This window comes from Nonomuraea sp. B19D2 (assembly GCF_040137845.1).
GTDB lineage: Bacteria > Actinomycetota > Actinomycetes > Streptosporangiales > Streptosporangiaceae > Nonomuraea.
This window is the reverse complement of sequence record NZ_JBEFAK010000019.1, coordinates 113,341-169,266: the sequence shown is the minus strand read 5'-3', so window position 1 is coordinate 169,266 and position 55,926 is coordinate 113,341. Positions and strand designations below refer to the sequence as shown.

Genomic DNA, 55,926 nt, shown 5'->3' with positions numbered 1-55,926 from the left:
AAGCACTCCACCATGATGTCTGCCGGTGAGATAGCACGCTTCGGCGCCTGGGCAGAAGCGACGGATCTCGGCCCGGCCACCCTCGACTACTACGCCAGCACAATCACGCGCCTCGCTAACGACTATCTCTGTCAGCCACCTGCCCCGCTCCTGCATATGGCCGCCGAACTGGCCAGGGATCTGTTCGCCCAGCTCCAATGCGGCCACCAGCGCCTGGACCAGCGCCGCGAGCTCTACGCCACGGCCGCCAAGCTCTGCGCCTTCATGGCATGGTCCGCGGGCGATCTCGGCCGAATCAGGGAGGCAGAAGCCCACGCCCGTACCGCCCTCATCCTGGCCGGCCAGGCCGACATCCCGGCAACGCGGGCGTTGGCATTGTCCGCCCAATCCAAGACGGCCTTCTGGGATGGCGATCAACGCCATGCCGCAATCCTGGCCAGACAGGGCTTCGAATGCTCGCCGAGCGACACCATGAAGGTGTTCCTCGCCCTTCAAGAGGCCGATGCCTGGCAGGAACTGGGAGACATCCCCCGCGCTCGGCAAGCACTGCGCGACGCCGAGGGCGCCCGCGCAGCCATCGCCCGGCCAGACGAGGTGGGCGGATTGTTCTCCTGCGGTATGGCGCCCAATGCAACTACACGATGACGGTCCACCTTCGAGCAGCGGACGTGCGTAAGGCCGTCGCTGCCGCTGAACTGGGCCTGGATGCCTACCGGCAAGGAGAGGAACAGGCGTACGGGACCTGGGCGCAGATCCATATCGGCCTGGCTCATGCCCATCTCATCGCTCAGCAACTCGATGCGGCCCTGGCGGCGCTCACCCCAGTTCTCGAAGAGCCGGCAGAACGACGCCTTGCCCCCGTCGTCACCCGCGTTCTTGAGATTGGCAGTCTCCTCGCGCAGAGTCGATACCGCGGTGACCCGCTCGCGCGGAGCCTCCGAGAGCAGATCGACAATTACCGTTCAGCAGGACAGCCGGCAGAAAGGCGAGACACGTGACCGAGTCCCGGATGCGTGACCACTGGTGGTGGCGGCCTGGTTGGCGCATCGGGCGCCGCATGTACACCTTCCACACCACCTTCCAGGACCAACCTGCCCTCCACCGCCTGGTCGCCGCCTACCATGGCCAGCTGTCCGGCTTGAGCGGTCTCGACCTGATTCCGTTCAAATGGCTGCATCTGACGATGCAGGGCATCGGATTCACTGACGAGGTCAGCGACACCGACATCGCCGCCATCACCAAAGCCGTCACTTCCAGACTGCAATCCCTAGAGCCTGTCCAGCTCACGTTCACGCGCCCCGTCCCTGCCCCTGAGGCCCTGCAGTTCCACGTCCAACCCGCCGACCGGATGCGGGGCATACGGCAAGCCGTACGGGAGGCGATCGCCGACGTGTGGGGATGGGAAATGGTCCCTGACTCTGACCAGTGGACGCCCCACGTGAGCATCGCCTACAGCAATTCCGACGGCCCGATCGAGCCGTACGCCGAGGCCCTGGACAGCGTGTCGGCGGAACCCGTCACCATCACGGTCAGCCACATCCAGCTCATCGTCCTGGACCGCGACGAACACGTTTATCGCTGGACCACGAAGGCGACCATCCCGCTCCACGCTGCAGGAACAAGGAGTGAAGGAGCATCCCTCCAGCTTGCGTCGGCACGGCGCATCCCCAGACTCCCGGAGAGCCGTTGAGCGATATCTCACCAGCTCGGCTGGTCGCCCCAATCCCAAGAGGTGCAGAACTCCGGAGCTTGTCACCTGAAGTGTGTAAAGATCCTTTCTGGGTGATGGAGAACCCTCTTTACCTGATCCGTCCTGGGTAGGCGATATCGAGTTCGATGAGTGCTTCGCGCCAGCCGATGGTGCGTTGCCCCTCGATGAGGCGGGCGGTGCTGGGCGAGTTCTTGATCTTGCCGGTTTTCTCCTTGTGCGCGGCGCGTTCGCGGGCGCGTTTGTCCTCGATGTTGATGATGGCCAGCCACAGCAGCTTGACCACGGCGTCGTCGCCGGGGAAGTGCCCGCGGGCCTTGGTGACCTTGCGCAGCTGGTAGTTCAGGGACTCGATGCCGTTGGTGGTGTAGAGCAGCTTGCGGACCGCCGGGGAGAAGGCGAAGAACGGGGTGAAGCGATCCCAGGCTGCCTCGAACACGCGGGCCGCCTGGGGGTAGCGCGTCCCCCAGGCGGAGGCGGTGAAGTCGGCCAGGGCATCGAAGGCGGCCTCGGCGCTGGGCGCGGTGTAGATCTTCTTCAGCTCGGCGGCCACCGCGGCGCGGTCGCGGCGGGCCACCGGCCGCAGCGCGTTGCGGATCATGTGAACGACGCAGGTCTGCACGGTGGTGTGCGGGAACGCGTGGTGGATGGCGTCTTCGAAGCCGGCCAGGCCGTCGGTGCAGGCGATGAGGATGTCGCGCACGCCGCGGTTGCGCAGATCCGTCATTACCGCGCTCCAGAACCGGGACGACTCGCCGGCGGTGGCATGGTCGAGCGGGGTCTTGGCCAGCCAGATGCCCAGGACGTGCTTTTCGCCGTCGGCGTCGATGCCGATGGCCAGGTAAGCGGGCTTGGCCTGCACGCTGTGGTTGTCGCGCACTTTGACCACGATGGCGTCCAGGAACACCACCGGGTAGACGGCTTCCAGCGGCCGCGCCTGCCAGGCGCGGACCTCTTCCAGCACGGCGTTGGTGATGTTGGAGATGGCCTCATGCGACAGTTCGACCTCATAAATCTGGCGCAGGTGGTGCTGGATGTCGCGCACGCTCATGCCGTGCGCGTACAGGCTGATGATCATGTCGTCCAGGCCGCCGGAGATGCGTCCGGCCCGTTTGGGCACCAGCACCGGCTCGAAGGTGCCGGCCCGGTCGCGCGGCACGGCCAGCCGGACCGGGCCGACCCCGGTCTGCACCGTCTTGCCGATCTTGCCGTTGCGGGAGTTGCCCGTCCCGTGGCCGGCCGGATCGTGCTTGCCATAGCCCAGATGACCCGACAGCTCGGCCTCCAGCGCGCGTTCCAGCACCGCCTTGACCAGCTCGCCCAGCATCGAGCCCTCGCCGGTCAGCCGTAGCCCGCCCTTGCCGTCTTTCGATCGCTCCAGCAGCAGGTCCAGCACCTGATCGCCGAGCAGCTCCCGCAGCGGCACCTGCCCTTCAAGAAGGGGGGATTTTTCCCCGCCATGATGAGCAGCCCGCGCCAAGCCTTCCGCTTGCTCGTGGTCTTGTGTGAAAGTAGCGGTCAGAGCCGATGATCCCCGTGTGTTCGACATGATGGACGCTCCCCCCGAAGCGTTAAGATGATCTACCTTGACCCATCTACCCATAGTGATCGTTTCCACACTTAGAGTGATACCCCCGAACTCCCGTGTGTCCTGGGTGGCCAACGCGACCGGATAGCCCATGCCGCGGATGCACTATAAGAACGGGTACGAGTAGTTGATCGTGGCGAAGGTGTTACGACGTCTGGCGCGGTCGCGAACAGGCTCCGTCTCACTCGGCGCCGTCCGCGCCAATGTGCATCGCAGGGTCTGGGGGCCAGTGTTCAGGCTGTACGGCGTCCAGGCAGAGCTGAAGCGTCCGCCTGGCGCCGTGGTCAGGGCTGTGTGAGGCCGCGCCCGTGGTCGACGGCGTACGCGGTGAAGACTTCCGTCGGTGTTCCGCCGGTGTGCAGGAAGCGCTGGTCGAGGATGGTGGCAAGGTCTTGCAGCGCGCCGGCGAGCAGGTCGCCGGTCAGACGCACGTCCGGCCGCCGGGCCGCCTTTCCGCGCCGGGCGAGGTCATCGGCGTAGCCGATCGTGGCTGCCAGGGATGAGTGGTCTTCGCCGTCATGGAAGTAGTAGGCCTCGGCGTACTGGGTGAAGTCGATCCGGACGCGCGCCACCTCGGTCGCCAGGCTCTCCAGCAGTGTGGCGCCCACGGTGGAGTCGAGTTGCTGGACGGACGGGTCCGAGCGTTGGAGGAGCGCCAACCGTACCGCCAGGACCCTACGGCGGGTCAGCGCCGGGTAGATCTCGAGCACCCAGGTGACCGTGGCCGTCAGGAGGACGAAACCGACGAGAGCTTCCAGCGGCGAGACCAGGCGAAGCCAGCCCTCGGCGGGCGCGATGTCCCCCAGCCCCAAAGTGGCGACGGTGACCAATGAGAGGTAGAGAGAGTCGAGCAGCGCCGGCTGCTGCGCCGCCTTGGAACCAGGCGTGAAGGTGAACGACTCCGGCATGTGGGGCCAGTAGACGATGGCCCAGCCCAGGATGATGATGGCGGCCCACGTGCCGACCACCGTCACCATGGCGAGCGGCCCCACGAGTCCGACCACTCGCCCGCGCGCACGGACATGCTGGGCCAGTCTCCACAGCGCCATCATGACGAATCGGCTGAGACCACCGTGACGGGTGGGGTGCCAGAGCGTATGGAACAGGTCCCGCAGAGCGGCCATGATCACCCCGGCCCCTGCCAGCGAGACCAACCAATCCATGCACGTCTCCCGCGAGCCCTATTCCGTGAAGTGTCCTGGGCAGCTCAGGCAGCGAGGGCCGCAGCTCCTGCCGCCCTAGTTGACTCTAAGCCGAAAAACAGCACCGCAGAGCGCCGAATCGCCGCGTTCCCAAGCTGCTGCTTGGCATCCGCGCAACCGGACCCGGCTTCGGCGGCCAAGCTGTAGGGGGTTGGCCCACCACGCGTTGGTCGGGGTGAAGCACAGCTCGACGCCACGTCGGCGTATGGGTGCGGACAGACCCCACTTGACACCCAGAGGTGTGCATGCCGCAGCCGCGGAGATGCGCCTACTGACCAGCGCCAGCGCCTGTTCATCCGTGGGGTCTGACGGTTTCCGCGGCGCCATCGACGAGATGATCCACTGGCCAGTGGTCCGTCATGAACTCATCAGAAGCCGCATGGTCAATCTCGATGCATGCTGCTACCGTCGAGGGCGGAGGGGCGGGAAGTCTGGTCGGGATCGTCACCATGAAAGGGACGTTGTCGTGCTCATCCTGGTAGCGCTCAGTCTGGCCGGGCTGGCCCTCCTTGCCGTAAGCGCCGATCAACTCGTGCTGGGATCGGGCCGGTTAGCCGAACGGCTGGGCATTTCTCCCATAGTCGTGGGCATCGTGATCATCGGCTTCGGAACAAGCGCTCCCGAACTGGTCGTGACTGCTACCGCAGGCGCCCAGGGCCAGGCGGGGCTGGCCACAGCCAGCCTTGTCGGATCCAACGTGATCAACCTGACGCTCGTGCTGGGAGTGGGCGGACTCACGGCGGGGCTGGCGGTACATTCCTCGATCCTCCGGCGTGAGGGGCCGTTGTCGGTGGCGGCCGGAGGCGAGGACCGCGCCGCGCAGCGCGAGCAGGTCGGCCTCCGATCCGGAGGCGGTGAAGACGATCTCGCGGGCGGGCACCGATCAGGGCGGCGACTTACGCGCGGGCCCGCTCCAGTGCCGCGCGGGGCCGCTGGCCGTAGGGGTGGCCGCTGGAGGGGTTGCCGAACGGATGGGTCAGGTGCGCCACCATTGCCTCGCTCACCCGCGGGTCGACGGGCTGGTGGCGTTGTAGTCGAGGTAGACCGGACCGCCGGCCAGCCCCGGATACGGGAGGGCGTGCGGGCCCGGGTCGGCGGTCATGCCGGTGCTCCGGCCTCGACGGGCAGGTCGGACGGCCGCCATTCCAGCATGCCGTCGCTGAGCCGGATCGCCCGGCGGCCGCGGCCGGTCAGTAGCCGCACCACGTCGTAGGCCAGCACGCAGTACTCGCCGCGGCAGTACACCACGATCTCGACATCGGCGGGCAGGTCCTCGATGCGGTCGGCCAGCTCGGTGACCGGAATGGAGATTGCGCCGGGGATGTGGCCGGCCAGGTACTTCTCCACCGGCCGCACGTCCAGCACCACCACCTCGCCCGCCTGCACGCGGGCGCGCAGTTCCTCCCGGGTGACCTCGCCGTCGTCGGGGCCGAGGTAGGCGTCGCGTGCCGGGGGGACGGCGGCCTGGTGGTGCTCGGCGACCTTGCGCAGCAGCGCGAACAGCGCGCACCGAGGCGCCCGCCGCCGCGCGCCCGAGGAGAATCCGTGATCGCCCTACATGAGGGTTACTCACAGTAGCGCCCTACCTGCTCTACTGTGACATATCGGACGTGCGATCGTTGCAGTGGCGCAACCTTACAAACGCTGCGCCGGAGATAGCGTCAGCGTGCTCAGCCCTTCCCATATAGCGCGGCCCGTGCCCCCGTCGTGGCCGCGCTCTGCCCCCGCCTGCCTCTTCGGAATCCAGGTAGGCGGGGGCACACCCCCTATCGCTGGAGACCTCCTGTTGAGCACCGAGCCGCTCCCGCGGCGCACGAAAGCCGAGCGTTGCGCCGACCTCGACGAGGCTGGACGCCGCTGCGTGCTGCCGCCCAACCATGAGTGTCCCCACGTTCATCCTCCGGCGAGCGCTGATCCGGATCAGTCGTCATCGTCCTGACCCTCGGTCGTCAGGCCGGAACGGGTCATGAAGTCGGTCAAGGGGCCGTTGCCCAGCTCCTGAAGGATGGTCCCACGCGTGCCGAGCTCAGCATTGGCAGTCGTCGGGCGTGCGACTCATTACCTCGTCGCTCTTGAGCGCCACCGCCTCCCACCCGTCCTCAACAAGCTCGTCCTTACACGGCCACGGACACCGATGCTGTCATCTCGTTGACAGTTCCCGATTTGGGTGCGTGGCCGTGGGATCCTCTCAATCCCAAAGGGGTGAAGAATGGGACAGGTGGAAGACGACGGTGCTGCCGGAACGCGCCGCGGCTCACGGAGCCGCATTCTAATCAGCGCCGCAGCCGGTATGACGGTCCTTGCCGTCTTGGCCGTCGCGATCCTCGACAGCGGCACCGACGCCCGTCGCGACAGCCGTGTGGTGATCCCTGCCGAGCCGTCCGCGGCCGACGCCGCCACACCGCGAGCTTCTCCCCGTCCGTCCGAGGCGAGTCCCATACCGACGTGGGAGGGTCCGACCGTCCCGCCGATCAACGAGAGCATGGCGCAGGGCTCGGCGTCGGCGCCGGTCACCATCGTCGAGTTCGGCGACTTCAAATGCCCCGAGTGTGGCACGTTCGCGCGCCGCATCGAGCCCGCGCTGCGCGGTCGTTACATCGACACCGGGATCGTGCGCCTGTTCTGGCGCGACTTCCCCGCCCAGGGCCGGGAGTCCATTCGAGCGGCCATCGCGGCCCGCGCCGCTGACCGGCAGAACGCGTTCTGGCCCTTTCACGACGCCCTGTACGCCGAGCAGTCCGCCGGCTTCAGCGATGATCGACTGCGGGCTGTGGCCGCGCGGATCGGCCTGGATATGGCCCGGTTCGAGGCCGACCGGCGTGACCCGGAGCTGCGGCGGGCGGTGGAGCAGGACTTCGCCTTCGCGGCCCAGCTCGGTCTGCCCGGCACCCCCGCTTTTCTGATCAATGGCGAGCTCTTCTTCGGTGCGCAGCCGCTGTCGAAGTTCGTCGAGGCGATCGAGAAGGCCCGCCATGGGTGAGGTCGGGTACGCCGCTGCTTTCCTGGGCGGGCTGTTCGCCCTGGTCAGCCCGTGCAGCGCGGTGCTTCTTCCGGCGTTCTTCGCCTATGCCTTCCCTGGCCGCGGCGCGCTGATCGGCCGTACCCTGCTGTTCTACCTGGGTTTGTGCGCCGTCTTGATGCCGCTCGGTATGGGGTCGGCCCTGGCCAGCAGGCTGTTCTACGGTCACCAGGACCTGATGATCATCGTGGCCGGGGGTATGTTGATCGTTCTCGGGGTGCTGCAAGTGCTCGGCCAGGGCTGGACGATCGGGCCGCTGGAACGGCTGCGCGGACGCGTCCGCGGGGACTCGCCGGGGGCGGTGCTGGCCCTCGGCGCCACTTCCGGGCTGGCCGGATTCTGCGCGGGCCCGGTCCTCGGCGCGGTGCTGACCGTCGCCGCCTCGTCCGGCGATGCGCTGCGCGGGGGCGTGCTGCTGGCCGTGTATGCCGCCGGGATGGCGGCGCCGCTGCTGCTGCTGGCCGCCCTGTGGCAGCGCTACGACCTGGCTCACCGCTCCTGGCTGCGCGGCCGCGGAATCCGCCTCGGTCGGCTGCACGTGCACACCACCACGCTGTTGTCCGGGCTGACCTTCGTCGCCCTCGGCGTTGTCTTCCTCGCCTTCGACGGCACCCGTGGCCTGAACGTGCCCATCCCGCAGGACTGGCAGGAGCGCCTGCAAGCGTTCGCATCCGCTGCCCAGGACTATCTGCCCGACCTTCCGATGCTCGCGGCCGGTGCGCTCGCTCTGCTCGTGGTGACCGCCTGGCGGCTGGCGAAGGTTGGAAAGTGATCACCTGGTTGCCGTCCCGGACCAGGCCGAGCACGCTATGGTGCCCCTCGTACTCCCGCAACAACTCCACCTTGGCCTCCCAGACGCCCTCGGTGGCGTGGAAGGCGTTCGCGCAGAACCCGCACGCTCCCTCGACGACGTCGGCGACGGCTCGGAACAGGCGGTGCGCGGTGTGGTCGGGATCGGTCAGCCGGTGGGGCCATTCGGTGGCTCCACCGTCGAAGATCACCTTGACGTCTTCGCCCGCCTCCTTGAATTCCTTCGCGGCGACCAGCGCATTGACCAGCCGGCCGATGTCGCCGTGGGTATCGGTGCCCGCGAGGATGAGGATGGCCGTTCGTGCCATGGCAGGGACTCGTTCCCAGTTAGTGTCGTCTCCTCCCCTGACCGTCATGGAAAGCGACTAACCCGGCCGATGCCCCGCCCGATATCCGCCTCATCCGGGCACGTCGCGGCGCGTAACGGCACGGAACGCGAGCACGGCCTGGAACACGGCCGCCGGACGCAGCAGGGCCGGCCGCGGCCGATCGACCATCTTCCGCCGGGCGAAGGCGGCGGCGGTCACCACGGTCACCACGGCCACCGGGGCCGCCCAGGCGGCCAGCGCGGCGGCGCGTACGCGCGGGTTGGGCTCGTGGCGCACGGCGAACCAGATCCGAAAGGCGGCGTCGGCGAAGGAGCCGCCGTAGTCCCCGAACGCGGTCGACTCGTTGTGCTGGTGTGGCGGTCGTTGTGGCGCCTTCAGGCCTGCTCCATCACTGGGATGAAACGCTTACGCGGCTCGCCGTGTTCGGGGTCGCGGTGGCCACCTATGCCGTGCTGTGGGGAGTGACCACCTGGCTCGGCACGTTCGCCACGCCGCGACGCTTCTGTACATACGGATGGCGCGCCGCGGCGGACGCCTGACAAGCAGAGGCTTGCGCATCCCGCCGGGTGACCGTGATGCCGCTCAGGTGAATCACAGAGCGCCACCACGGCGACGGACCCGGCGACCATGGCGGCGCCCAAGCGGCCGCCCGGGCGGCGAGCAGCGATGGAGGCAGCCGACAGGAACAGCGCGGCCGCCTTCGTGCTGGCGGCGGCGTCGCCGGAGCGTTCAAGCTCGAGGTAGTCGGCCAACGCCTGGCGGGCGTCGCGGCCGAGGAAGACGGTGCCCCATGAACACGCGCCGGACCGGCCCGGCGACGCAGCCAACCACGTCGACGATCACCCGCCCGCTGAGGGTCACGCGGGTGGTTCGGTCTCCTCGGGAGCGGCGGGCAGACGGGCGAGGAAGGGGGAGCGGCCGCGGAAGCCGCGGTGGAAGCGCCCAGGTGGCTTTGTGCCGAGGAACTCTTCCAGCCACGCCATGTGTTCGATTTTCTCGTTGCGGATTGCCCGGGCCAGGAGATAGGTGCGTTGATCTCTGCCTTCGGTGAGGTTGCACAGGCCGCTGTAGGGGTGGACGGCGCGTCGTACCTCTTCGACGAGTGCCGTGGCCGGATCCTCCGCGTCGGCGGAGCTGTCTTCCGGCCGTGCAGGCCCGCCTTCCAGGAACTGCCGGATGTCGTCGGGGAGCCTTCCGTCGAGCTCGTAGATGCGGCCCACGAGCGCGTCGAAATGGCGACGGTCCTCATCGCGGATTTCTTTGAGGATCTGGCGTAGTCCCTCATCGGCGAAACCGAGCGGATGAACGGTCAGGATCGTGTAACGGTAGACGGCGCTGAGCTCCGCCGTGGCGGCGGAGGTGAGCCGGTCGATCAAGAGGTTCACATCGACGCCCGCTCGCTTGACGACTTCGCGCGCGCTGATCATGTCGGCTCCCGGGTCGGCTTCGGGGTGGTCAGGTTGCGGAGGGTTCCAGCGGGGCGCGTTCCTTGGGGTTGAGCGCGAGGAAGGCCACCCCGGCCAGGGCGCCGCCCGCCAGGTCGGCCAGGAGCCAGATCCAGATCTTGGACCAGGCGAACAGGCCCATCCAGGCGGCGCCGACGGCGACGGCCGGGTTGAAGGCGCCGCCGGAGATGCCGCCGACCGCGAACGCGCCGGCGGCCACGGTGAATCCGATGGCCAGGCCGTAGAAGCTGTTGCCCGGGTGGTCCCGGCTGGTGGCGGCGTTGAGGACCACGTACGCGAGCGCGAAGGTGAACAGCGCCTCGGCCAGCAGCGCGACCCCCAGCTCCCGCCCTGAGGGCGAAAGCGCCGGCACGCTGCCGGGATTGACGATGTAGGAAGCGGTGAGCGCGGCGATGACGCCTCCGGCCAGCTGAGCGATCCAGTACGGGACCGCGTCGGCCAGGCTGATCCGGCCGCGGAGCAGCACGGCCAAGGTCACGGCGGGGTTGTAGTGGGCGCCGGAGATGTGTCCTCCGGCGTACACCATGACCATCAAGATCGCGCCGATGGCCACGGGCGCCAGGGGTGTCTTCGTCAAGACCGTGGCGCCGATCGTGAGGACCAGGAAGAACGTGCCGATGAACTCCGTGATGTAGCGGCGCATGGACTGTCCTTTCCGCTTGTAGACCGAGACCGATCACGCTCCGCGGCAGCGCATCCAGAGCGTGCCATGATCCTCGGACTGAGGAGATTGCGGGCTTCTTACGGACGTTTACGGCTCTTTACGGCTCGCCGAATCGAAATGAGGGCCCTTGCCGGATGGCCCCGGTATCCGCTAGTGGTGCGCGCGCTCGATTCCGCCGCAGACGCTGACCGGCATGAAGGCCGACGGCACGAACGTTCAGGCGAGAGGCGGTGCCTTCCAGCAGCCCGGTGGCGCTTCAGGACCACCACCTGGGCGTGTCCGGGAGAACACCGCACGAGCATGTGCTCGGTCGTGCGGGTTTGGCTGTCGCCGTCATTGGGTTGTAAGAAGTGACGCAGAGCAGCGCTTCTAGGGTGGATGGCATGTTCTCAGGACGAACGGCGGCCGCCTCGGCGGCACTTGCCCTGCTGGCGGTCGGGTGCGGCGGCGCAGGGCAGGGCGAGGCGGCGGGTGGCACCACGTCTGCCTCTGCGACCTCCACCATGACCTCCTCGTTGGCGGCGTCCCGGCCGGCCTCCGGGGCGCCCGAGCCGACAGCGTCGGCTCGGGAGACGGCGAGCAACCGTTCCGTGTCCGCTACGCTGGAGTTCTCCGCTCGGACGGTCGCCCGCCGACGTCTACGCCCTGCCACCGCAGGCCATCGTCGAGCACATCCTTCCCGCGGCGGCCGAGATGGCCGCGAGCCCCGACTTCCGCGCGCTGGTCGCCCGCATCATGGGCTCCGCCGTGAGCCATCCCGCGCTGATGGCCGTCTACTGGAGGCACTACATCCTGCCCCGCCGCGAGCTGGCCGCCGCGATGCTCCGGCGCGCCCAGCAGGACGGCACGGTGGCACCCGACGCCGACCTTGACGTCCTGATCGACATGATGGCCGGAGCGGTGACCTACCGCGTGCTGCAGCCGGATCCGCCGGACGCCGCCGAGATGCTGCGCTACCTCACCGCCGTCTACCGCCAGGCCGGCCTGTATCCACCCGCCCAGCAGACGCACGCATGACAGCGATTCCAGGATCATGACAGCCTTGCAGCACTTGCGGGGCGAGGATTCGGCCACCACCGGTGCCTGGAAACGCTGGAGACCGGCGTGCTGGCCCGGGCGGGGTTGTTGACGGGGCGATTTCCCCCTGTTCACCTGCAGCCAGGGTGCCGCAGGCACAGGAACTAGGGCTGCCGGTAGAGGTCGGGGACCCCGTCGTGGTCGGAATCAGCGGTCTCGGACTGGTGGATGCGCCGGTAGAGGCGGGCGCGCAGCCGAAGAATCACCGTGGCCAGCAAGGCCGCGGCCAGGGAACCGGCCAGTACCGCGATCTTGACCCGTGCGTCAGTCTCGCCCATGCCGAACGCCAGTTCGCCGATCAGCAGCGACACGGTGAACCCGATGCCGGCCAGGACGGCCAGCCCGGCCAAGTCGATCCAGGCCAGCCCTTCGTCCAAGGTGGCGCGGGTGAAGCGGGCCACCAGCCAGGTGGCGGCCAGGATACCGACCGGCTTGCCGACCAGCAGCCCCGCCACGATGCCCATCGCCACAGGGTCGCTCAGCGCGTCGGCCAGCCCGCTGAGGCCGCCGAGGCCGACCCCGGCGGAGAAGAACGCGAACACAGGCACGGCCACACCGGCGGACAGCGGCCGGAACCGGTGCTCGAAGTGCTCGGCCAGCCCCCGCCCGTCCGCTGGCCCTTCCGCCGTGTCCCTGCCGCCCGGCGGTGTCCGCGACAGCACCGGGACGGTCAAAGCCAGCAACACGCCGGCCACGGTGGCGTGCACCCCTGAGGCGTGCACCAGCGCCCAACAGGCGAACGCCAGCGGCAGCAGCAGCCACCACGCACGCGTTCCTCGCCGCACCAGTACGGCGAAGACCGCCAGCGGCACCATAGCTGCCAGCAGTGGGAGCACCGCCAGGTGGGAGGTGTAGAAGGTGGCGATGATGATGATGGCGATCAGGTCGTCCACCACCGCCAGGGTGAGCAGGAACGTGCGCAGCGCGTCCGGCAGGGAGCGGCCGATCACCGCGAGCACCGCGAGCGCGAAGGCGATGTCGGTGGCCGTCGGGATCGCCCACCCTCTGGCCCCCGCTCCGCCGGCGACAGCTAGATACACCAGTGCGGGCACCGTCACGCCGCCGACCGCCGCGGCCACCGGCACCACGGCCCGGCGCAGGTCACGCAGGTCGCCGGCGACGAACTCCCGCTTGAGCTCCAGACCGGCCACGAAGAAGAAGATGGCCAGCAGCCCGTCCGCGGCCCAGGTGGCCAGGTCGAGGTTCAGGTGCAGCGCGGCGGGGCCGACCTCGATCGTGCGCAGGTCCAGGTAGGTCTGTGCCCACGGCGAGTTGGCCCAGATCAGCGCGCCGAGCGCGGCGGCCAGCAGCAGCGCCCCACCAATGGTTTCCTTGCGCAGGATGTCGGCGATGCGGCGCGCTTCGGGCCACGTGCTCCGGTTGAACAGGCGGGGAGCGCGTGTGACGGTGTTGCCGGGCATGGAACTCCGCCCTTTCGGCAGGGGTCGGGTCGCTCACTTGCCGACCAGACTTCCCGGCACACCTGTCAATATCGTATCAGGACACGCAAACGCGACATAACGGATTAGGCTCCGCGCGGACCCGCTCCCATGGCCGACCCACGAAGCCCACCGCCGACCGAAGCCGGCCATTTTGAGGGTGATGCTCCACCTTGTCGCTCTCCTTGCACTGGGAGCGGCCCTCCCAGCCATGGCAGGCGATCATCTGTAGTCGGGGCCGGACGGCTGGCCGCGCGGCTCGGCCTGCGGAGGGGGAGATGAGGAACTGGCGGCGCCCGATCTGGTCGGCGCAATAGCGCCGCTAGTGGGTCCCGGCCCGCTCGAGTCGCATGACGTGGTGGCGGCCCGGAGGACCCGCTACCCTGAAGACGGCCGAACCGGTGCGGCTCAGAGTGGAGATGGCACAGACGTTCGCCAGCCCGGACAGCGTCCTGGCCGGCGCGCTGTGCTTGTAGCAATGCCTCCGAACTCGCCGCCCCGAACACGGTGATGATCCAGATCGTGCTGCGCGATCCGGCGTGGCAGCGGCGGCTCACCCTGACCGATCGGCGAGCCCTGCCGGCCCCGTTCCGGACCCGCCTGAACCTGTATGCGCTTCGCACTCGACATGAGCCGCCATCTGGAGTTGGAAGCCGCCGCTGTCAGTCCGCCGGTGGCCTGCGCGACTTGGGCACGTTCACTGCAAGCCTGTGCGCGCACCGCCGGGCGGGAGCCTTCAGCAGCAGGTCGACGTCCGGGCCTGCCCGGTGCCCTGGGTGTGCTCGACCAGGTTCTGCTCTTCGGCCGTTGCTTCGTCCGCCGCCCCCGCCGTGACGCAGCAGACCGAGTTGGTTTCCTTGGTCAGGGTGTCGGCGTCGGCCTTGACCACGTACACCTCCCATGGCTCGGAGCCCGGGCCATGCACCCAGACCTTGTCCTGGAGGGCGTAGCAGCAGGAGGTGTCGTTCTCCTCGAAGGTGGCCAGTCCGGCGTCCTTGAGCCGCTGCGTGGCGGCGTTGACCTGGGCCGTGTCCTCGACCTCGACGCCGAGATGGTCCATGCGGGTCGGCTTCTCTTTCTCGCCCTCGATGAGCACCAACTTGAGCGGGGGTTCGGCGATCGCGAAGTTGGCGTAGCCGGGGCGGCGCTTGGCCGGTTCGGTGCCGAACAGCTTGGAGTAGAAGGTGATCGAGCTCTCCAGGTCGGCGACACGGAGGGCGAGCTGGACGCGAGACATGACGATCTCCCATCGTTGTTTCGACAGATGTCTAAGTAGTGCCGAGTTTGCGCCTCTGCTTAGGAATCTGTCAAATTAGAGATATGTCGAAACAGGAGCTGCCAGTGCTCGCCTCCGAGTGCTGCACACCGCTGATCGCGGAGCCGATCGCTGAAGACGAGGCCGCCGAGATGGCCCGCGTGTTCAAGGCACTCGGCGACCCGATCCGGTTGCGGCTGCTGTCCCTGATCGGCGCGCATGAAAGCGGCCGCCAGGTTGGTGACGGGGTGTGCGTGTGCGAGTTGACCGGTGCCTTCGCGGTGACGGCGCCGACGATCTCGCATCATCTGAAAGTGCTGCGTGAGGCCGGTCTGATCGACAGCCAGCGGCGCGGCACCTGGGTCTACTACTGGATCATCCCGGCCACGCTCAAGCGCCTGACCAGTGTTCTGGCCCTGCCCGAGACGCTTGTCACGGACGCGCGGTGAACCTGGCACGCCGGGCGCTTGCAGAGTTCGCCGGCACCGCCGCTCTGGTGGCCGTGGTGGTGGGCTCCGGCATCATGGCAACCGATCTTTCGCGTGACGTCGGCGTGCAACTGCTGGCCAACAGTCTGGCCACGGCGGCGGGCCTGGCGGTGCTCATCTTGATCCTCGGACCCGTGTCCGGCGCGCACTTCAATCCGGTCGTCTCGGTGGCGGCCTGGGTCCTCACCCGACGCGACGCTGCCCCGGCGATGCGCGGACGGGAGGTGGCGGCCTACGTGCCCGCCCAGGTCGCCGGTGCCGTTGCGGGGGCCGTCCTGGCGAATGCCATGTTCGCGCTCCCGTCCGTTCAGATCTCGGCTCATGACCGGTCGGCCCCTCACCTGCTGCTGGGTGAGGTGGTGGCCACCGCGGGGCTCATCCTGGTCGTCTTCGCGTTGGCCCGGCAAGGCCGCGCCGCGCTCGCCCCGGTCACGGTCGGTGGCTACATCGGTGCCGCCTATTGGTTCACCAGCAGTACGAGCTTCGCCAACCCTGCCGTCACCCTGGGGCGGGCCTTCACCGACACCTTCGCCGGGATCGCCCCTGCTTCGGTGCCCGGTTTCATCGTCGCCCAACTGGCCGGGGCCGCGCTCGGCGGCCTGCTGCTGGTCGTGCTCTACCCGAACAACCCGCAGCCCGGTGCGGAGCCCGTCCCTGGCTCCGCCTACCAGGCCGCCGCCGATCAGCCTCGTTAGGAGAAGGCCGTGTCCGATCAGATCGATGCGCCGCCGCAGGTGTTGTTCGTGTGCGTGCACAACGCGGGCCGCTCCCAGATGGCCGCCGCCTTCCTGACCCACCTGGCCGGCGATCGGGTACGCGTGCGTTCGGCCGGTTCCGCGCCCGCCGATCAGGTGAACCCGGCCGTGGTGGCGGCGATGGCAGAGCGTGGCATCGACATCTCCGCCGAGATCCCCAAGATGCTCACCGTCGATGCTCTACAGGCCAGCGACGTCGTGATCACCATGGGTTGCGGCGACGCCTGCCCCATCTTCCCCGGCAAACGCTACGAGGACTGGGTGCTGGACGACCCGGCCGGGCAAGGCGTCCAAGCCGTACGCCCGATCCGGGACGCGATCGAGGCTCGCGTGCGTGCGCTGATCTCTGACCTCACCCCCACTTCCGCAGACAGGTGAGCGTCACCACGAACCCGGACGGGACGGCCAACGGGCCACTCATCGAGTCCATGCGTGCCGCCCATGCCGATCAGGTGCTGGCCGTCTACCAGCTCGGCATCGACGAAGGCCAGGCCACCTTCGAGACCACCGCCCCGACCTGGGGTCAGTTCGACGCGTCCAAGCTGCCCGACCACCGCTATGTCGCCCTGGGCACCCTCGACGGCACGCCCGGCCGGGTACTCGGCTGGATCGCCGCGTCGGCCGTCTCGGCCCGCAGCGCCTACGCCGGGGTGGTCGAGCATTCGGTCTACGTGCACCCCGGTGCCCGCCGCCGTGGCGTCGGCCTGGCACTGCTGCGGGCACTGATCGCCTCCACCGAGGCCGCAGGCATCTGGACGATCCAGTCCGGCATCTTCCCCGAGAACATCGCCAGTCTGGCCCTGCACGCACGCGCCGGGTTTCGGGTGATCGGCACCCGTGAACGCATCGGCCGCCACCACGGGATCTGGCGGGACGTCGTCCTGATCGAGCGCCGCAGCCCCACGGTGATGTGAACTCTCGGCCGGAGGCCGGCCGCTCTCATCCTGGAGGCTTTCCGGACCGCCTTTCATCGTCTATCGTCGATTAACGATGAATGGAGAGAAAGGCCCGCTTGATCGGCCGACCGCAGCCATGTACGCCTCGTGGTTCAAGGCCCTGGCCGACGCCACCCGCGTGCAGATCGTCTCGCTGCTGGCCCGCCGTGGCGTGCCGATGAGCGTGGGCGAAATCGTCGAAGCTGTGGACGTGGGCCAGTCCACCGTCTCAGCGCACCTCAAGACCCTTTCAGAGGTGCGGTTCGTGCTGGTCGAGCGCGTCGGCACCTCGGCGTTCTACCGGATCAACACCGCGTGTGTGGAGTGCTTCCCCAGCGCCGCCGATCTCGTCATGGGCCGCCCTGCTCCCGCACCGCCCACCTGTACCCCCGCGTCAGGAGACACCGATGAGTGAACCCACCGATCGGCGTGAGGCCACCGTTCAGCGCTACTCCGGGCTGGCCCAACTGGCGGTGTCCGGCGGCACGCCACTGGACTGCGAGGCCGGCGCTTTCACCGACGGCTGCTTCGGCGCCGCCGCCTACGCCGACAGTGACGCACCCGATGTGCCGGAAGCGGCCCTGCGCGCCAGCCTCGGCTGTGGCAACCCGCTCGCCGTCGCCGACCTTCACCCCGGCGAAACGGTGCTGGACCTTGGCTCCGGCGGCGGCCTGGACGTACTGCTGTCCGCCCGCCGCGTCGGCCCCACCGGCCGCGCCTACGGCCTCGACGCCAGCCCCGACATGCTCGCCCTGGCCAGGGCCAACGCCGAACAGGCCGGAGCGAAGAACGTCGAGTTCCTGCATGGCCACATCGAGGACATCCCGCTGCCGGAGGCCGCTGTGGACGTCGTCATCTCCAATTGCGTCATCAATCTGTCCACGGACAAACCCGCCGTGCTGGCCGAAGCCTTCCGCGTCCTGACACCCGGAGGACGCCTGGGTATCAGCGACGTCATCGCCGACGACGGCTTGGACCCCGACCAGCGGGCCGCCGCCGAACAACACGTCGGCTGCGCCAACGGCACCCTCACCGCCCGCGAGTACCGCCAGCTACTGCAGGCCGCGGGATTCACTGACATCCAGATCACCCCGACCGCTGACGCGGACGACGGCCTGCGTTCGGCCATCATTGAAGCCGCCAAACCGGGCACCGTTTAGGGCTGCGGCGACCGGCACTCCGCATCCTCGGGCAGCAGGATAATTCGGGCGGCGCGCTAGCAGACGGCCAGCGAGGCTCACGACAGCCTCTCCAGGATCTTGACCGCGCGCCCGGTGCCGTCTTCTGCGCGGATGCGGTCCCCGAGGTTCTCGGCCGCGGCCATCATGGCTGAATCGGTGGTGACCTGGCTGATGGCAGCGGCGAGCGCGTCCGAGGTGAGGCGGCGCTGGGGTTGCGGCGATGGGGCGACGCCGGCGGCGTGCATGCGGGCCGCCCAGAACGGCTGGTCGGCGACGAACGGGCAGACGGCCTGAGGCCGTCCGGCGGCCAGTGCCGCGCCGGTGGTGCCGCTTCGTCCGTGGTGGATGATCGCGGCCATCCGCGGGAACAGCCAGTCATGCGGGGCCTGATCGAGCAGCAGCACATTGTCGGGTGGGTCGTCGAGCCGCATACCGCCCCAGCCGGACACCAACACCGCGCGTACCCCGGCCAGCCGGATCGCCTCGGCTACGAGCCGGCCAACCCGCGGGGTCGCTGCCGGCCATGCTGCCCCACCCGACGTATAACGGCGCCTCACCAGCGCTCAGGAACGCAGCTAGCTCCGGCGACGGCGTCCAATCGGGCGGGCCGGACAGGAACCAGAAGCTGGTGGTGTGCACCCCACGCGGGTAGTCCAACCCGTCCGGCAGCACCTGGCCGCTGAAGGCCTGCAGCACGGTGGTGGGATGCCCGTCCGGGCGGCGCAGGATGTAGTGTCGGCCGCGCCGTCGTGGCAATTGCAGCCGCCTGCGCAGGTCGTTGGCTATCCCGCCAAAGGAACGCAGCATCAGCTTGATCTGTAGGTAGGAGGCCCGGTTCAGCGTATTGGGCAGCGGAAGCATTTGGGTTGCGGAAAACCGCAAGATCATGCGCATGCCTCGATGCGGGTGAGCGACCATGCTGCGCAATTGGGCATCCCGATAGACGTCCGGATACCCACACGAATTACCCTCCCAATTAATTGGTAGGGGTTTGCATCACAAGACTCCAAGCCCCGGTGCGTGTCCCACGCCCGCGAGTCACCCCGACTCACGCTGGCGTGCCACCTCCATAGAAGTACAGTCCAAGCCGAAGCGACATTATTCGATTTATCAAAATTCATAAAGAATCGTCAATCAAACAGGGCTATCCTCCAGCAAATATGAGGCAGTTTTAATGTCCGCGATCATATCCACTGCCATCATTGGTCACCTAAAGCCAATTCATCTAACCGATTGATTTGATCTCTACTTTGAGTTTTAATTGAATTGGTCAAAAGGTGAGGCGCCCGCGCTAAGTCGGGTGCGAGTGATCGGAGAGCGGTCATGTCGAAAAACGGAATCGGAAAGCATGTCCCGGCGAACGTTCCCGGCGGAAGTCTGACGCCGGAGGACATGGCGCGCGTCACGCCAGAAGACTGGGTGGAAATCCGCAAGCTGGCACGCGGCTACTGCCGTACGGTCGACGCCACACGGTCCCGCAAGCGTATGGACGGAAGCGCCACGATCGTCAAGGGCGGCCACGCCCCTTACGGCACCGATGACGTCTCTGACGACGTCAATCAGGACGCCGTGCTGCTGTTCGCGCAACGGCTCCGCGACGTACTCCACAAGTGCCAGAGGGCACCCGAGAGTGGTACGACCGCCGAAACTCAGGCGTGGATATACGTACGTCGCGACGGTACGGAGATGACCGTCACGCGGACCACGCTCCGACGTTGGGCTGTCCGTGACGCCGCAGCTCGCAACGGTTACCGAGTAGACGTTCCCCCAGCCGAGATAGACGCGACTCCAGGCGCTCAGTTCATGCGCGGACTGCCACATGCCGAGAACGTGACGCGCGCGGCGGTCGCCTTCTCCACTGCCCAGCACAGCGCCGCGATCTTCCGTCAGGCATTCGGGGACGGGCGGGAGTTCCCTGTTCTGAGGGAGATCATCGCCAGGGCGGAGCAGGCGGAGGACCTGGGGCGTGCGGGCATCCTGGCCACTGTCGCCCAGGAGCGGGAGGGTGGCGTCTACGGCTCTCGCCGTGCCGTCATCCGCGTCCGGGACGCCGCCCGCGCGGAACTCAGGGAGCTCTCAGAGCGGCTTGACGATGCGCGAGACGCCATGGTCTACACAGGTAGCCAGCCACCCGCGAACGACTGACACAACAGCACACAAAGGGCTCCGGTTTCTGTTCCGGAGCCCTTCTCGTTTGCCGAATAAATGTCTTGATGGCGGACGGTTGAGACGCCTTCCGCGCCGTATTTAAGTGATGGCCGAGCTTACCTGAACATGGAAAGGAAATTCTCGTTCAAAGGCAGTGTCGGCCGGATCGGGAAATCTGATCACGAGCCTTCCGGTATCCGAAAATCTTGCAAGCGTGCGGACGGTTGAGCCACGGTTGCCACCGTATTTAAGTGGTGCCAGTAGGGAAGCTTGCGCGACGGTATCGCCCCACTTGAGAGCCTGGGTGTTCCTCCCTGGATGATGGCTTGGGTCTTTCTTCTGGCGCCTTGTCTTCTCTTCCTTGAGATCCGTCCCGGGGGTACGGCAGGACTGCCCGGGCGGTTCCGCATGCCCGTTAGGAGGTCGCCCATGGAAGTTACCCCTGCCGAGCAACTTTTCGTGGTGGTGCTGTGCCCACGGCTCGCGCCGATGGCGCACGGGCCGCGGTGTTCATTCCGGCATCTGTTCCTGCCCCCTGGGCCTGGCCAGGAGGAGGATTGGAGCGGAACGGTAACCGATCTCGATCAAATTCGTGAGCGCTTTCCCGGGGTGCTCTTTCACGCATGCCTGCGGGATGCGCTCCAGTACGGCATCCGCCGGGCCAACGCCATCGTGGCGGGACCAGAACCACCCTCACCCTTGCCTCCGGTCCCGCCGGGCGAGAGTGAGCGTCGATCGCGAGGAGGTCACCCTTATGGCCGTACTTGACGGCATCGCCCTGCCCACACGCTGGCAGATCACTTCCCGGCTGCTGGCCGGATGGCCGATCGATGCCAGTCACCTGCTCGAACTGTGGCCACACAGCCGCACTGACGACGGGCGAATCCGGTGGCTGTATCGGCTGTCGCGCCACAACACGACGATCTTCTCTGCCACCGACATCAGCTCGCCCGTCGGGGTCGTACTGTCCGCCGACACACTGATCAAGTCCGCCACCACCGTGCTCAGCTATCTGACGCTGCGACCAGGCGACACCGACGCCGACTATTTCGACGCCTACACACCTGCACAGCTTGCCTGGCGTGACTGCTACGCCGAGGAACTGTCGCTGTACGCGCTGGAGGACCTGTGCGGCTACTGCGGCGCAGATCACCTCTCCCCCGGCTGCGATAAGAGGTGAGCGCCCATGCCGCCTGCCTCCCGCCGGTCCCGCTTCCCCGGCCTGCGACTCGCCCAGCGCGCCGCGTTCACCACCAACGGCGGGCTGTCAGCGATGTACTCGCCCCCAGCCGAGACCGGTTGTCTTTCATCCGACTGGGTGGAGCGCTACCGGGCTGATGAGCCGCGCATCGTGTACGTGGTGCTGTCGTATGCCACCCCCATCGCCTGGATCCGCGACGACGGGGAAGTGGTCATCCCCGCGTGCCGGTACTCCCTGACCACCACCCGCCATCAGCGGCTCTGCCGAATCTGGCTTTAACGCCCCCCGGCGCGGCCCCATCGGGTCGCACGCCAGGAACATCGATCCGCCACGCCGCCATGTCATCGCGCCGTGCGGCCCATTGTCCGGACCGTGCGGCGCGCTTCGCCTTTCCGCCCCCTGTCTCCCATCTCTGGAGGTGTCCTGCCGTGACCGAAACCGTACGCCTGTCGCACCCCGTCGATTACCTCGCCATCGTCCCGTACCTGCTCGGCTACCATCCGGCACTCAGCCTGGTCATCCTCGCCTTCCATGATCAGGCGTTGGTCAACGCGATGCGTCACGACCTTCCCGACAACCCGGACGAGGCCCACGACCTGATCGCGACCAGCCTGAATGTCCTGGCCCATCACCGGACCGACGAGGCCGCCATTATCGGCTACGGCTCTCCCGATCAGATCATCCCTCTGCTGGACGATCTGCAGGGGGCGCTCGCCTCCACTGGTATTCAGATCAGGCAAGTGCTGCGCTGCGCAGACGGCCGCTACTGGTCCTACCCGGAGGATGGAACTGAAGGCGGCACCCCGTACGACCTCACCACCAGCGCTGCGGCGGCCAGCGCGGTCATGGCGGGTCTGTCCGCGTGGCCAGACCGCGACGCCTTCGCCGCTACCTTGGCCCCAGTGGGTGGCCTGGATCGCCAGGCCGTGCAGCAGGCCACGCGCGCCGCCCGCAAGCGCGCTGCCAGGCTGCTGCGCACCGCCACGCCCCGGTACTGGTATGACGAGGGACTGCACCAGGTCCACGAAGCGTTCGCACGCAGCGCCGCTGATCAGCCGATCACACCGGAGCAGGTGGCCTGGCTGGGCGTGCTGCTCACGTCGAAAGCGGTCCGCGACATCGCGATGACGCGGCTCGGTACCAACACAGCATCGGCCCACATCAAGTTGTGGGGCGAGATCACCCGCCGGGCCGAACCGGGCTACGTCGCCGCTCCAGCCACACTGCTCGCCTTCGCCGCCTACAGCAGCGGTGTGGGCACTCTGGCGCGCATCGCGCTCGACCGTGCCCTGTCCGATGACCCGCGCTACAGCATGGCCGCTCTGCTGGAGCATGCCCTCGATCACGGCATGCCGCCATCAGTGATCGACAAGGCGAACATCGCTGGCATGGCTGAGGAGATCGAGGCCCAGATCGAGCGCTGTCCTCAGGCAGTGCGGCCGCGTCTGCCGGAGCCGGTTGAGGGCGGTGGCCGGTGATGGCCTTCGCCGCGGCCTCCTCTGCCATAGTGATAGGCCTGTCCGGGCACCCCGTCCGCATCGAGGCCCGCCTTTCACCAGGCGGGCACGGCTTTCACCTCACCGGCCTGCCGGACACCACGGCAGCCGGGATCCGAGACCGGGTCCGCGCCGCGATCGTGAACAGCGGCTATGACTGGCCACCGGAGCGGATCACGGTCACCGTGCTCCCCTCCGGCATACCCGCGTACAGCTCCGCCCTGGATGTGGCCATCGCGGTAGCCATCCTGGCCGGCAGTGGCAAGATCCCTCTCAAACGGCTGTCGCACACCGCGTTCCTGGGGGAACTCGGCCTGGACGGTGCCATCCGGCAGATTCGTGGCCTGTCCTGCGCCATGCGGACCCTGGTCACCTCCGGCATCCGGAGCATCGCCATCCCGCGCGGCCACGCCAGCCAGGAGATCCGCTGTGCCGTCATCGCGGCAGGGTCATTGACCGAACTGGTGGATCGGCTCAACAGTGACGCACCGGCCCCAGCGCCGACACCGTCAGACTCGACGCGGGGGCCAGCGCTCGATCTGACGGACCTGCCAGGCAACCACGCCGCGCGTCATGCCCTGGAAGTGTGCGCGGCTGGCGGGCATCATCTCCTGCTGATCGGAGACGGCCCGGCCACGATGCTGGCCGAACGTCTGCCCGGCATCCTGCCCCCGCTCGATGACGCCAGCCTCGCCGAGGTGGCCGAGATCTACGCGCTGACCGAGACCCCGCGGCGAAGGCGACGGCCGCCGCTGTGTGCACCGCACTACACCAACACCGCCGCCGCGATCTTCGGCCGCCATGCCGCCGGGCGGTTCCGTCCTGGAGCTGTGTCACTCGCGCATGCCGGAGTGCTGTTCCTGGACCAGGCGCCCGAATACGCCCGCAGCGTGCTGGACGGTCTCCGTATGCCGCTCGAGACCGGCGAGATCGTGCTCGCCAGTTGGCAGGGTGTGATGTCCGTGCCTGCCCGTTTCCAACTGCTGCTAGCCAGTTCACCCTGCGCCTGCAGCGGCGCAAACACGTGTCGATGCGGTCCGGTGGAGCGGCATCGCTACCTCAACCGCCTCGCGGGCCTGCGCGAGCGGATCGAGATCATCGCGCCCATCGACCCTATCGACTGCAACGCCCAGCCGGGCGAGCCGAGCAGCACGGTCGCCGATCGGGTGGCCGCAGCCCGTGCCCGCGCAGCCCACCGGCTGGCGGGCACGCCCTGGCGGACCAACGCTCAGATCCCGCCCTCGGAACTGCGCACCAGCCACCGCCTCGACGCCGACGCCCTCGACCCGCTCGAAAGCCACCTACACGCTGGTGCGCTGACACCCAGCACCCTGACCCGGATACTGCGCCTGGCGTGGACCCTGGCCGATCTACGCGCCGCCCACCGCCCCACCCGCGACGACACCCAGCACGCCCTGCGTCTCTGGCACGGCGAGCCCGCCTGACCCGCACCGACCGCGCCCCGGGCCACCTACCGAGCCCGGGGCGCCTTCAGCATGCCCAAACACAAACGGAGGTCTTCATGTCCCGCGAGAGCCTGACCTGGCTTAACCAGAACACGCTTATCGGCTTCACCGCCAAGCGCGGCACAGCCTGGCACTACCGCGCCGGTCACCAGGGTGACGAACCCAACCACTACCCCGGTCCCATCCCCGTCGCCGACGTCAAACGCCGCCTCTTCCACTGGCAGCCGGTTGAAGGCACCGTAGAGACCAGCTACCTGACCGAGGATGGCGTCACGCGGTTGACCGACCCCACCCGCAAGACGATCATCCGCCCCGACACCGGTCAGATCCTGGGAATCTTCAAACAGGGCTTCCAAATCCACGAATACAACCGCTGGCTCGTCCACCACATCGAAACGATCCTGGACGATGACCTGGCCATCGGCTCGGCCGGGCTGCTCCGCAGCGGCGCACTGGCCTGGGTCCAGGTCGAGCTCCCCGACACCTGCACCACTCCAGAGGGCGTGGCCTTCCGCCCGTTCCTGTCCGCGGCCACCTCTCTGGACGGCTCGCTGTCCTCGACCTACCAGACCGGTGCCCAACTGATCGTCTGCGACAACACCCTGTCCGCAGCCCTGGCCTCTGCCAACGCCAGGCGCGTAAAGATCAAGCACTCCCGCAAAAGCCTGGCCCGCATCGTCGACGTCCGCGACGCCCTCGGGATCATCCACCAGGCCGCGGACAACTTCGCCGCCGAAGTGCAGCAACTCTGCCGGGTCGAGGTGTCCGACAGCCACTGGCGCGCCTTCCTGGACCAGCACGTCCCGATCCCGCAAGAGCGTGGCAGAGGCCGCACCCTGGCCGAAACCAAGCGCCTCGCCCTGACCCGCCTGTGGACGCAGGACGAACGCGTCGCCCGCTGGGGCGGCACCGCCTTCGGTGTCCTGCAGGCCGTCAACACCTACACCCACCATGGCCAGACCGTCCGCGGCGCCGTACGCGCCGAACGCAACATGCACCGCATGGTCACCGGCGACGTCGACGACCTCGACCTGACCACCGTGCAGACCCTGGAGAAAGTGCTCAACCGCTCCATCCTGCGCACCTCTGCCTGACCTTCTGCCCAGCTGCGTGGCGCCACGACCGGCGCCACGCAGCGCATCGCGTCTGACAGGATCTGTGGGGAACTGCGGGGTTCGGAGGACGCGATGAACGACGAGACGGCTGAGTTGCTCTTCGACGTGATCGGCCGGCTGGAGAAGAGCATCATCGCTCGCGACTGCCCTGCCATCGTTGCGCTCCGGGGCGAGCGCCAACTCGTGCTGAGTGACTACGACTACCTACGTGACGAGCAGTCCGCAACCGCGTTCGAAACTCGAGCCGCGGCCAAGGCGCAGGAGATCGCGGCGACGCGATGGATTTTCGCCGTCCCCCAGGTATGGCTGATCACGCCCGACAAGGTCTACAGCCGAGCCGTCTCGAACCACCCGCTACGTGAAGGGGAACAGGAAGCCATCACCTGGATGAGCTTCGACCAGAGCAACGGTGTGGACTACGGACGTGTCCCCTACACGCGTCGCCCGAACGGAGAGCCGGTGTTCGACGATCCGGAGATGTTCACCGTCGCCGTACGTCCTGCCGAGCATATGCCGGGCTACACGCTCCTTCAGGCATGCTTTCCGGACAGCTAGGCCTGCGGCCCGCCGTTTCTTGGGATCTCGATCCACCTCGATGCATTTGGTTCCGGGACCAATCTGGGCTTGTCGGCTGGCGATCGTCATCGGATCAGGGCCTGCGTAGACGAGCAGCATGCGTCCCTCTACTGCGGCTTGCACGGGCCTGTTAACTTATATCGGAATGAATGGAAAATACATTCATGCCAATGTCGGTGCCTATCGCGAGCCTGCACCCATCCGAGAACCAAGTAAGGAATCGTGGAGAACCCGCGATTCGCGTGCCGCTTCGAGCTGGCAGGTGGGCGGGATCCCAAAGGTTGACGATGCCGTCAGGACTAATCGTGGCAATTCCTGCACCATCGGGCGAAGCGGCTATCGCGCTCACTTCTAGAGGGAAAGCGTAGCGGGCACCACCATCAGGATTCCACAGCTTAACCTCGAGGCCGGTCATCCCAGCCAGAACAGTCGCCACCCAAGAACCGTCAGGAGCCACAATAACGGAGCGCAGTGCGCCGGAAGAATTTTGGATAATTCCCGCTAGCCTTCCATTAGGAGAATAAAGCTCCACTGTTTGTGCGAGCGTCACGATCGCAATGAGAGTTCCGTTGCCTGCGACCTGTACGGAGTTTGGCAGTCCGGACGTCGGAAAAATAGAGTTCTTGTGCTCGCCATCGGCGGCGTACAGCTCTACAGACTGCCTCCTTATGGCCATGAACCAACTGCCATCGGGAGCAATACAGACAGATTTTACGTCCAGGGAGTCAAGAGAAGTACCCCGTTCATTGCCGTAGGCGTCATAAAGTCGGACAACGCGATTCGAAAATCCTGCCGCAAACCAGGCGCCACAAGGGGAGATTGTCAAGTGTTTAGGATTGCTTGAGGCGGCTTGAAGCGTTATTCGTGGTGTGCCGTTCAGCGTTCCACAAATGAATGGCGCTTTGTTTGCTGTCAGACATGTCTTTGCCCAATTTCTTGCCATCGTCATAGGTCTCGCTGGTAACGACAGCGGCTAACCATGTACTGTCGGGGGCGATCTCTACGACGGCTGATGTTATGTCTGGGCCCGCCGCTAGCGCGCTTTTCGTGCCATTGGGGCTCCAAAGGCTCACTTTAGTCCTTGCGGCGCTGGCGTGCCGACGGCCGATGAACGTTGATCGATCAGGATAGGTTTCATTAGAGATGGTGACCAGCCAGGCACCGTTAGGGGCTGTTAATACATGGTCGGCCGCCTCCGGCAATGTTGTTCGCTCATTGCCATTAGCGTTCCATAGGCGCACTGCGCGGTCGTCGGAGACGGTGGCGAGCCAGGTGCTGTCCTGGGATACAGCGATTTGTTTGACACCGGCCAGGCGCGTGTCCTCATCGTTGGCTTCCGTGGTCCATAGTCGCACTGTGCTGTCATTTGAAGCACTGGCGAGCCAGGTTCCGTCAGAGGCGATGGCAGCAGCAGTGATTCTGCCGGTATGGCCACGCAAAATGGCATGTCCACGCCCGTTTTTATCCCAAGTGCGGATTAAATTGTCATCGGAGAGGGTAACCAGAACGCTACCTTCTGGAGCCAGGACCATTGCGTTTATGGAACGCATGGGTAGTGCCGCCCGCATGGTTCCGTCGCTATTCCAGATCCGCACGTTCAGGTCTTCGTTTGAGAGCGTGGCCAGCCATGCCCCAGCAGGTGCGATGGCTGTTGATTTTGTCCTCGGTGCGCGAATCGGGAAGCCGTTCCGGTCGGCCCCCTCGCAGGTCCACTGGCGTACTGTGCCATCGTAGGATGTACTAACGATGTACGAGCCGTCGGCAGAGATGGATACGGCTTTCACTCCGTCGGAGTGCCCTTCCATGATATGCAGCAGCCTCCCATTGGGTTCCCAGGAGCGAACGGTTCCGTCGTATGAGGCTGTGGCGATCCATGTGCCGTTCGGAGCTATCGCCACATGGTTGACGCCTCCGGTATGCCCGATGAGAGTGCCGAGAGAATTACCGTCTACGTCCCACAGGCATACAGTGTCCTCTTGCGACGTGCTGGTGGTGAACCAACTGCCGTCGGGGGCGATGGCCACCGTCTTTGTGCCGCCAGAGCCGTCGACAGTGGAGCGAAGAGTGCCGTCGGCATTCCAAACCGAAACCGTTCCGTCAGACAGCGACGCGGCCAACCACTTACCACGTGGCGCGACAGCCACTGACTCCACCTCAGCTTTCTGCTGCGTAATGACGGCTTGTAGAGTGCCGTCTGTACCCCACACGCGGATCGTTCCGTCTGTCGACGACGATGCCAGCCACGTACCATCTGCAGAGATCGCTACCGTGCGTACGGACTTTGTATGACCGATGAGAGTGCGCAGTAGTTCGCTAGAACACTCTTCCAGCATTGGCCAGCTTGGCTGGATGAACGACGTCTTCATCGTCCTGCAGGCTACGGCGGGCGACGGCATCATCCCAGGGATCGCGTACAGGTGCGAAAGGATATGCGACCTTGTTTGGGGCTCAGAATCCAATGCATCAAGCAAATGAGTGTTTCTAGCTATATAGCGTGCGATCTGCTGCGGCAACGGCGACGTGGATGTGTTCAAATCCCCTTCTGCTGCGACAAGGCCAAATCGGCATATGCGCTCGACTAGCCAGCGCGCGTCTCCCACCAACGCGTCGAGCTCAGACTCCATCGTCGCACCGCGCATATGGTAGGCAAGGTGATTCCATAGATAGCTGGCGCTGCTTGGGAGCTGCCACCATTCCCCGCTTGCTCTGTCGTTGCCAAGAAGCTCCCGCGCACCTTCCACAAACGCTCGATGAGCGGCTACCGCGCCGTCGGCTCCGAGGCCGTGATCGGAGAGTGCATACGCACGAATGACGTCATGCAGCACAACCGCTGGCGTGGAACCATCCAGCCAGTGCTTGCTTATGAGAGAAAGCCCTTCAAGCTCCTCGCATAGTCGCCGCGTTTGCTCGGCAGATAGGCCTCCGGTGCTGTGCCAGAAAAGTTCGATAACGGGTAGCGGAATCTCGATGTCCTCTGGAAATATTCCCAGCTCCAGAAATCGGTCCCGCCCGCCCTGTCCAAGAGCGCTCGAACTGTATTCGACGGTGGCGGCTACCGCTGTTTCGCGCTGCTCCGTTTCTGTGACGTCCAGCGCTGCCGGTCCTGCCACGAGCAATCGCTTTGCTGCATAGGAGCCGGCCGCGATCAGGTCCGCGCCCTGGTTGGCGTCGATCACTAGGCGTGCGTTGACCAGCGACAGGAGCAGGGGCCATCGTCCTGTCAGTTGTAGGAGCGTAGTTGTGAGTTCCTCCCCCATGGGCTCCAGGTTCCTGGTGAGCAGTTGAATGGCCACATGGGGAGTCATTTCGTCGACAAGTACGTTCGCACTGGCATCCGGGAGAGTCCGGGGCCTTCGGGTAGTCACCAGAAGGCGCGACTGCTCAGTGATCGGGAGGAAGGGGCGTAGCTGTCGGGTCGACCAGATGTCGTCGACGACCAGTAGAACTCGGCCTCGCTCGGCGAGGCTGTTGGCGAGCATCCGCCCAGCCACCTCCGCATCCACGGTCTCTGGCCGTGTACCGTCAAGCTCCTCCACGAGATCGTTGATGAGCGACGTGAGATCGCTGCCTGTCCTCTCCTGGCCGATGGAAACCCATGCGATGCCGCCTTTGAAATGTCGCCGAACTCGATCATCGCGGCAGGCTGCGATCGCGAGTGAGGTTTTGCCGAATCCACCTGCACCCACCAACGCGGTCGTGACACCCACGGCTCCCGTGTCGCGCCTGAGTAGCGTGTTAATGGCCTTGTCGAGCTCGGCGCGGGTCACCCAGCCTTCCTCCAGTGGAGGAACATGGAACAGGTGCGCATGAGCACGGCGATTCGCCAGGATCGGCGCGAGCACCGTAAGAAGGATCATCAAGAGCCCCGTGCCAACGAGGCCTCCGACCCACCACTCGCGCCGCTCAGTGACGATCTCAGGGAAGTACTCACTGACCACGTTTGTTGCCAAGCCGCAGATGATTCCCAAGAGGACGAGCAGCGACGCCGTCACGTGTGCCAAAAGTGTTCTTTTCCGAGCCATTGACACCTCGATCTTGACCTCGACCATCGCAGCTCTCAAAACCTCTTTAGAACAGAAGGGCCCGCGCCAATTGCGTGGGCCCTTCCGCTGACCTACTCATACCGATTGGTCAAAAGGTGAGAGCGGTCACCTCCAGCGTACGCCGGGATCATCCCGGGCGTACGGCACCAGCGAACTCGGCTTCTCGGTTCGCTGTCCATTGCCCCACCTGAACCTTGCTGCCGGTGGTTGGGGCGTGCACGTAGCGCTGGCCGTCGATGTTCAGGACCACATGATGGATGGTGGACGGGTCCTTGGGGTTGGTGGCGAAGAAGACCAGGTCTCCTGGCTTGAGTTGAGAGCGCGGTACGCGGACGCCAGAGCGCCATTGCGTGGAGGTGTGCCCGCCGACCCGCACACCGGCCTTGGCCCAGGCGTACTCGGCCAGGCCCGAGCAGTCGAAGCCCTTGGTTCCGGCGCCGTGGCCGATGCCGTAGCTCGGTCCCGTTGGGCCGCCGCCGCCCCAGGAGTAGGGGACTCCGATCATTTTGAGAGCGGCGGTGAGGGCTACCGTGCCGCGGCCGGACGTTCGGATCGCGGCGAGAGTTTCCCGGTCCAGGACTTGTCCGATCTTCTGGGACAGCTCCTTGCAGAGCTGGCTGGCGACGGTGTGAACGATCTCCTCGGCCAGTTGGGCAGTGCTGTCCCCCGGCTTGGCGTTCTTGCCCGCGCTACGAAGGGCACCGGCCTGGAGCGCCATCTCGACATCGGCCACGACAGCGGCTCGGGTAACACCCAGTGACGTCGCCAGTTCGAGGCTGGCGCGCACAGCCTTGGCATCCGCGGGGGACAGCTCCAACCTGTCGCGAGCCTTTCGGCCGGCGGTGGGCTCTGTCAGGGCGGTGACGAGGCGTTCCGCCTGGGCTTCATGCTTGGCGTAGGCGTTGGGAAAGCCTGATCGTTGGATGGTCTGGGCCACGGCGGTGAGGGGCTTGGCTGTCCAGTTCTTGATTTTGGTCAGGTGGTCGAAGAAGGTCCGTGTGGCATGGCTAGGGGTGGAGACCTGGGCTCGGGTGCCCCAGCCGTACTCGGGGTGCTGCTGGAAGATTCCGAAAGCGCGGCCGTGATCGCCCACGGTGCTGTTGTCGAGCGAGGATTCCTGCAGGGCGGTGGCTATGCCGATGACGGCGGCGCGGCGTGGTAGCCCGAGTTCAGTGGCCGTGTTGATGATGATGCGCGCGTTGGCTGCCTGATGGGGTGTCAGTTGGGCGTCTGTGGGCGCTGCGCTCCTCTTGGTGGTTGGGGACTTGTTGGTGTAGGCGCAGACGGCTGAGGCAAGTTGCACGGGGTCGGCTTGGGCTGTGGCGTACTTACCTCCGCCGACCATCCCGGCGATGATGGCGGCTCCGGAGACCAACCCTCCTCCTGCGGCGATGGCTTTGGCGAGCCCGGCTTCAAGGATCATTCGGCCACCTCCTCGGATGGTTCGGGGGCCGCCTGGGGTCCGAGCCCTGGCCAGTGTTTGGCGAGCTCTGCCAGCCTGCAGCGCGGGCCTTCCACGTCGGTGGGCAACCAGCGGGCGCCTGCGGGTCCGTCGTCCACCGTGCCGTCGACCGTGGCGGAATGGCCCGTGGCGACGGGGACGAACATGTTGCCGGGGTGGTGCTTGAGCTTCTTGCGGAGATTGGCTTCCCTGCGCTCGCCCTGGACCCAGAAGAGGACGGGCGTGACAATCCGACTGGACTCGGTGAGCTTGGCGTAGCCGTCCAGCTTGTGAGCCACGCGGTCCAGTGGTTCGGTGCCGGTGTCGTATTCGAGGAAGAATTCGATGCTGTGGGGTCCTTCGGTCCAGCGGCCGTAGGCGTCCGGTCGCGCCATGGATCCCCACTCGGCGGAGCAGCGGCGTTCGGGCCACCAGGCGGTCAGTTCGGCGTCGGGATGGCGGCGGGCGAAGCCGTACAGGCTGGCGGCTATGCCGTTGGTACCGACGGTGTGGGCGAGCCTCTGGCTGTAGACGATGCTGAGGACCCGGTCGCGGTGGTAGCCGAAGTCGGACAGGTCGACGCCGTCCTCGGAGGCGAGTACCGCGGCGGCCGTTTCACCGATGACGTAGTGGTACGGCGCTGTGCCCATGGCCGGCGGGAGGTTGGGGCGGAATCGCTCGAGGATGCCCATGCGGGTCAGCGCCAGCAGCCGCCGACGGGCAGCGTCGTCGGTGTCGAAGAACATCTCGCTGACCTGCGGCGAGGTCAGGACCCGGAAGCCGTGGAGCAGGCGGATCAGGGTGCGGTCGCGCTGGGTGAGCCGGATCGCCAGCTCGCCGAGCATGCGGGGGGTGTAGCGGATCGTGGACATGGTGGTTCTCCTTTCAGAAGGTGCGCCGGGCGTCCGGCTTGGGGGTGGCGGCGGCTGTTGTACGGCCGTGCGCCTGTGCCGCGGCAGCGCGGATGCGCTTGGCGACGTCGTGGGAGGGTTCAGGCAGGGGTCTGGTCCGGAGGGTGAACGGCGGCGCTTCGGCCGAGCGGACGACCAGGCGGGCGGCGGCTTGGAAGGCGTCGAGGTTGGCCAGGTCGTGGGCGGTCAGGTAGGGCGTGAAGTGGTGCTCCACCTCGTCGGCGTCCTGAGGGGAGAGCGAGAAGTAGATCTTGTTGCGGGCATCGGATGAGATGGCCTGGCGGAGCTGGCGCGGGAGCTGGGCCAAGTGCTGGTGAGCGAGGGTGAGGGAGATCCGGTACGCGCGCGCTTCGGCGAGCATGTCGGCCAGCGCGTGCGGCAGCGTGAGGAAGTTGTGGCACTCGTCGACGTACAGCGCGGCCGGGCTGCGTGCGTGGCCGAACTTGGCTCGACGGGACGCGGCCTGCCAGACCTGAGCGAGGATCATCGAGCCGAGCAGGCGGGCGGAGTCGTCGCCGAGGACGCCTTTGGGGAGGCGGACGAGCAGGATCCCGCCGTCGAGCACTTCTCCCAGGTCGAACGTTGACCTGGTGGAGCCGAGAACGTCGCGGACGAACGGCCGTAGGAGGAAGGCGCGTAGCTTGTTCATGATGGGGGCGGTGACGTTGGCTTGAGCGGGCTCCGAGAGGGCGGAGTACCAGCTCCAGAAGCCGCGCAGCAGAGGGTCCCCGATGGTGGCGGTCTGCCGTCGGCGGAAGGCCGTGTCCGACAGCAGGGTGGGGATGTCGGCGAGGGTGCCGTTGTTGCGGGCGAGGGTGAGGGCGCAGCCGCGCAGGATGTCGTCGGTACGGGGTCCCCAGTAGTCGGCGTAGATCTGATGGAAGATGCCGACCAGGTTGTCCACGCCCATGGCCAGGTCCGGGCCGCCCAGGACATTCAGGGAGGGCCTGGGATACCTGTCGTCCGGGTCGATCAGGGCGACCTTGTCGGCTTTCTCCTCTGGGACCAGTCCGAGCAGGTCCCGTACGAGGTCGCCCTTGGCCTCGATGACGACTACGCCGCGGCCGGCCTCGATGTCGGAGAGGATCATCTGGGCCAGAAGGGTGGACTTGCCGGTGCCGTTGGGGCCCATCACATGGACGTGGTGGAAGGAGTCGACGACCCGCAACGCGACGGGGCGATCGTGGCCGGCGTCGGAGAAGCCGAGCACCTTAGCGGATGGTCCGCCGCGGGCGATCGTCGGGGAGGGCGGGACGGTGTTGGCCCCTGCTCGTTGGAGGCCCGGTACCGCGACGTCGAGGGGAAGGTGGGCGACCGCGGACAGCTCGGGCACCGATAGCAGGTAGCCACGACTCATCCGGCGTGAGGCGAGGCGGGCAGCGGGCAGGAACAGCCGTCGGCGTTCCAGCCGGTTGTGCCCGCTGAAGAGGGCGAACGCTGAGGCGAGTGCGTGGGCGCGCCCGCGGATGGCGTTCTTGCGGGTTTTCGCCGAGGTCGGGTCGGTGGAGGAGAGCGCATCTGCTTGGACGGCGTAGCGGATGGTGACTTCATAACGGGAGTGGTGAGCCTTATCCCTGATTGCTCGGGCTTCGGCTGCCTCTTCCAGCCGGCTGGCCCAGTCGCCGGCAGGCTGAGGCAGGTGGCGCGGTCCAGGGTTGACGAGGTCGAGCAGGGACCTCAGCAGTCGAGCGGTGGCACCGCCCCAAGCAGTGATCAGTCGATGGCCTGTTGCCGGTCGGGCGAGGACTTGCACGCAGGCGTGCTGCCAGCCCGGCATCCCAACCGCTGCGCCGATGAGCGCGCGCAGTGGGTCAGTGCTGTGGTCATGCCTGATCGGAAGCCGCTCGGACCGGGCCAGGATGAGCTGGCCGCCGCTCGCGAATCCCCGAGTGGGAACCGGCGGGGCCGCCTCGTGGATAGTCGTGCGTGAGGAGGGCCAGGCCGCTTCGATCGCGTGCTCCACGAGGTGTTGCGGGATCGAGCCGGGCACCCACAGGGCGATCTTCACGCCAGCAGTGCCGAAGGTGTACTCGAAGGCGAGATGCGGCTGTCCGAACAGCAGCCGCTTCCATGAGGGCCTGAGCAATCCCACAAGGTTGCCCCAGAGCGCCTCAGCGCCTGGCATGGTCGCCACGGGCGGTGCGAGGATCTCGATGCATCTTGCACCTCGTACGAGGCGGTGATGGCGCAGTCTGACGGCGCAGGCGCGCAGGAGCACGGCGAGTACCTCGACGGCGAAGAGGATGGCGACGATGTGCCAGCCGTGCGTGGTCAGCCAGTCGAGCGCCCGGTTCAGGGCGGCGTCGGGATCCTTGAGGAGGTCGTAGATCATAGGCCGATCTCCTCGTCGTCGAATTCGGCCAGCTCCTGCGGCGACGAGGTGACGAGCTCGTGTTCTCGTGGGCTGGAGATCACTTGGAGCGGGCAGCGCTGACCGCTCGTCCCGGCTGTGAGCAGCCCGGTTCCCCTTTCCGCGGACAGGAGCAACTGCCGCTCGCCATCGGAGAGCCGGAACGCCTCGGCGACTTTGTCGATCGCCTGTGGTGCCTGGCGGAGCAGGATCTGGGTGGTGGAGTTGGCGACGATGGCCTGGCCGAGCTCGGAACCGAGTAGGTCGGCGGCGTCTTGGGTCACTACGGACAGGCCAGCCCAGTGCTTGCGGGCGGATTTGGCCATGCGGAGCAGGAACTGCGCGCCCTCGGGGATCTTCATCAGCAGCCAGGCCTCGTCGACGACGACCAGGCGGGGACGCCGGTTGTAGGGGTCGGATATGCGGCGCCAGATAGCGTCCAGCGTCAGCAGGGTTCCGACCGCTTTGAGTTCCTCTGGCAGGTCCCGTAGGGAGAAGACGATCAGGTGGGAGTCGGGGCGGGTCGTCGTGGCGCCATCGAACAGCTGACGATGGCTGCCGGAGACGTACGGTGCCAGCCCAGCGGCAAGTTCCTTGGCCTTTGGATCGGAATCCTCGGCGAGGTTCGCGGCAAGGTCGCGCAGGAGCGGTGGCCGACGATTCCAGGTCTCCGAAGAGGTGGTAATGCCTGCTTGCCGGTAGGTGGCAAGGATGGCCCGGTCGAGTGCCGCTTTGCCGGCGTTGCCGATCGGCTCGCCGAGCATGACGGCGATCAGCGTGTGCAGGAACAGCGCCCGGCGGGTGAGAGGGTCTTCGCCGCGTTGGTTCTTCGGCGGCAGGTCGAACGGGTTGAGGCGGACTTTGGGCGCCCCAAGGTGGACGTACGCGCCGCCCACCGCATGGGCGAGGCGGGCGTATTCGTCCTCGGGATCGATGACGGCCACTTCGATGCCCGCGTACAGCGAGCGGAGTGCCTCGAGCTTGGTGAGGTAGCTCTTGCCGCTGCCGGAGCGGGCCAGGGTGACCGAGTTGTGGTTGTCCTGGGCGAACCGGTCCCAGGCCACCAGGGAGGCACTGGCGGTGTTGGCGCCGTACAGCACAGCGGTTGCGCCGAGCTCTGTGGTGAGGTCGGGGCTGGTGAAGGGGAACGCCGCCGCCAGGGCCGGGGTGTCGAAAGTGCGGCGCATGGTGAGGTTGTCGTAGGCGAGCGGGAGCGAGGAGACCCAGCCCTGCAGCTGTCGAAAGGTCATCTGGCGGGCGTCCAGGAGCAGGGAGGCAGCCAGCGCCCGTACCTGGGCGCAGGCGTCATCCAGTTCGGAGGCGGAGGTGGCGTGCACGGTGAGGTAGATGGAGGCGCGGAAGAGCTTGGCCTGGCCGCGTGCGATGCGAGAGGCCAGCTCTTGGGCGTCTTCGGCGGCTGCCTCAGCGCCCGGGTCCAGGAGTCGGCCGTGCTCGTGGTCGGAGCGAAGGCCGGACTCCAGCCGGGCCAGCTGCTTGCGCAGGCGATCGGCGGCCACGAGGGAGGGAACGGGTTCGATGTGCAGGGAGACGTCGAGCCGCCCTGGGTAGGTGAGCAGTGGTTCCAGCCATCCGGGGGCGACCTCGCGCGGGTAGCCGGTGATCGCCAGAGTGGCGCACAAACTTTCGCCGATCGTCACATGGCGGGCTTCGATTTCCACAGCCTGTGGACCGAAACCGCTTGAGGGGCGGCGGATCTTCACCAGGTGCCTCCTGTCGTGATGACCTCGCCGGGCAGGGCGATGTCGTCGTCGGGCAGAGGAGGGGCTGAGGGGTCGAAGCAGGAGGCCAGCAGTGCGGCGACGGCGCGGGCATCCAAGAGTCGCGCGGTGATCCCGCAGGAGCTGAGCACCCTGGTTGCTTCGTCCAGGCGGCGTAGCGCTCGCGCGGCGGCCACGTCGCGGCTGTTGGTGCCGACGGCTGGCTCGCGAATGATCAGCAGCACCTGGCGGCGCAGCAGGTCATGGCGAGCGGACAGCTCATGCAGGAAGGCGGCATGTTCGAGCGCAGCGGAGGCAAGTGCAGGATGGGGCAATTGCCGGGCGTTGTCCTGCAGCGATGCGACGGTCTCCGTCAGATCGACGCGTTCGGCTCTGACGAGAATCTGGGCGGGTCCTGACAGCGAGTTGAGCCAGCGGCCGAACACCGCGACCAGGGCGTCCTGCTCATCAGGGGTGCGTAGGGCGAAGCTGACGGTGGAGACCTCAGCCACGGCGGCGACCCCGTCCGGCCCGAGATCGACCAGGCCATCGCCTGCGACACCGCGGGCGGGAAGTCTGAGCGGGGCAGGCGGGCGTTGCGGCTTGGCCGCTATCCAGCTGGGTGGCATGGGAATGTCCTCAGGGGATGTGACCAGGTGCTTGGGGGAGCGCTGGTGCCGGATGGCTGCCAGCACGTAGCGGTCGAGGGAGATGCCGTCGTGTTGCCCGACGGCCAGGAGGATCGCGGCAATTGCCACGGGCAGGGCCACTGCGGCAAAGACCATGAGCGACACGCGGTCGCCGACTGCCACGTAAGCGCCGTAGAGCGCGGCACTGGCGCCGAGCAGGATGATCAGCTGGCGGGCGGTGAACGATCCGAGGATCTTGTCCGGCTGCTCTACATCGGCCGGGATTCGGGCGATCGACTCGTCCCAGCTCATTGACTGCCACCCCCTCGCGGCTTGCGCGGGCGGCGGCGCGGCGGGGTGGGGGTACGGCCGCGATTTTCGGGCCACTCCACCTGGCCGGGGATCGGCGCAGTAGGCGAGACGATGGGCGGAACCGGGCGCTGGCCCTTCGGCGGCTCGATGGCCCGGTTCGGGCTGGACTCCGCCCGATTCCTGAGCGCCATCATCTGGCCGAGCCCCGCCGGCCCGTTGGCGTAGTAGGTCGTGCGCGGATAGCCGTACACCGGCGTGTTCGGCCGTTCCGGCGGTTTGGGGCTCGGCGTGGGCTGGTACCTGCCTTGAATGGCAGGCCCCGCAGGAGCATGTTTGATCGGTGCGGCTTGCCAGTCGGAGGCTCGTACGGGGCGCCGGGCGCCGGTCGGGGCGTGTTTAGCTGGCCCTGACCCACTGCGGGCGGCGGAAGCGGCAGTGAGCGCCGTTGCCGCGGCGGTGCCGGCGGGTCCACCGATCGTGCCGGCGATGACCTTTCCTGCCAGCGCCCGTGTTGCCGCCTTACCGATCCTGCCCTCGCCTCCGCTGCCGCCCTTGCCGAGATGCATGGCTTTCAGGACCGGCATCGTGAGCTTGGACATCACGGCGTACTTGATGATCCGCGTGATCGTTGACCCGGAGGTCTGGATGAAGATCCGCCGGGAGATCCAGGACGGGATCCGGACCAGAATGATCAGCAGGCAGATGGCCAGGATGAGGTTGACCAGTTGTCCTGAGGGAGCGACACCGAGCAGGAAGCGGCCATCCTGGTTGAAGAAGATTCGGACGGCGAGAACGAGCGTGAGCGACTGAGCGACCTGGATGACCAGCAGGCCGGTGAAAGCTCGCCACCAGAACCGGGCCAGCCCATCGGTGTGCGGCAGTGCATGGCAGGCCAGGGCCAGGGGCGCGGCCACCACTAGCAGCAGCACTAGAGCAGATCGCATCACGAAGCTGATCAGCAGCAGGATCAGCAAGATGATCGCGACGAGCTCGAGAAGGGTGTAGAAGATCTGCATGTTGCTGGGCGGCAGGATGAGCATCCGGATCTGCGCTGCCGCCCGCTCGGCGTCGAAGTCATGCCCGAGGAGTGCCTTGGACAGGGCATTGCCGATCTGAATGATCTTTCCGCAGATCAGGAAGCTTGTGTTGGACGCCAGGATGGCCAGCGCCAGGCGCGGCAGTACTTCCTTGACCGCGTACCGCGTCTGAACGCTTTGATGTCCCATCGCGGTAATCGCGCCGATCGTGGCGAGCAGGACGAAGGCGGAGTCCGCCATGGCCGCGGTGACCTTCCACAAGTCCAAGACCCGGCCGGAGTCGGAGACGTCCGGAGTGGCGAGCAACGTCACCGCCAGCGCATCCAGGAGGGGCTTGATGGCGGACGCGACCAGATGGGCGAACCAGGCGTTGATTTGCTTGATCATCCAGTCGCCGAAGTTCAAGTTGATCTGTGGCGGCGATGGCAACAGATCATCGCCGGGGGATGACTCAGGACTGGGAGAAGGGGTGGGATTGGCCCAGGCAGCGTCGGCGGCGAGCACGAGGGCCGCTGCGGCAATGGCGGTAACGAACAGGAGGCGGACTGTTGCCGCCGTGGCGGGAGGTGGCGTCATGGTGGTCACCCGCCGCCCACGATGCGCTTGAGTACGCTGACGAACAGCGGCGCCAGCACGGCAAGGCCGTAGCCGAATGCGGCCGCCTTGAGTGCTGCCTTGGCCTTCTGGACTTCGCCCGGATCGCCGCCTGCCACCAGGTACCGCAGGCCACCGATGGTGAGCATGAGCGTTGCCAGGGCAGCAAGCAGGCCGATGAGCCAGTTCCGCAGATTGTCGAAGACCGTGTTGAGATCGGTCGGCACCTCAGGCGCCGGCCGGACCGTCGGTGACTCGGCCAGCGCCGCCGTTGTCGGAGTGGCAAGGACGACGGCAACCACTGCCACTGTCAGCATGCCACGGAGGAAGTGGCGCCAGCGGCGACGCCGTACGGCAAAGGGATTCCGCGCGGAGCCGGTGGGGCTGCCCCGGCCTCCCTTCGTCTGTTCGGTGGTGATGGGCTTGGGATCTGAGGTGATCCGGCCCCGCGCGGAAGTCTCGGAAACGCTCTCCGCTCTCCTACGGAGGGCGGATGTGATCGCCAGAGCGCGTGCCTGGTCGACGTCACCCGCGAGAACGGCATCGGCAAGGATCAGCTCGCACTGTTGCCGGCGCTTCATTGCCGCCTTGGACGTCAGGCGCAGCACGGCGGCGGCCTGGGCAAGCAGGTGTCCCTGTTGTTCCGTCAGGCCGATCAGCTCAGCGTCCAGCTCACTGACGACACCGTTGGCGACCGTGTCTGCCATGGCGAGATCCAGATGTCTCCACGGCTCTCCGGAAGTGTGTTCCGCCAGGCGTCGGGCAGCCTCAGCTTCGGCGCGCCGCCGCGCACGCTCGCCGGTTCGCTGGGTTACGGCGCACATGCGGGACAGGACGTTGGGCAGATCGAGGTCGATGTCCTTCACCGCGGCGACGAAGGCGGTGAGCACCTCCGCGTCGATATCCGCGGGATCGCCGGCGACGCGATAGAGGCACAGCCGTCCACAGATGCGCCGCAGCGCGGGTACAGCGGTCCCGACCGCCCCTACCAGCCACTGGGGGCCGTCCCTGCGGGCCCGGATCACGAGCTCGCGCCAGATGACGTCGTGGGTGGCGTTGCATAGCGTGCGCGAGGCCAAGAGATCGCGTAGCTCCGTCAACAGGAGGTGGCGGCCAGGCAGCTCCGGGGAGAGCTTCTTGCCATCGAGCGCCAGGCCGCCGGGGGCGCATGCGACGAGCTGGAAGACGTGCTCGGCGACGTCGAGCGGTGAGCGGTCCGTGAGGGGCGTCTCGCGAAGGTCGGTACTCATCGGGTTGCTCCACTGCGAGAGGAATTTCGGTCTCGCAACCCGGTGTAGAAGGCAGCTCTGGCCACCCTCGTGCCGCCAGAGCTGGTCGATTCAGGCCCTCGCCAGGAAATCGCCGGCCGCCGAAGATCGCCTTGAACTACGGCATGATCGCCAGAGGTCCGCCAAGGGGTTCAACGCGGTGGGCGCCAGCGACGTCTCGGAAACGATCCGTGCGATCTTGGCGACGCGATCACGATCAGGCGGCTGGGCGAAGCGACGCTCAAGGTCAACTAACTGAACGAAGGCCCGCCGTAGCTTCGCAGGCCTCTCGCCAAAGCTGATTGCTGGAGTGGGAGTGCGTTACCCGTTCAGGGCAGCGCTGCGGATCTGAGGCCCGCCCCAACCGGCGATGACCAAGCTCATCACCGACACAACTGCCACCGTTACGCCGACGTACCCGTGTTCGTCGAGACGCGTACTCGCCGAGGACGGCAAGACCCCCAGAACCCGATCGAACCGACTCTCGACTGCCGAGCTAACTCCACAGCTTAACGATCTCGGCGATGGCGGCTATATCCAGCCGCCATCTGCAACAAGTAGCGACGTCGACGGTGCAGGCCGGCTGGTCATCGTGCCGATCGCCCTGCGCACGGCCCGCGCGTTCATCGCCTGGTCGCACCGGCACCTCCTGCCTCCACGAGGTGCCAAGTTCGCCATCGGAGTCAGCACCGAAGACGGCACCCTTGTCGGTGTCGTCACCGCTGGACGGCCGGTATCACGCGTCTTCGACGATGGCCTCACCATCGAGGTCACTCGTCTGGCCACTGATGGCACACCCAACGCCTGCTCCGCTCTGCTAGGAGCGGCCTGGCGGGCCGCCAAAGCCATGGGCTACCGCCGCCCAATCACATACACACGCATCGACGAACCCGGCACAAGCCCGCGCGCTGCCGGGCTTAGCCGAGTCCCCGACCGTGCGCCCCGCCAGGGCTGGAACACTCCTAACCGACCGAGCGCATCCCGCGGCGCTGATGGCGTCACCCGCGTCCTGTGGGAGATCACCACAGACACTCCCGGACGCTGTGGAGCTGCCAAATGAGCCCCTTCCTCGGACTGGGCAACAGCGTCGTCCCTCAGCGAACGATGCACGCACTCCAAGTCCTGGAAGACCTTCTCGCGGTGCTTAGGAAGGGGGTTGCGTGAGTCCTCTGACAATTGCGGAGGTGACTGCTCTACCAGCCGTCGTCCCTCTCCTTACTGCGGCCAGGGCTTTGGGGCTGAGTCGCAACACCGCCTACCGTCTCGTGAATCGCGGGGAATTTCCGTGTCGCGTGATCAAGGCAGGTGACACCTATCGCGTACCCACCCTGGAACTGCTCGTGCTGATCGGCGTGGATAGAGCCACTGTCGAGGCGGTCCTGGGAACCGGCGCGATCAGATGATCCACTGACCAGAGGGCCCGGGTTCGTCAAAAGAGCCGGGCCCTCAACCATGTCCGGGAAGGGCCATGGAGCGTCTGAACGAGGCTTCTGGCGCTCGTCGGCCCGCGCATGGATCAAGGTGCCCGCGGAAACCCATTTGAACCCGCCAATGCCCCTGAGGGGCGTTCAGACGGACGGTCAAATGACGGTCAAATGATCAAGGGCCTGGTTCTCGATCTTGAGAACCAGGCCCTTAACCTGCGGCAACTCTGTCGGGGTGGCGGGATTTGAACCCACGACCTCTTCGTCCCGAACGAAGCGCGCTGCCAAGCTGCGCTACACCCCGGTGCACGCCGGTCTTGCGCGTGCTTGGAAAAGTCTAGCGGACTCCCAAGGTACTTGTGACCGTCTCAACGGCGGGGAACGAGCGTAAGCAGCGATGCCTCAGGGAAACAGGCGAAACGGGCCGGGGCGTACGGGGAGGTGCCGAGGCCCGCGGAGACGTGGAGCCAGGCGCTGTCGTGGCGGCTCAGGCCCTTGACCCGGGCCCGGTCGAGGCCGCAGTTGGTGACCAGGGCGCCGTAGAACGGGATGCAGAGCTGACCGCCGTGCGTGTGGCCGGCGAGCAGGAGCTGGTAGCCGTCCTCGGCGAAGCGGGTCATGTTGCGTGGCTCGGGCGAATGCATGACGCCCAGGCGGAGGTCGGCGTCCGCCGGGGCCGGGCCCGCCACGAGGTCGTAGCGGTCGCGGGAGATGTGGGAGTCGTGGATGCCCGCCACGGCCACGTCGAGGTCGCCCACCTTGATGCGGGCCGTGGTGTTGTTCATGTCGAGCCAGCCCTCGGCCGCCATGCCCGCTCCCAGCTCCTCCCAGGGCAGGGTGGGGACGTGCTGGCGGCGATCGTTCTTGGACGTGCGCCACAGGTAGCGGGCCGGGTTTTTGGGCTTCGGGGCGTACAGGTCGTTGGAGCCGTAGACGAAGAGGCCCGGGCGGGACAGCAGGGGCTCCAGGGCGTGCAGGAGTGAGGGGACGGCGTCCGGGTGGGCGATCGAGTCGCCGGTGTTGACCACCAGGTCCGGCTTCAGCGGGCCCAGGGAGCGGACCCAGTTGATGAGCATCGTACGGCGAGGCGTCAGATGCAGGTCGGAAAAGTGGAGAATGCGTACGGGACGCTGGCCGCGCTCCAGCACCGGCACGTCGAAGCGGCGCAGGCGGAACCAGTTGCGCTCCACCACGGAGGCGTAACCCAGCCCGGCGAGGCCGAGACCAAGCATGGACAGTGGCACTGCGACGGCTTTTCTCACGTACTCATGATGCCCGACATCCGGCGGGAGAAGTCCGCGCCGGTCCGCGCACGCGGCAAGATGGATCGCATGAGCGCATTGAAGGACAAGCTGAAGGCCGACCTGACGGCCTCGATGAAGAGCCGGGACGAGGTACGTCTCCGGACGATCCGGATGGCACTGGCCGCGGTGAACGTCGAGGAGGTCTCCGGCAAGGCGGCCAGGGAGCTGAGCGACGACGAGATCATCAAGGTGCTGACCAAGGAGGCCAAGAAGCGCCGGGAGGCGGCCGAGGCGTTCGGGAACGCGGGGCGGGCCGAGCAGGCGCAGGCCGAGCTGGACGAGCAGGCGGTGCTGGAGGAGTACCTGCCGGCGCAGCTCTCCGACGAGGAGCTGGCGGCCATCGTCGACGCCGCCGTCGCGGAGACCGGCGCTGCCGGGCCGCAGGCCATGGGGCAGGTCATGAAGGTCGTCAACCCGAAGGTGGCCGGGCGGGCCGAGGGCGGACGCGTCGCCGCCGCTGTCCGCGCCCGGCTGGCGGGCAAGTAGCAGCGGTCTGGTCTGCGCTGTCGGTCCCCGGCTGTCTGGAGGCGGCTCAGCGGGCCGGGGAGCCCCCGTGCCCGCCGCGGGTGCGGTCACGGGCCACCCGGCGCCGTACCCGCCGGAGGCGCGGTCACGGGCCACCGGGCGCCGTCCGGCCGGGGGGTGCGGTCACTGGCCGCCAGGCGCCGTACCCGCCGCCTGAGGGCGAGCCGAAGGCCGCCCGGCGGCGGGGTCAGCGGCCGTTCGTGGCGACGGGGCCGGTGAAGCCGCGGCCGCGCCCGTTGCCGTTGCCCGGCTGGCCCCCGTCCCCGCCGTCCGGCGGATTGAAGATGCTGAACGGGTCACCACCGTCCCCAGGCGGCCCCTCCTCGTCCTCGCCCTTCTTCTTCTTGGGCTTGGGCGCGCAGTGCTCCGTGCATCCGCCGAAGCGCGAGCGGTCCACCGGTGTGAACTCCGTCGGCTCGATCCCCTTCAGCGCGGACATCATCGAGTCCTTCCAGATCCGCCCGGAAATGGAGGCTCCGTACACGTACGAGTAGTACCGTCCCCCGATCGTGATCCCGATCAGCTTGTGGGACGAGGTGCCGCGCGGGTCGCCCAGGCTGACGGCCGAGGCCAGGTTTGGGGTGTAGCCGGCGAACCAGGCCGACATGTAGTTGTCGGTCGTCCCCGTCTTGCCGGCCGCGTCCCGCCCGATGCCGCCCACCTCCTGCATCGTGCCCTTGGTGAACACCCCGGACAGGATGCCGCTGACCGCGTCGGCGACCTCCTCCTCCAGCACCTGCGAGCACTTCGGCTTGTACTGCTTCGCCTTGCCGTCCCGGTCCCTGATCTCCGTGATCGCCAGCGGCTTGCAGTATTGCCCGCGCGAGGCGAACACGGCGTACGAGCTGGCGATCGTCACGGGGTCGACCTCGTTGACCCCCAGCGTGAACGTCTCCACCTCGGACAGCTTGTCCCCGTCGGCCCGCTTGACCCCGAGCTTCTTGGCCATCTTGACCACGCTGCAGAGCCCGACCCGCTGCTCCAGCTTGAGGAAGAACGTGTTCACCGAGCCCCAGGTGCCGCTCTGGAGCGTCTTGAAGCCGCCGCCGCCCTCACTGGAGTTGCGCACGGTGTGGGACGGGTCGCCGACGTTGTCGCCCTTGCAGTTCTTGAACGTGCTGTAGCTGCCGGCCTGGAAGCCCGCGGGGGCGGGGAAGCCGTCGCCGTACTTCATGCCCTCTTCCAACGCCGTGGCCAGCGTGTAGACCTTGGCCGTCGAGCCCTGCTGGAACCCGCGCCCGCCGCCGTGCGCCGCGTCGGCCACGATGTTGTAGCTCATCTCGTTCTTCTTCTTGCTCCCGCCGAACTTCCGCGAGGCGGCCATCGCCTTGATCTCGCCGGTGCCGGGAACGACCATGGCCTGCGAGGCCACGGGCTTGTCCTTCTTGGAGACGTACTTCTTGATCGCCTTGTCGGCGGCGGCCTGCATCTTCGGGTCGATGGTGGTCTTGATCTCCAGGCCGCCGCGCTGGAGCAGCTTCCTGCGCTCGTCCATGCTCTTCCCGAAGTCCTCGTTGTTGAGGATCTCGTACTGGACGTAGAGGCAGAAGTACGGGAATTTGCTGGCCTCGCAGCCGCCGGGCGCCTTGACGTTCTTCCAGCCCAGTTTCTTCGCCTTGGCCTCGTTGGCCTCCTGCAGCGAGATCTTGCCGATCTGGGCCATCCGGTCGAGCACGAGGTTGCGCCGCTGCAGCAGCCGCTCCCGCGACTCGGGGCCGACACTCGGGTCGGTCCTGGCGGGGTTCTGTACGGCGGCGGCCAGCGTGGCCGCCTGGACGAGGTTGAGCTCGGAGGCGGGCTTGTCGAAGAAGCGCCTGGTGGCGGCCTGGATGCCGTGGGCGCCGGCACCGAAGTAGGCGATGTTCAGATATTTCTCGAGAATCTGGTTTTTGGTGTACTTCTTCTCGATCGCCATCGCGTAGCGCAGCTCGGCCAGCTTGCGAGAGATCGTCGGGGCGATGGCCGCCTGCTGCTCCGCGGGCGTCTCGGCCTTGTTGACCAGCACCTGCTTGACGTACTGCTGCGTGATGGACGAGCCGCCCTGCATCACGCCGCCGCTCGAGAAATTCTTGAGGAGTGCTCTCGCCGTTCCCTCAACATCGATCGGCCCGTGCTGGTAGAAACGGAAGTCCTCGATCGCGATCAGGGCCGTCTGCATGATCGGGGCGACCTTGTCGAGGGGCACGATCTGGCGGTTCTCGTAGTAGAACTGCGCGAACTGCTTGCCGTTCGCGTCCTTCAGGATGGTGCGCTCGGGCAGAGGGGGTTCGTCGAGGTTCTCGGGCTTGAGATTGAGGCTTTCCACAGCGCTCTTCGTGGAGATCCCCGCCCCGCCGACCGCAGGGAGGGCCACGGCCGCGGCCAGCACCCCGGCGACGATGCCTGCGATGATCAGACGCAGGATGCCGAGGACAGGGTTGGAACGATCTTTGCGCTGCGCTTGCACGCTAACAAGGGTACGTCGAAACACTGACCTTTCCGGTAGCACGACACCATTTCGCCTTGACTGACGGGGGTGACTAGTCATTCCCGGTCAAGACCGCCGCGAGAAATTGGTCCTCTGGGGTCTGTCGGCCCGAACGGGTAGTTGCGTACGTTCTCCTCTGCGGCAACTGAATACGGAGGCTCGGCGCCCGCGCCCGTCGGCCCCAAATGACGACTGACCACCTAAGGGGAGTGGGGTCGAACAAATGTGGATCACGGATTGGACCTCCCGTGCCGCCTGTAAGGGTGCGGATCCGGATGCCCTGTTCGTGCAGGGCGCCGCGCAGAACAGGGCCAAGCTCATCTGCCGGGGCTGCCCGGTCCGTACTGAATGCCTCGCCGATGCGCTGGACAATCGCATCGAGTTCGGGGTGTGGGGCGGTATGACCGAACGCGAACGGCGTGCGCTGCTTCGACGGCGGCCCGACGTGGACTCGTGGCGCGACCTGCTCGAGTCGGCCAAGGAAGAGTACGAACGAACCAACGAGCTGATCGCGGGCTGAGCCAAGCCCGGCGAGCCGAGTACGGCCGGCGCCGTCCGCCGGCCGTACTTTTTATGCGCTCGCCAGCAGGTCCCCGATCTGCCGCAGACCCATGAGATCGTGGACGTCCTCGGACATGGCGCGAACCTGCACCACGGGAACCGTGGGGTGGGCCGAGATGAAATGCTCCTGCTCACGGCCTTCACGGGCCGCGAGCTGCATTCGCCCGGCGTGCAGCCGCAGCACGGCGGCGGTCAGCTCGTGCTCGCCCCGCGATTCCAGGTCCTCCGCGGCCGCGGCGCTACGGGCGGCTGAGAGGACCGAGGCGGGCGACATGTGCACGCGGTTGACCACCAGGCCGGCCAGCGGCATGCGCTCCTCGGCGAGCCGCTCGACGAAGTAGGACGCCTCGCGCATGGCGTCCCGCTCGGGCGCGGCCACCACGAGGAAGGCCGTGCCGGGGGCCTGCAGCAGCTTGTACGTCATCTCGGCCCGCTGCCTGAACCCGCCGAAGACGGCGTCCAGGGCGGACACGAACGTCTGCAGATCCTTGATCACCTGTGCGCCGAGCAGCTTGGTCATCACGCCTGCCATCAGCCCGAACCCGGCGTTGAGCAGCCGGAACGCGCTGCGTCCTCCGGCCTTGGCGGGCGCGGTGAGCAGCCGGATGAACCGCCCGTCGAGGAAGCGCCCGAGCCGCTCGGGGGCGTCGAGGAAGTCGAGGGCCGACCGCGACGGCGGCGTGTCCACGATGATCAGGTCCCACTCGTCCGAGCGGCGGAGCTGGCCCAGCTTCTCCATGGCCATGTACTCCTGCGTGCCGGAGAAACTGGACGAAAGCGACTGGTAGAAGGGGTTCGACAGGATCTGGCGGGCCCGCTCGGGGTCGGCGTGCGCCTCGATGATCTCGTCGAACGTGCGCTTCATGTCGAGCATCATGGCGAAGAGCTGGCCGCCGCCCTCGGGCGAGGTGACCAGGCGCGGGGTGTTGTCCAGCTCGGTCAGCCCCATCGACTGGGCCAGGCGCCGCGCGGGGTCCACGGTGAGTACGACCGCGCACCTGCCGCGCTCGGCCGCCCGCAGCCCGAGCGCCGCCGCGGTCGTGGTCTTGCCCACGCCGCCGGCGCCGCAACAGACGATGATCCTGGTGCCCCGGTCGTCGAGTATCGCGTCGATGTCGAGCGCTGCGGGCTTCTTCACGCTGCTCCTTGAGTGTGGGGGGGCTGCGGGCCGAGGCCGCTTCATGCCGCTCCTTGGGTGCGGATGCTCTCTGCCAGCTCGTACAGGCCCGCCAGGTCCACGCCGTCGGCCAGCAGGGGCAGCTCGTAGCTCGTCAGCCCCGCCTCGGCCAGCGAGTCGCGCTCCGCGCGTTCCAGCTCCGTGCGGCGGGCGTGCTCGACGATCTCCTCCGCGAGCGCCTCGGCGAACGACGAGGCCTCCGCCCCGTCGGCCACCCCGGCTGCCTTGAGCCCGAGCACGAGCTCCCCGGTGTCGAACCGGCCCTTGACAGCCGTGTCAAGAGCGGCCTGCGGGAGCAGCGATTCGCGGACCATGTTGATGAAAATTCCACCGGCGGGGAGTCCCGCTGAGCGCAATTCGGCGATGCCGTCGAGCGTCTCCTGGACGGGCATCTCCTCCAGCAGCGTCACGAAGTGCACCGCCGTCTCCGGAGATTTCACGACTCCGTTGACCAGGTCGGAGTGGTTCTTGATCGGCCCGACCTTGGCCAGGCCGGCCACCTCCTGGGTGACGTTCAGGAAGCGCGTGATGCGTCCTGTCGGCGGCGCGTCGAGCACGACCGCGTCGTAGACCCTGCGGCCGTTCTTGCCCCGCCTGCGCACGGCTTCGGTCGTCTTGCCCGTGACGAGCACGTCGCGAAAGCCGGGGGCCACGGTGGTGGCGAAGTCGACGATGCCCATCTTGGTCAGCGCCCGGCCGGCCCTGCGCATCCCGTAGAACATCTCCATGTAGTCGAGCATGGCCTCTTCTGGATCGACGGCCAGCGCGTACACGTCGCCGCCCGAGGGCGCGACCGCGATCTTGCGTTCCTCGTAGGGCAGTGGTGGCAGGTCGAAGATCTGCGCGATGCCCTGCCTGCCCTCGACCTCTACGAGCAGCACCTTCCGCCCGCCGGCGGCCAGGGCGAGCGCGAGAGCGGCGGCCACGGTCGTCTTGCCGGTGCCGCCCTTGCCGGTGACCACGTGCAGCCGCACGCCGGCCCAATCCGTGTCCGGAGACTCCACGACTCGAGGCTACCGAAGGGTCACTTGCGGAAAGCCGACGACCACCCTTTGAGATTGCTCACACTAATCTGGCCCTCATGAAGAAATGGGAGTACCTCACGGCCCCGGTGCTGATTCACAACACCAAGATGATCCTCGACAACTTCGGCTCCGACGGCTGGGAGCTGGTCCAGATCGTGCAGGGCGCCTCGCCCGAGCAGCTGGTGGCCTACTTCAAGAGGGAGAAGCAGTGACTCCGGAGCAGAAGATCGCGGATCTCGGCCTGACGCTGCCCGAGGTGCCGGCGCCTGCGGGGGCCTATGTGCCCGCCGTGCGCACGGGCAACCTCGTCTACACCTCGGGCCAGGTGCCGTTCGTGGACGGCAAGCTGCAGAAGACCGGCAAGGTCGGGGCCGACCTGACCACCGAGGAGGGCGCGGAGCAGGCCCGCATCTGCGCGCTCAACGCGCTGGCCGCGGTGCGGGCCGAGGTCGGTGACCTGCAGAAGGTCGTACGCATCGTCAAGGTCGTGGTGTTCGTGGCCAGCGATCCGGCCTTCACCGAGCAGCCCAAGGTCGGCAACGGCGCCAGTGAGCTGCTCGCTGAGGTGCTGGGTGAGCCGGGCAGGCACGCACGCAGCGCGGTCGGCGTGGCCGCCCTCCCGCTGGACGCGCCCGTGGAAGTGGAGCTGATCGCCGAAGTAGCCTGAGGCACTATGACGGATGTGACCGGATTGCCGCTTCCAGCCGAGCTCGCCACGCGGGCGCGGGAGATCCTCGCGGGGCGGGCCGAGCCGGTCCCCACACGGGACGCCGCCACGGTGGTGATCCTGCGCGACGGAGCGCGCAGGCCGGAGGTCTATCTGCTGCGGCGGAAGTCCACGATGGCCTTCGCGGCCGGCGCGTACGTCTTTCCCGGCGGCTCGGTGGACGCCCGCGACACCGACCAGGCCGTGGCCTGGGCCGGCCCGTCACCGGCGGAGTGGGGCGTGGTCTTCAACGCCGGCGAGGAGGTCGCGCGGGGGCTGGTGTGCGCGGCCGTCCGGGAGACGTTCGAGGAGTCGGGCGTGCTGCTGGCCGGCCCCGGGCCCGACTCCGTGGTCGCCGACACGACGGGGGACGACTGGGAGTCGGACCGGCTGGCGCTGATCGACAGGAGCCTGGGCTTCGCCGACTTCCTCGCCCGGCGCGGCCTGGTGCTCCGGTCCGACCTGCTCAAGCCGTGGGCCCACTGGATCACGCCGGAGATCGAGCACAGGCGCTTCGACACGCGGTTCTTCGCCGCCGTGCTGCCGGCGGGCCAGCGCACCCGCGACGTCGGCGGCGAGGCCGACCACGTGGTCTGGCAGCGCCCGGCGGAGGCGATCGAGCTGGCGCACAAGGGCGAGATCTTCCTGATGCCGCCCACGTACCGGACGCTTACCGAGCTGTCGGCTCACGACAGCGTGGCGGGGGTCCTGGCCGAGCGCCGGGAGATCGTGCCGATCATGCCGAGGGCCGTGGAGATCGAGGGTGAGATGCGGCTGGTGACCAGGTGAGCGGACTGCACATCCCGATCGGCACGCCCGACGGCTCCCGTACGCGACACGCCGAGAACCTGCTCGCCCCCAACCCCTCCGCCATGACGCTCGACGGCACCAACACCTGGGTCATCGGCGAGCACGAGGTGGTCGTCGTCGATCCCGGTCCCGAGGACGAGTCGCACCTGCGCCGCGTACGCGACCATCTGGGGGAGCGCCGCGTCACCGAGATCCTGCTGACCCACGGGCACTTCGACCACAGCGGCGGCGCCAGGCGCTTCGCGGAGCTGGTGCGCGCCCCCGTACGTGCGCTCGATCCCCGGCACCGGCTCGGCGACGAGGGGCTCGCCGACGGCGACGTGGTCACGGTGGACGGCCTGGAGATCCACGTGTACGGCACGCCGGGCCACTCGTTCGACTCGCTCTGCTTCTGGCTGCCGCAGGACCGCGCGATGCTGACCGGCGACACCGTGCTCGGCAGAGGCACCACGATCATCGCCCGCGACGGCGGCCTGGCCGACTACCTCCGCAGCCTCGACCGGCTGAGGGCCGCCGCGGAGAGCCTGGAGGCGCGGGCGCTGCTGCCCGGCCACGGACCGGTGCTGCCCGACCCGATCGGCGCGCTCGACGGCTACATCGCCCACAGGCGGGAGCGGCTCGACCAGATCAGGGCGGCGCGCGAGCAGGGCGCGCGCACGCCGCGCGAGATCGTCAAGGTCGTGTACGCGGACGTCGACCGCTCACTCTGGGCCGCCGCCGAGATGTCCGTCGTGGCGCAGCTCGACTACCTCGACCGGTTGTAGAGCCGGTCCATGTCGAGGATGACCACGGCCTTGGCCTCGATCCGCAGCCAGCCGCGCTGGGCGAAGTCGGCCAGCGCCTTGTTCACCGTCTCGCGCGAGGCGCCGACGAGCTGCGCCAGCTCCTCCTGCGTCAGGTCGTGGTGCACCCGCAGGCCTTCCTCGGTCCTGATGCCGAATCGATCGGCCAGGTCGAGCAGCTGCTTGGCCACGCGCCCCGGAACGTCGGTGAAGACCAGGTCGGCCAGGACGTCGTTGGTGCGGCGCAGCCGCTGGGCGAGCGCGCGCAGCAGGTGGAGCGCCACCTCGGGGCGGCCGGTGAGCCAGGGGCGCAGGTCGTCGTGGCCGAGCCCGGCCAGGCGCACGTCGGTCAGCGCCGTCGCGGAGGCCGTGCGCGGCCGCGGGTCGAACAGGGACAGCTCGCCGAACATCTCGCTCGGCCCGAGCACGCTCAGCAGGTTTTCCCGTCCGTCAGGCGAGGTGCGGGACAGTTTGATCTTGCCTTCCAGCACGACGTAGAGCCGGTCGCCGGTCTCGTTCTCGTGGAAAAGCGTCTGTCCCTTGGAGAGCTGGACCTCCGTGATGCTCGTACGCAGCGCCGCGGCGCTCTCGCGGTCCAGCGCGGCGAACAGGGGGGCCTTGCCCAGCACATCTTCGGTGTTCACTCTGCCTCCTCTGCTGCCATTGTGACTCACCCCACTCTGCGTGGCACACACAGGTTATGGGAATGCTGGAGTGTTCTGCGCTTTTAGGACGAGTCGTATCCAGGGGAAAGTTACCTGATGCCCTGATTTGAAGGGGTATCGGCCCTCCGGAAGCGCCGCTCTCCGGAAGCGTCAGGAGGCCAGGAGGTCGTCCACCGAGGCCACCGCCGCGGCGACCGATCGCCCGAGCAGCACGCGGAGCACGTCCGCCGCCCTGGGCCGGGTCGTGGGGTCGGGCTGGCGGCACTGCCGTACCGCGAGGCGCAGGGCGGGAGGCAGGACGGAGGTGTCGCCGTCCGTGCGGCCGGTGCCCGCGAAGACCACCAGGTCGGCCCAGGCCCGCATGTCGTCGGCCGCGGAGCCGGGCGTGACGCCGGGCTGCCAGCCGATCAGCACCTGGCCGTGGCTGCCGAGCGCGACGCTCTCATGGCTGAGCCCGAGCCCCACGTTGCCCCGCGCGTGCAGCCTGGCGACGGCGGAGGCGCAGGTCAGGGCCAGGTGATGCAGCGCCTGCCCGTTGAGCGGCCCCGACGTACGCACGAAGTCCGACAGCACCGCACCCTGACCGCTCATGGCCACCGCCTCCTGTGTCGCCAGGTTGTACGCCGGCAGGGCCGTCCTGGGTTCAACAGTTCGCGGGAGCTTCTAGTCTTGCGGCATGGCCACGAACGCGGCGGGGCGCAAGCCGGAGACCCAGCTCGCACTGGTACGGCGGGCGCGCAAGATGAACCGCATCCTCGCGGAGACCTACCCCGAGGCCCATTGCGAGCTGGACTTCGGCAACCCGTTAGAACTTCTGGTCGCGACCATCCTGTCCGCGCAGTGCACGGACAAGCGGGTCAACATGGTCACTCCCATCCTCTTCGCGAAATATCCGACGGTGGCCGACTATGCCGCCGCGGACCCGTCCGAGATGGAGGAGATCATCCGCTCGACCGGCTTCTTCCGCGCGAAGACCAACAGCATCATCGGCATGGCCAGGGCGGTGTGCGAGCGGTACGGCGGAGAGGTGCCCGGCAAGCTGAAGGACCTGGTCACCCTGCCGGGCGTGGGCCGCAAGACCGCCAACGTGGTGCTGGGCAACGCGTTCGGCGTGCCGGGGCTGACCGTCGACACCCACTTCCAGCGGCTGGTGCGCCGCTTCGGCTGGACCGAGGAGACCGACCCCGTCAAGATCGAGCACGCCGTGGGTGAGCTGCTGCCCAAGCGGGAGTGGACGATCTTCTCGCACCGGGTGATCTGGCACGGCCGCCGCATGTGCCACGCCCGCCGGCCCGCGTGCGGCGTGTGCCCGCTGGCCGCGCTCTGCCCGTCGTACGGCACCGGCCCCACGGCGACGGCCGAGGCCACGAAGCTCGTCAGGCCCGGCCCCTTCTCCTGACCAAGCTCCCGATCAAGGGAAGTCATCGGAACCCCGCCGTGTTGGAGGACGCGTGACCGAAGTGCCCGACTGGCTCGACAGACTGGCGGCGCAGGCTGAGCGGATCAGAGTGCCCAGATACCTGCGCCCCCCGGACGGGGCCGGACGGGCCGCGGCGGTGCTGATGCTGTTCGGCGAGGGGCCGCTGGGTCCTGATGTCCTGCTCATCCAGCGCAGCACGCGCGGGCGCAACCACGCCGGCCAGCCCGCGTTCCCCGGCGGCGGCGTGGACCCCGACGACGGAGGGCCGGTCGCGGCGGCGCTGCGCGAGGCCGAGGAGGAGACCGGCGTCGACCCCTCCGGCGTCCACGTGCTGTGCACGATGCCCGAGCTCTACCTCGACCGCAGCGACAACCGGGTCACGCCCGTGATCGCCTGGTGGCGCGAGCCGTCCGCCGTGCACGCGGCCTCACCCCACGAGGTCGAGTCCGTGGAGCGGGTGCCGATCGCGGAGCTGGTCGATCCCGGCAACCGGGTCACGCTGCGGCATCCCAGCGGGTTCGCGGGGCCGGCGTTCCGGGTGCGGGGGATGCTCGTGTGGGGGTTCACGGCCATGGTCCTGGACACCGTGCTGCGCGAGGGCGGGCTCGAACTTCCGTGGGACCCCACGCAGGTCGAGGACCTCCCGCAGCACGTGATCGACCTGGCCTCGAGGGGCTGACCCGGCCTCGAGGGTTAACGGGCCGATCTCAGCGCCACGCCGAGCGAGGCCCAGCCCGCCACGTCCTTGTCGCTGTCGGCCGCCAGCGCGCGCAGCGTCTCCAGGCCCGCCCGATCAGGTGGGTCGCCGAGCACGTGCTGCAGCGCGTACGCGGCGCCGTACCGCACCCTCGCGTCGTCGTGGCCGGCCAGCTCGATCACCGACGGCAGCGACCGCGGGTCGGCCAGGTGGCCGAACGCGATCAGCACCGAGTAGAGGACCATGGCGTCGTCCTCGCTGGCGGCCAGATAGCGCAGCACCGGCAGCGTACGGTCCACGAACGGCTCCAGCATCCCCATGATGTCCACGCCGAGCAGGCGCTCGGCCACCGTCCTCGCGGCGCACAGCCGGCGAGCCTCGATGAACGACTCCAGGTCGCCGCGCTGGCGCAGCACGGAGATCACGTGCCAGCGCAGCGGGCCGTCGGGGTCTGTGTCGTGTAGAGCTGCCTCGATGAGATCGCGCACTGTTCCCTCGGCCGGCGGCATACCGCCCAAGGTAGACATGCGGTAGCGCCGTCCTGGAGGAAGACGTGCACACTTGACCGTATCCCTGGTTACCTTTGAAACGTGCGCGGTGATCTGCTTGACCTCATCTTGATCGGCCTCGTGATCGCCTTCGGTATCTCGGGTTACCGGCAGGGCTTCATCATTGGGGTCATGAGCTTCGTGGGGTTCGTGGGCGGGGCCGTGCTCGGCGTCTTCATCGCGCCGCCGATCTCCAAGGCCGTGGTCAACGGCGACACGCCGCAGGCGCTGCTGGCGATCGTGATCGTCTTCCTCGCCGCCACCATCGGCCAGTTCGCCTCCTCGACCCTCGGCGCGGTCGTGCGCAGCCATGTGACCTGGGAGCCCGCCAGGGTGGCCGACGCGGTCGGGGGCACGTTCTCCAGCGCGCTGTCCGTGCTGGTCATCGCCTGGCTGATCGGCTCGCTGATCGTCTCGACGGCGTTCACCCCGCTCGTCGACCAGGTGAAGAACTCCGCGCTGCTGACCACGGTCGACGAGGCGATCCCGCAGGCCGCGCGCGACTGGCAGCAGCCGTTCAAGAAGTTCATCGACCGCTCCGAGTTCCCGCCCGTCTTCGACGCGATCGGCGCGGACCAGCTCATCGACGTGCCGCCGCCGGACCAGAGCGTGCTGCAGGGCAACAAGCTGAAGCGGGCCCGGCTGGGCATCGTCAAGGTCCAGGGCAACGCCGAGAGCTGCAACAAGCACATCGAGGGCACCGGCTTCGTCTACGCGCCCGACCGGATCATGACCAACGCCCACGTGGTGGCGGGTGTCACCCGTGACCTGCAGGTCATCGACTCCGCCAACACGCCGCACCCCGCCACCGTCGTGCGCTACAACCCGCGGCGCGACATCGCCATCCTGTACGTGCCCGGCCTCGACCTGCCGCAGCTCGCCTTCGACGGCGACGGCGGGCGGGGCGACAACGCGATCATCGCCGGGTTCCCCAAGAGCAAGGGCTTCACCGCCGAGCCGGCCAGGATCGGCCGCCAGCTCGACGCCGAGGGGCCCGACATCTACCGCGACACCACGGTCAGGCGCAAGGTCTACGCGATCCGCGGCCGGGTGCTGCCGGGCAACTCGGGCGGGCCGCTGCTCACGGTGGACGGGCGCGTCTTCGGCGTGATCTTCGCCGCGGCGACCAACGAAGCCGACACCGGCTACGTCCTGACCGCCGAGGAGGTCGCCCCCGACGCGGCCCAGGGCAGGAACGACACCACGCAGGCCAGCACCCAGCAGTGCGACTGACCCATCCTTGCCGTCCCTTTTTTGGGGGCGATCGCGCGCGAAGGGACCCGCAGGAGCCGCGCTAAGCCGGGAGCTTGGCCAGGATCAGCGCGATGGCCTCGTCGGGGTCGCTGTCCTGGCTCAGGGCCGAAGCCGCCTTGCCGACCGCGTCGTACGCACCGCCGTACCCCTGGGCCTTGGCGGAGCCCCGGCTGAAGAGGGTCACCGCCCCGCGCCCGTTGCCGCGCTGGAGGTGCGTCAGGCCGACGCAGATCTGCGCGAGGCCCTGCCAGAGCTCGCGCTCCTCATCGGGCGCGCATTTCCAGCGGCCCTCGAACACCTCGTGCGCGTTGAACGGCAGGCCCTCGCGCAGGAAGCGGCG

The 55,926-nt window shown here is 67.5% G+C and carries 56 protein-coding genes, 1 tRNA gene and 1 pseudogene (2 of these 58 cut by a window edge); 31 read left to right on the top strand and 27 right to left on the bottom strand.

Going from position 1 to position 55,926, the window contains the following annotated elements:
- The 3 genes in view from ABN273_RS31595 to ABN273_RS31585 are tightly spaced (at most 59 nt apart) and all read left to right on the top strand, a layout consistent with a single transcriptional unit that may run on beyond the window.
- Window positions 1–645 carry the 3' portion of an NsdA family TPR-like regulatory protein gene (locus ABN273_RS31595; protein WP_349452705.1) on the top strand. 261 nt of this gene lie to the left of the window's left edge, so the window shows 645 of its 906 coding nt (coding positions 262–906); the start codon falls outside the window, past its left edge; it ends in the stop codon at window positions 643–645.
- A gap of 23 nt (window positions 646–668) precedes the next feature.
- Entirely contained in the window at window positions 669–998 is a 330-nt protein-coding gene (locus ABN273_RS31590) for a hypothetical protein (protein WP_349452704.1), read from the top strand.
- 59 nt (window positions 999–1,057) lie between these two features.
- The gene (locus tag ABN273_RS31585) at window positions 1,058–1,690 is read left to right on the top strand and encodes a 2'-5' RNA ligase family protein (protein WP_349452703.1); all 633 of its coding nucleotides are present in this window, start codon (window positions 1,058–1,060) and stop codon (window positions 1,688–1,690) included.
- A 109-nt stretch (window positions 1,691–1,799) separates the two neighbouring features.
- On the opposite strand, the gene ABN273_RS31580 is transcribed toward ABN273_RS31585, so the two are convergent.
- Entirely contained in the window at window positions 1,800–3,128 is a 1,329-nt protein-coding gene (locus ABN273_RS31580; RefSeq protein WP_502911161.1) for an IS256 family transposase, read from the bottom strand.
- A 452-nt stretch (window positions 3,129–3,580) separates the two neighbouring features.
- A complete protein-coding gene (locus ABN273_RS31575; RefSeq protein WP_349452701.1) occupies window positions 3,581–4,459 on the bottom strand; it encodes a potassium channel family protein in 879 nt (292 codons plus the stop codon).
- Window positions 4,460–4,703: 244 nt separating this feature from the next.
- Between ABN273_RS31575 and ABN273_RS59690 the strand changes: the two are divergent.
- Window positions 4,704–5,267 (top strand): annotated as a pseudogene (locus tag ABN273_RS59690) (sodium:calcium antiporter); the annotation flags it as partial.
- Between the two features lie 329 nt (window positions 5,268–5,596).
- Here ABN273_RS59690 and ABN273_RS31570 read toward each other — a convergent pair.
- Window positions 5,597–5,896 carry a rhodanese-like domain-containing protein gene (locus tag ABN273_RS31570; protein ID WP_349452742.1) on the bottom strand — a complete coding sequence of 100 codons (300 nt, stop codon included), beginning with the start codon at window positions 5,894–5,896 and terminating at the stop codon, window positions 5,597–5,599.
- Between the two features lie 811 nt (window positions 5,897–6,707).
- Here ABN273_RS31570 and ABN273_RS31565 point away from each other — a divergent pair.
- Complete coding sequence (locus ABN273_RS31565) at window positions 6,708–7,478, top strand: DsbA family protein (protein ID WP_349452700.1); 771 nt, start codon at window positions 6,708–6,710, stop codon at window positions 7,476–7,478.
- Window positions 7,471–8,289, top strand: coding sequence for a cytochrome c biogenesis CcdA family protein (locus ABN273_RS31560; RefSeq protein WP_349452699.1), 819 nt, complete (start codon window positions 7,471–7,473; stop codon window positions 8,287–8,289). The genes ABN273_RS31565 and ABN273_RS31560 overlap by 8 nt, the downstream gene beginning before the upstream one ends.
- Window positions 8,290–8,725: 436 nt before the next feature.
- On the opposite strand, the gene ABN273_RS31555 is transcribed toward ABN273_RS31560, so the two are convergent.
- The 3 genes from ABN273_RS31555 to ABN273_RS31545 all read right to left on the bottom strand — a co-directional run bounded on the left by ABN273_RS31555 (window position 8,726) and on the right by ABN273_RS31545 (window position 10,765).
- Window positions 8,726–8,932 carry a hypothetical protein gene (locus ABN273_RS31555; protein WP_349452698.1) on the bottom strand — a complete coding sequence of 69 codons (207 nt, stop codon included), beginning with the start codon at window positions 8,930–8,932 and terminating at the stop codon, window positions 8,726–8,728.
- 581 nt (window positions 8,933–9,513) lie between these two features.
- Window positions 9,514–10,083 carry a ferritin-like domain-containing protein gene (locus tag ABN273_RS31550; protein ID WP_349452696.1) on the bottom strand — a complete coding sequence of 190 codons (570 nt, stop codon included), beginning with the start codon at window positions 10,081–10,083 and terminating at the stop codon, window positions 9,514–9,516.
- Between the two features lie 28 nt (window positions 10,084–10,111).
- Window positions 10,112–10,765 (bottom strand): MIP/aquaporin family protein, encoded by a 654-nt coding sequence (locus ABN273_RS31545; RefSeq protein ID WP_349452695.1) that lies wholly within the window; start codon window positions 10,763–10,765, stop codon window positions 10,112–10,114.
- Window positions 10,766–11,431: 666 nt separating this feature from the next.
- On the opposite strand from ABN273_RS31545, the gene ABN273_RS31540 reads away from it, so the two are divergent.
- Complete coding sequence (locus ABN273_RS31540) at window positions 11,432–11,803, top strand: TetR-like C-terminal domain-containing protein (protein ID WP_349452741.1); 372 nt, start codon at window positions 11,432–11,434, stop codon at window positions 11,801–11,803.
- A 164-nt stretch (window positions 11,804–11,967) separates the two neighbouring features.
- Here the strand turns inward: ABN273_RS31540 and nhaA are convergent, their stop codons facing one another.
- Together nhaA and ABN273_RS31530 are read right to left on the bottom strand one after the other, a co-directional pair.
- The gene (gene nhaA, locus ABN273_RS31535) at window positions 11,968–13,284 is read right to left on the bottom strand and encodes a Na+/H+ antiporter NhaA (protein ID WP_349452694.1); all 1,317 of its coding nucleotides are present in this window, start codon (window positions 13,282–13,284) and stop codon (window positions 11,968–11,970) included.
- 754 nt (window positions 13,285–14,038) lie between these two features.
- On the bottom strand, window positions 14,039–14,539 hold the full coding sequence (locus ABN273_RS31530) for an ArsI/CadI family heavy metal resistance metalloenzyme (RefSeq protein WP_349452692.1): 501 nt from the start codon (window positions 14,537–14,539) through the stop codon (window positions 14,039–14,041).
- 83 nt (window positions 14,540–14,622) lie between these two features.
- Between ABN273_RS31530 and ABN273_RS31525 the strand changes: the two genes are divergently transcribed.
- The 6 genes from ABN273_RS31525 (at window position 14,623) to arsM (ending at window position 17,895) form a co-directional block, all read left to right on the top strand.
- Window positions 14,623–15,006 (top strand): ArsR/SmtB family transcription factor, encoded by a 384-nt coding sequence (locus ABN273_RS31525; RefSeq protein ID WP_349452691.1) that lies wholly within the window; start codon window positions 14,623–14,625, stop codon window positions 15,004–15,006.
- Window positions 15,003–15,740: an aquaporin gene (locus tag ABN273_RS31520; protein WP_349452690.1), complete on the top strand. Its 738-nt coding sequence runs from the start codon at window positions 15,003–15,005 to the stop codon at window positions 15,738–15,740. Before ABN273_RS31525 ends, ABN273_RS31520 begins: the two co-directional genes overlap by 4 nt.
- 9 nt (window positions 15,741–15,749) lie before the next feature.
- Window positions 15,750–16,178 carry an arsenate reductase ArsC gene (locus ABN273_RS31515; protein ID WP_349452689.1) on the top strand — a complete coding sequence of 143 codons (429 nt, stop codon included), beginning with the start codon at window positions 15,750–15,752 and terminating at the stop codon, window positions 16,176–16,178.
- Window positions 16,175–16,714, top strand: a complete 540-nt coding sequence (locus ABN273_RS31510; protein WP_349452688.1) for a GNAT family N-acetyltransferase — start codon at window positions 16,175–16,177, stop codon at window positions 16,712–16,714. Before ABN273_RS31515 ends, ABN273_RS31510 begins: the two co-directional genes overlap by 4 nt.
- Window positions 16,715–16,790: 76 nt before the next feature.
- Window positions 16,791–17,150, top strand: coding sequence for an ArsR/SmtB family transcription factor (locus ABN273_RS31505; RefSeq protein WP_349452687.1), 360 nt, complete (start codon window positions 16,791–16,793; stop codon window positions 17,148–17,150).
- Window positions 17,143–17,895 (top strand): arsenite methyltransferase, encoded by a 753-nt coding sequence (arsM, locus tag ABN273_RS31500; protein WP_349452686.1) that lies wholly within the window; start codon window positions 17,143–17,145, stop codon window positions 17,893–17,895. The genes ABN273_RS31505 and arsM overlap by 8 nt, the downstream gene beginning before the upstream one ends.
- A 77-nt stretch (window positions 17,896–17,972) precedes the next feature.
- Here arsM and ABN273_RS31495 read toward each other — a convergent pair whose 3' ends face one another.
- Complete coding sequence (locus ABN273_RS31495) at window positions 17,973–18,473, bottom strand: glycosyltransferase (RefSeq protein WP_349452685.1); 501 nt, start codon at window positions 18,471–18,473, stop codon at window positions 17,973–17,975.
- Window positions 18,474–19,335: 862 nt separating this feature from the next.
- On the opposite strand from ABN273_RS31495, the gene ABN273_RS31490 reads away from it, so the two are divergent.
- From ABN273_RS31490 to ABN273_RS31460, 7 genes are all read left to right on the top strand, one after another.
- A complete protein-coding gene (locus tag ABN273_RS31490; RefSeq protein WP_349452684.1) occupies window positions 19,336–20,061 on the top strand; it encodes a hypothetical protein in 726 nt (241 codons plus the stop codon).
- 757 nt (window positions 20,062–20,818) lie between these two features.
- On the top strand, window positions 20,819–21,244 hold the full coding sequence (locus ABN273_RS31485; RefSeq protein ID WP_349452683.1) for a hypothetical protein: 426 nt from the start codon (window positions 20,819–20,821) through the stop codon (window positions 21,242–21,244).
- Between the two features lie 6 nt (window positions 21,245–21,250).
- Window positions 21,251–21,544: a DUF8033 domain-containing protein gene (locus tag ABN273_RS31480; RefSeq protein WP_349452682.1), complete on the top strand. Its 294-nt coding sequence runs from the start codon at window positions 21,251–21,253 to the stop codon at window positions 21,542–21,544.
- Between the two features lie 149 nt (window positions 21,545–21,693).
- Window positions 21,694–22,743, top strand: coding sequence for a DUF4192 domain-containing protein (locus tag ABN273_RS31475; RefSeq protein WP_349452681.1), 1,050 nt, complete (start codon window positions 21,694–21,696; stop codon window positions 22,741–22,743).
- Window positions 22,743–24,206, top strand: a complete 1,464-nt coding sequence (locus ABN273_RS31470) for a YifB family Mg chelatase-like AAA ATPase (RefSeq protein ID WP_349452680.1) — start codon at window positions 22,743–22,745, stop codon at window positions 24,204–24,206. Before ABN273_RS31475 ends, ABN273_RS31470 begins: the two co-directional genes overlap by 1 nt.
- Window positions 24,207–24,283: 77 nt before the next feature.
- Complete coding sequence (locus ABN273_RS31465) at window positions 24,284–25,321, top strand: DUF932 domain-containing protein (protein ID WP_349452679.1); 1,038 nt, start codon at window positions 24,284–24,286, stop codon at window positions 25,319–25,321.
- 93 nt (window positions 25,322–25,414) lie between these two features.
- Window positions 25,415–25,897 (top strand): hypothetical protein, encoded by a 483-nt coding sequence (locus ABN273_RS31460; protein ID WP_349452678.1) that lies wholly within the window; start codon window positions 25,415–25,417, stop codon window positions 25,895–25,897.
- Between the two features lie 151 nt (window positions 25,898–26,048).
- Here ABN273_RS31460 and ABN273_RS31455 read toward each other — a convergent pair whose 3' ends face one another.
- From ABN273_RS31455 to ABN273_RS31415, 9 genes are all read right to left on the bottom strand, one after another.
- Window positions 26,049–26,744, bottom strand: coding sequence for a WD40 repeat domain-containing protein (locus ABN273_RS31455; RefSeq protein WP_349452677.1), 696 nt, complete (start codon window positions 26,742–26,744; stop codon window positions 26,049–26,051).
- A gap of 4 nt (window positions 26,745–26,748) precedes the next feature.
- Window positions 26,749–29,967: an NB-ARC domain-containing protein gene (locus ABN273_RS31450; RefSeq protein ID WP_349452676.1), complete on the bottom strand. Its 3,219-nt coding sequence runs from the start codon at window positions 29,965–29,967 to the stop codon at window positions 26,749–26,751.
- A 121-nt stretch (window positions 29,968–30,088) separates the two neighbouring features.
- Window positions 30,089–31,384, bottom strand: a complete 1,296-nt coding sequence (locus tag ABN273_RS31445; protein WP_349452675.1) for a C40 family peptidase — start codon at window positions 31,382–31,384, stop codon at window positions 30,089–30,091.
- Complete coding sequence (locus ABN273_RS31440; RefSeq protein WP_349452674.1) at window positions 31,381–32,274, bottom strand: replication-relaxation family protein; 894 nt, start codon at window positions 32,272–32,274, stop codon at window positions 31,381–31,383. Before ABN273_RS31440 ends, ABN273_RS31445 begins: the two co-directional genes overlap by 4 nt.
- A 13-nt stretch (window positions 32,275–32,287) precedes the next feature.
- Window positions 32,288–34,645, bottom strand: coding sequence for a type IV secretory system conjugative DNA transfer family protein (locus ABN273_RS31435; protein WP_349452673.1), 2,358 nt, complete (start codon window positions 34,643–34,645; stop codon window positions 32,288–32,290).
- A complete protein-coding gene (locus tag ABN273_RS31430) occupies window positions 34,642–36,321 on the bottom strand; it encodes a VirB4 family type IV secretion system protein (RefSeq protein WP_349452672.1) in 1,680 nt (559 codons plus the stop codon). Before ABN273_RS31430 ends, ABN273_RS31435 begins: the two co-directional genes overlap by 4 nt.
- Window positions 36,322–36,380: 59 nt before the next feature.
- Window positions 36,381–37,322: a PrgI family protein gene (locus tag ABN273_RS31425; RefSeq protein WP_349452671.1), complete on the bottom strand. Its 942-nt coding sequence runs from the start codon at window positions 37,320–37,322 to the stop codon at window positions 36,381–36,383.
- Window positions 37,319–38,935 carry a conjugal transfer protein TrbL family protein gene (locus tag ABN273_RS31420; protein WP_349452740.1) on the bottom strand — a complete coding sequence of 539 codons (1,617 nt, stop codon included), beginning with the start codon at window positions 38,933–38,935 and terminating at the stop codon, window positions 37,319–37,321. The genes ABN273_RS31425 and ABN273_RS31420 overlap by 4 nt, the downstream gene beginning before the upstream one ends.
- Before the next feature lie 5 nt (window positions 38,936–38,940).
- Window positions 38,941–40,203 carry a hypothetical protein gene (locus tag ABN273_RS31415; RefSeq protein WP_349452670.1) on the bottom strand — a complete coding sequence of 421 codons (1,263 nt, stop codon included), beginning with the start codon at window positions 40,201–40,203 and terminating at the stop codon, window positions 38,941–38,943.
- Between the two features lie 388 nt (window positions 40,204–40,591).
- Between ABN273_RS31415 and ABN273_RS31410 the strand changes: the two genes are divergently transcribed.
- Both ABN273_RS31410 and ABN273_RS31405 read left to right on the top strand, forming a co-directional pair.
- Window positions 40,592–41,281, top strand: coding sequence for an XF1762 family protein (locus ABN273_RS31410; RefSeq protein WP_349452669.1), 690 nt, complete (start codon window positions 40,592–40,594; stop codon window positions 41,279–41,281).
- 100 nt (window positions 41,282–41,381) lie between these two features.
- Window positions 41,382–41,624, top strand: coding sequence for a helix-turn-helix domain-containing protein (locus ABN273_RS31405; RefSeq protein WP_349452668.1), 243 nt, complete (start codon window positions 41,382–41,384; stop codon window positions 41,622–41,624).
- A 251-nt stretch (window positions 41,625–41,875) separates the two neighbouring features.
- On the opposite strand, the gene ABN273_RS31400 is transcribed toward ABN273_RS31405, so the two are convergent.
- Both ABN273_RS31400 and ABN273_RS31395 read right to left on the bottom strand, forming a co-directional pair.
- Window positions 41,876–41,949: transfer RNA gene (locus ABN273_RS31400), tRNA-Pro, on the bottom strand.
- 64 nt (window positions 41,950–42,013) lie between these two features.
- Window positions 42,014–42,877, bottom strand: coding sequence for a metallophosphoesterase (locus ABN273_RS31395; protein WP_349452739.1), 864 nt, complete (start codon window positions 42,875–42,877; stop codon window positions 42,014–42,016).
- Between the two features lie 99 nt (window positions 42,878–42,976).
- Here ABN273_RS31395 and ABN273_RS31390 point away from each other — a divergent pair, with 99 nt between their 5' ends.
- Window positions 42,977–43,435, top strand: coding sequence for a GatB/YqeY domain-containing protein (locus ABN273_RS31390; RefSeq protein ID WP_349452667.1), 459 nt, complete (start codon window positions 42,977–42,979; stop codon window positions 43,433–43,435).
- 226 nt (window positions 43,436–43,661) lie between these two features.
- Here ABN273_RS31390 and ABN273_RS31385 read toward each other — a convergent pair whose 3' ends face one another.
- On the bottom strand, window positions 43,662–45,920 hold the full coding sequence (locus ABN273_RS31385; protein ID WP_349452666.1) for a transglycosylase domain-containing protein: 2,259 nt from the start codon (window positions 45,918–45,920) through the stop codon (window positions 43,662–43,664).
- A gap of 244 nt (window positions 45,921–46,164) precedes the next feature.
- Here ABN273_RS31385 and ABN273_RS31380 point away from each other — a divergent pair, with 244 nt between their 5' ends.
- Entirely contained in the window at window positions 46,165–46,461 is a 297-nt protein-coding gene (locus ABN273_RS31380; protein WP_090771382.1) for a WhiB family transcriptional regulator, read from the top strand.
- 51 nt (window positions 46,462–46,512) lie between these two features.
- Here ABN273_RS31380 and bagB read toward each other — a convergent pair whose 3' ends face one another.
- Together bagB and bagA are read right to left on the bottom strand one after the other, a co-directional pair.
- Window positions 46,513–47,685: an ATPase BagB gene (gene bagB / locus ABN273_RS31375; protein ID WP_502911160.1), complete on the bottom strand. Its 1,173-nt coding sequence runs from the start codon at window positions 47,683–47,685 to the stop codon at window positions 46,513–46,515.
- A complete protein-coding gene (gene bagA / locus ABN273_RS31370) occupies window positions 47,682–48,683 on the bottom strand; it encodes an ATPase BagA (RefSeq protein ID WP_349452664.1) in 1,002 nt (333 codons plus the stop codon). The genes bagB and bagA overlap by 4 nt, the downstream gene beginning before the upstream one ends.
- Before the next feature lie 77 nt (window positions 48,684–48,760).
- Between bagA and sp36 the strand changes: the two genes are divergently transcribed.
- Genes sp36 through ABN273_RS31350 form a run of 4 tightly spaced genes read left to right on the top strand, consistent with a single transcriptional unit; the run spans window position 48,761 to window position 50,984 of the window.
- Window positions 48,761–48,916 carry a Sp36 family protein gene (gene sp36, locus ABN273_RS31365; RefSeq protein ID WP_211370275.1) on the top strand — a complete coding sequence of 52 codons (156 nt, stop codon included), beginning with the start codon at window positions 48,761–48,763 and terminating at the stop codon, window positions 48,914–48,916.
- On the top strand, window positions 48,913–49,371 hold the full coding sequence (locus ABN273_RS31360; protein ID WP_349452663.1) for a RidA family protein: 459 nt from the start codon (window positions 48,913–48,915) through the stop codon (window positions 49,369–49,371). Before sp36 ends, ABN273_RS31360 begins: the two co-directional genes overlap by 4 nt.
- A gap of 6 nt (window positions 49,372–49,377) precedes the next feature.
- Window positions 49,378–50,199: an NUDIX hydrolase gene (locus tag ABN273_RS31355; protein ID WP_349452662.1), complete on the top strand. Its 822-nt coding sequence runs from the start codon at window positions 49,378–49,380 to the stop codon at window positions 50,197–50,199.
- Window positions 50,196–50,984 carry an MBL fold metallo-hydrolase gene (locus ABN273_RS31350; protein ID WP_349452661.1) on the top strand — a complete coding sequence of 263 codons (789 nt, stop codon included), beginning with the start codon at window positions 50,196–50,198 and terminating at the stop codon, window positions 50,982–50,984. The genes ABN273_RS31355 and ABN273_RS31350 overlap by 4 nt, the downstream gene beginning before the upstream one ends.
- On the opposite strand, the gene ABN273_RS31345 is transcribed toward ABN273_RS31350, so the two are convergent.
- Together ABN273_RS31345 and ABN273_RS31340 are read right to left on the bottom strand one after the other, a co-directional pair.
- The gene (locus tag ABN273_RS31345; RefSeq protein ID WP_502911159.1) at window positions 50,966–51,646 is read right to left on the bottom strand and encodes a Crp/Fnr family transcriptional regulator; all 681 of its coding nucleotides are present in this window, start codon (window positions 51,644–51,646) and stop codon (window positions 50,966–50,968) included. The two genes, ABN273_RS31350 and ABN273_RS31345, sit on opposite strands and share 19 nt — an antisense overlap.
- 171 nt (window positions 51,647–51,817) lie before the next feature.
- A complete protein-coding gene (locus ABN273_RS31340; RefSeq protein ID WP_349452660.1) occupies window positions 51,818–52,258 on the bottom strand; it encodes a hypothetical protein in 441 nt (146 codons plus the stop codon).
- A gap of 85 nt (window positions 52,259–52,343) precedes the next feature.
- Between ABN273_RS31340 and nth the strand changes: the two genes are divergently transcribed.
- Complete coding sequence (gene nth, locus ABN273_RS31335) at window positions 52,344–53,066, top strand: endonuclease III (protein WP_349452659.1); 723 nt, start codon at window positions 52,344–52,346, stop codon at window positions 53,064–53,066.
- Between the two features lie 52 nt (window positions 53,067–53,118).
- Window positions 53,119–53,766, top strand: coding sequence for an NUDIX hydrolase (locus ABN273_RS31330; RefSeq protein ID WP_349452658.1), 648 nt, complete (start codon window positions 53,119–53,121; stop codon window positions 53,764–53,766).
- Between the two features lie 14 nt (window positions 53,767–53,780).
- Here the strand turns inward: ABN273_RS31330 and ABN273_RS31325 are convergent, their stop codons facing one another.
- Window positions 53,781–54,293 (bottom strand): HEAT repeat domain-containing protein, encoded by a 513-nt coding sequence (locus ABN273_RS31325; RefSeq protein WP_349452657.1) that lies wholly within the window; start codon window positions 54,291–54,293, stop codon window positions 53,781–53,783.
- An 81-nt stretch (window positions 54,294–54,374) separates the two neighbouring features.
- On the opposite strand from ABN273_RS31325, the gene ABN273_RS31320 reads away from it, so the two are divergent.
- Window positions 54,375–55,565, top strand: coding sequence for a MarP family serine protease (locus ABN273_RS31320; protein ID WP_349452656.1), 1,191 nt, complete (start codon window positions 54,375–54,377; stop codon window positions 55,563–55,565).
- A 61-nt stretch (window positions 55,566–55,626) separates the two neighbouring features.
- On the opposite strand, the gene ABN273_RS31315 is transcribed toward ABN273_RS31320, so the two are convergent.
- Window positions 55,627–55,926: the 3' portion of a DUF309 domain-containing protein gene (locus ABN273_RS31315; protein WP_349452655.1), read on the bottom strand. The gene runs 144 nt beyond the window's last position; the window shows 300 of its 444 coding nt (coding positions 145–444); the start codon falls outside the window, past its right edge; its stop codon occupies window positions 55,627–55,629.

Coding starts and splice junctions, on each gene's coding strand:
- ABN273_RS31585 (WP_349452703.1), top strand. CDS start 1,058: ATGTACACCTTCCACACCACCTTCCAGGACCAACCTGCCCTCCACCGC.
- ABN273_RS31575 (WP_349452701.1), bottom strand. CDS start 4,459: ATGGATTGGTTGGTCTCGCTGGCAGGGGCCGGGGTGATCATGGCCGCT.
- ABN273_RS31565 (WP_349452700.1), top strand. CDS start 6,708: ATGGGACAGGTGGAAGACGACGGTGCTGCCGGAACGCGCCGCGGCTCA.
- ABN273_RS31560 (WP_349452699.1), top strand. CDS start 7,471: ATGGGTGAGGTCGGGTACGCCGCTGCTTTCCTGGGCGGGCTGTTCGCC.
- ABN273_RS31550 (WP_349452696.1), bottom strand. CDS start 10,083: ATGATCAGCGCGCGCGAAGTCGTCAAGCGAGCGGGCGTCGATGTGAAC.
- ABN273_RS31545 (WP_349452695.1), bottom strand. CDS start 10,765: ATGCGCCGCTACATCACGGAGTTCATCGGCACGTTCTTCCTGGTCCTC.
- nhaA (WP_349452694.1), bottom strand. CDS start 13,284: ATGCCCGGCAACACCGTCACACGCGCTCCCCGCCTGTTCAACCGGAGC.
- ABN273_RS31530 (WP_349452692.1), bottom strand. CDS start 14,539: ATGTCTCGCGTCCAGCTCGCCCTCCGTGTCGCCGACCTGGAGAGCTCG.
- ABN273_RS31525 (WP_349452691.1), top strand. CDS start 14,623: ATGTCGAAACAGGAGCTGCCAGTGCTCGCCTCCGAGTGCTGCACACCG.
- ABN273_RS31505 (WP_349452687.1), top strand. CDS start 16,791: ATGAATGGAGAGAAAGGCCCGCTTGATCGGCCGACCGCAGCCATGTAC.
- arsM (WP_349452686.1), top strand. CDS start 17,143: ATGAGTGAACCCACCGATCGGCGTGAGGCCACCGTTCAGCGCTACTCC.
- ABN273_RS31485 (WP_349452683.1), top strand. CDS start 20,819: ATGGCCGTACTTGACGGCATCGCCCTGCCCACACGCTGGCAGATCACT.
- ABN273_RS31480 (WP_349452682.1), top strand. CDS start 21,251: ATGCCGCCTGCCTCCCGCCGGTCCCGCTTCCCCGGCCTGCGACTCGCC.
- ABN273_RS31470 (WP_349452680.1), top strand. CDS start 22,743: ATGGCCTTCGCCGCGGCCTCCTCTGCCATAGTGATAGGCCTGTCCGGG.
- ABN273_RS31465 (WP_349452679.1), top strand. CDS start 24,284: ATGTCCCGCGAGAGCCTGACCTGGCTTAACCAGAACACGCTTATCGGC.
- ABN273_RS31460 (WP_349452678.1), top strand. CDS start 25,415: ATGAACGACGAGACGGCTGAGTTGCTCTTCGACGTGATCGGCCGGCTG.
- ABN273_RS31450 (WP_349452676.1), bottom strand. CDS start 29,967: ATGGTCGAGGTCAAGATCGAGGTGTCAATGGCTCGGAAAAGAACACTT.
- ABN273_RS31445 (WP_349452675.1), bottom strand. CDS start 31,384: ATGATCCTTGAAGCCGGGCTCGCCAAAGCCATCGCCGCAGGAGGAGGG.
- ABN273_RS31440 (WP_349452674.1), bottom strand. CDS start 32,274: ATGTCCACGATCCGCTACACCCCCCGCATGCTCGGCGAGCTGGCGATC.
- ABN273_RS31435 (WP_349452673.1), bottom strand. CDS start 34,645: ATGATCTACGACCTCCTCAAGGATCCCGACGCCGCCCTGAACCGGGCG.
- ABN273_RS31425 (WP_349452671.1), bottom strand. CDS start 37,322: ATGAGCTGGGACGAGTCGATCGCCCGAATCCCGGCCGATGTAGAGCAG.
- ABN273_RS31420 (WP_349452740.1), bottom strand. CDS start 38,935: ATGACGCCACCTCCCGCCACGGCGGCAACAGTCCGCCTCCTGTTCGTT.
- ABN273_RS31415 (WP_349452670.1), bottom strand. CDS start 40,203: ATGAGTACCGACCTTCGCGAGACGCCCCTCACGGACCGCTCACCGCTC.
- ABN273_RS31410 (WP_349452669.1), top strand. CDS start 40,592: ATGACCAAGCTCATCACCGACACAACTGCCACCGTTACGCCGACGTAC.
- ABN273_RS31395 (WP_349452739.1), bottom strand. CDS start 42,877: ATGCTTGGTCTCGGCCTCGCCGGGCTGGGTTACGCCTCCGTGGTGGAG.
- ABN273_RS31390 (WP_349452667.1), top strand. CDS start 42,977: ATGAGCGCATTGAAGGACAAGCTGAAGGCCGACCTGACGGCCTCGATG.
- ABN273_RS31380 (WP_090771382.1), top strand. CDS start 46,165: ATGTGGATCACGGATTGGACCTCCCGTGCCGCCTGTAAGGGTGCGGAT.
- bagB (WP_502911160.1), bottom strand. CDS start 47,685: ATGAAGCGGCCTCGGCCCGCAGCCCCCCCACACTCAAGGAGCAGCGTG.
- sp36 (WP_211370275.1), top strand. CDS start 48,761: ATGAAGAAATGGGAGTACCTCACGGCCCCGGTGCTGATTCACAACACC.
- ABN273_RS31355 (WP_349452662.1), top strand. CDS start 49,378: ATGACGGATGTGACCGGATTGCCGCTTCCAGCCGAGCTCGCCACGCGG.
- ABN273_RS31340 (WP_349452660.1), bottom strand. CDS start 52,258: ATGAGCGGTCAGGGTGCGGTGCTGTCGGACTTCGTGCGTACGTCGGGG.
- nth (WP_349452659.1), top strand. CDS start 52,344: ATGGCCACGAACGCGGCGGGGCGCAAGCCGGAGACCCAGCTCGCACTG.
- ABN273_RS31325 (WP_349452657.1), bottom strand. CDS start 54,293: ATGCCGCCGGCCGAGGGAACAGTGCGCGATCTCATCGAGGCAGCTCTA.